This window comes from Frankia sp. Mgl5, assembly GCF_023242985.1.
Classification (GTDB): domain Bacteria; phylum Actinomycetota; class Actinomycetes; order Frankiales; family Frankiaceae; genus Parafrankia; species Parafrankia soli.
Genome location: NZ_JALKFY010000012.1, coordinates 1 through 44,152, shown reverse-complemented (window position 1 = coordinate 44,152; position 44,152 = coordinate 1). Strand labels below are relative to the sequence as shown.

The 44,152-nt window shown below is 73.2% G+C and carries 43 protein-coding genes; 3 read left to right on the top strand and 40 right to left on the bottom strand.

The window, feature by feature from the left end; all coding sequences use genetic code 11:
* Window positions 1–148: 148 nt before the first annotated feature.
* The 10 genes from rpsO to rimP form a co-directional block, all read right to left on the bottom strand.
* Window positions 149–418, bottom strand: coding sequence for a 30S ribosomal protein S15 (rpsO, locus tag MXD62_RS08130; protein ID WP_020458818.1), 270 nt, complete (start codon window positions 416–418; stop codon window positions 149–151).
* 352 nt (window positions 419–770) lie between these two features.
* Window positions 771–1,700: a bifunctional riboflavin kinase/FAD synthetase gene (locus MXD62_RS08125; RefSeq protein WP_071060550.1), complete on the bottom strand. Its 930-nt coding sequence runs from the start codon at window positions 1,698–1,700 to the stop codon at window positions 771–773.
* A 177-nt stretch (window positions 1,701–1,877) separates the two neighbouring features.
* Complete coding sequence (gene truB, locus MXD62_RS08120; RefSeq protein WP_248828789.1) at window positions 1,878–2,783, bottom strand: tRNA pseudouridine(55) synthase TruB; 906 nt, start codon at window positions 2,781–2,783, stop codon at window positions 1,878–1,880.
* A gap of 8 nt (window positions 2,784–2,791) precedes the next feature.
* Window positions 2,792–3,886 (bottom strand): bifunctional oligoribonuclease/PAP phosphatase NrnA, encoded by a 1,095-nt coding sequence (locus MXD62_RS08115; RefSeq protein WP_248828788.1) that lies wholly within the window; start codon window positions 3,884–3,886, stop codon window positions 2,792–2,794.
* Entirely contained in the window at window positions 3,883–4,467 is a 585-nt protein-coding gene (gene rbfA, locus MXD62_RS08110; protein ID WP_248828787.1) for a 30S ribosome-binding factor RbfA, read from the bottom strand. The genes MXD62_RS08115 and rbfA overlap by 4 nt, the downstream gene beginning before the upstream one ends.
* A gap of 267 nt (window positions 4,468–4,734) precedes the next feature.
* Complete coding sequence (locus MXD62_RS08105) at window positions 4,735–5,064, bottom strand: DUF503 domain-containing protein (protein ID WP_248828786.1); 330 nt, start codon at window positions 5,062–5,064, stop codon at window positions 4,735–4,737.
* Window positions 5,065–5,141: 77 nt separating this feature from the next.
* The gene (gene infB, locus MXD62_RS39145) at window positions 5,142–8,261 is read right to left on the bottom strand and encodes a translation initiation factor IF-2 (protein WP_248828785.1); all 3,120 of its coding nucleotides are present in this window, start codon (window positions 8,259–8,261) and stop codon (window positions 5,142–5,144) included.
* Window positions 8,262–8,491: 230 nt separating this feature from the next.
* On the bottom strand, window positions 8,492–8,899 hold the full coding sequence (locus MXD62_RS08095; protein WP_248828784.1) for a YlxR family protein: 408 nt from the start codon (window positions 8,897–8,899) through the stop codon (window positions 8,492–8,494).
* A 34-nt stretch (window positions 8,900–8,933) separates the two neighbouring features.
* The gene (gene nusA, locus MXD62_RS08090; RefSeq protein WP_248828783.1) at window positions 8,934–10,019 is read right to left on the bottom strand and encodes a transcription termination factor NusA; all 1,086 of its coding nucleotides are present in this window, start codon (window positions 10,017–10,019) and stop codon (window positions 8,934–8,936) included.
* Entirely contained in the window at window positions 10,016–10,933 is a 918-nt protein-coding gene (gene rimP / locus MXD62_RS08085; protein WP_248828782.1) for a ribosome maturation factor RimP, read from the bottom strand. The genes nusA and rimP overlap by 4 nt, the downstream gene beginning before the upstream one ends.
* Window positions 10,934–11,228: 295 nt before the next feature.
* Between rimP and MXD62_RS08080 the strand changes: the two genes are divergently transcribed.
* Window positions 11,229–11,861 carry a hypothetical protein gene (locus MXD62_RS08080; protein ID WP_248828781.1) on the top strand — a complete coding sequence of 211 codons (633 nt, stop codon included), beginning with the start codon at window positions 11,229–11,231 and terminating at the stop codon, window positions 11,859–11,861.
* Entirely contained in the window at window positions 11,858–12,316 is a 459-nt protein-coding gene (locus MXD62_RS08075) for a DUF4439 domain-containing protein (RefSeq protein WP_248828780.1), read from the top strand. The genes MXD62_RS08080 and MXD62_RS08075 overlap by 4 nt, the downstream gene beginning before the upstream one ends.
* Window positions 12,317–12,414: 98 nt before the next feature.
* Here the strand turns inward: MXD62_RS08075 and MXD62_RS08070 are convergent, their stop codons facing one another.
* From MXD62_RS08070 to rpsB, 16 genes are all read right to left on the bottom strand, one after another.
* Window positions 12,415–13,434, bottom strand: coding sequence for an HAD family hydrolase (locus MXD62_RS08070; protein ID WP_248828779.1), 1,020 nt, complete (start codon window positions 13,432–13,434; stop codon window positions 12,415–12,417).
* A gap of 11 nt (window positions 13,435–13,445) precedes the next feature.
* Window positions 13,446–13,901: an Rrf2 family transcriptional regulator gene (locus MXD62_RS08065; protein WP_248828791.1), complete on the bottom strand. Its 456-nt coding sequence runs from the start codon at window positions 13,899–13,901 to the stop codon at window positions 13,446–13,448.
* 103 nt (window positions 13,902–14,004) lie between these two features.
* On the bottom strand, window positions 14,005–15,087 hold the full coding sequence (locus MXD62_RS08060) for an ABC transporter permease (protein WP_248828778.1): 1,083 nt from the start codon (window positions 15,085–15,087) through the stop codon (window positions 14,005–14,007).
* Complete coding sequence (locus MXD62_RS08055) at window positions 15,077–15,838, bottom strand: ABC transporter ATP-binding protein (protein ID WP_071060575.1); 762 nt, start codon at window positions 15,836–15,838, stop codon at window positions 15,077–15,079. The genes MXD62_RS08060 and MXD62_RS08055 overlap by 11 nt, the downstream gene beginning before the upstream one ends.
* A 216-nt stretch (window positions 15,839–16,054) precedes the next feature.
* Entirely contained in the window at window positions 16,055–17,128 is a 1,074-nt protein-coding gene (locus tag MXD62_RS08050) for an ABC transporter substrate-binding protein (protein ID WP_248828777.1), read from the bottom strand.
* A gap of 260 nt (window positions 17,129–17,388) precedes the next feature.
* On the bottom strand, window positions 17,389–18,240 hold the full coding sequence (locus MXD62_RS08045) for a GNAT family N-acetyltransferase (protein WP_112105091.1): 852 nt from the start codon (window positions 18,238–18,240) through the stop codon (window positions 17,389–17,391).
* Window positions 18,241–18,256: 16 nt separating this feature from the next.
* Window positions 18,257–19,411, bottom strand: coding sequence for a flavodoxin-dependent (E)-4-hydroxy-3-methylbut-2-enyl-diphosphate synthase (gene ispG, locus MXD62_RS08040; protein ID WP_248828776.1), 1,155 nt, complete (start codon window positions 19,409–19,411; stop codon window positions 18,257–18,259).
* Window positions 19,412–19,610: 199 nt separating this feature from the next.
* On the bottom strand, window positions 19,611–20,792 hold the full coding sequence (locus MXD62_RS08035) for a site-2 protease family protein (protein WP_248828775.1): 1,182 nt from the start codon (window positions 20,790–20,792) through the stop codon (window positions 19,611–19,613).
* Window positions 20,792–22,087: a 1-deoxy-D-xylulose-5-phosphate reductoisomerase gene (gene dxr / locus MXD62_RS08030; RefSeq protein ID WP_248828774.1), complete on the bottom strand. Its 1,296-nt coding sequence runs from the start codon at window positions 22,085–22,087 to the stop codon at window positions 20,792–20,794. The genes MXD62_RS08035 and dxr overlap by 1 nt, the downstream gene beginning before the upstream one ends.
* A 198-nt stretch (window positions 22,088–22,285) precedes the next feature.
* Window positions 22,286–23,698 carry a PHB depolymerase family esterase gene (locus tag MXD62_RS08025; RefSeq protein WP_248828773.1) on the bottom strand — a complete coding sequence of 471 codons (1,413 nt, stop codon included), beginning with the start codon at window positions 23,696–23,698 and terminating at the stop codon, window positions 22,286–22,288.
* Window positions 23,699–23,700: 2 nt separating this feature from the next.
* Complete coding sequence (rlmN, locus tag MXD62_RS08020) at window positions 23,701–24,858, bottom strand: 23S rRNA (adenine(2503)-C(2))-methyltransferase RlmN (protein WP_248828772.1); 1,158 nt, start codon at window positions 24,856–24,858, stop codon at window positions 23,701–23,703.
* Between the two features lie 51 nt (window positions 24,859–24,909).
* The gene (locus MXD62_RS08015; RefSeq protein WP_248828771.1) at window positions 24,910–25,953 is read right to left on the bottom strand and encodes a phosphatidate cytidylyltransferase; all 1,044 of its coding nucleotides are present in this window, start codon (window positions 25,951–25,953) and stop codon (window positions 24,910–24,912) included.
* A gap of 177 nt (window positions 25,954–26,130) precedes the next feature.
* Window positions 26,131–26,688, bottom strand: a complete 558-nt coding sequence (frr, locus tag MXD62_RS08010; protein WP_020458794.1) for a ribosome recycling factor — start codon at window positions 26,686–26,688, stop codon at window positions 26,131–26,133.
* Window positions 26,685–27,482 carry a UMP kinase gene (pyrH, locus tag MXD62_RS08005; protein ID WP_020458793.1) on the bottom strand — a complete coding sequence of 266 codons (798 nt, stop codon included), beginning with the start codon at window positions 27,480–27,482 and terminating at the stop codon, window positions 26,685–26,687. Before pyrH ends, frr begins: the two co-directional genes overlap by 4 nt.
* Before the next feature lie 307 nt (window positions 27,483–27,789).
* Complete coding sequence (locus MXD62_RS08000) at window positions 27,790–28,404, bottom strand: translation elongation factor Ts (RefSeq protein ID WP_041253727.1); 615 nt, start codon at window positions 28,402–28,404, stop codon at window positions 27,790–27,792.
* Window positions 28,405–28,649: 245 nt separating this feature from the next.
* Window positions 28,650–29,579: a 30S ribosomal protein S2 gene (gene rpsB, locus MXD62_RS07995; protein WP_248828770.1), complete on the bottom strand. Its 930-nt coding sequence runs from the start codon at window positions 29,577–29,579 to the stop codon at window positions 28,650–28,652.
* 1,062 nt (window positions 29,580–30,641) lie between these two features.
* Between rpsB and MXD62_RS07990 the strand changes: the two genes are divergently transcribed.
* Window positions 30,642–31,439 carry a M23 family metallopeptidase gene (locus MXD62_RS07990; protein WP_248828769.1) on the top strand — a complete coding sequence of 266 codons (798 nt, stop codon included), beginning with the start codon at window positions 30,642–30,644 and terminating at the stop codon, window positions 31,437–31,439.
* 132 nt (window positions 31,440–31,571) lie between these two features.
* Here the strand turns inward: MXD62_RS07990 and MXD62_RS07985 are convergent, their stop codons facing one another.
* The 14 genes from MXD62_RS07985 to ffh all read right to left on the bottom strand — a co-directional run bounded on the left by MXD62_RS07985 (window position 31,572) and on the right by ffh (window position 43,713).
* A complete protein-coding gene (locus MXD62_RS07985; RefSeq protein ID WP_248828768.1) occupies window positions 31,572–32,612 on the bottom strand; it encodes a tyrosine recombinase XerC in 1,041 nt (346 codons plus the stop codon).
* A gap of 32 nt (window positions 32,613–32,644) precedes the next feature.
* Window positions 32,645–33,871 carry a DNA-processing protein DprA gene (dprA, locus tag MXD62_RS07980; protein ID WP_248828767.1) on the bottom strand — a complete coding sequence of 409 codons (1,227 nt, stop codon included), beginning with the start codon at window positions 33,869–33,871 and terminating at the stop codon, window positions 32,645–32,647.
* Complete coding sequence (locus MXD62_RS07975; RefSeq protein ID WP_248828766.1) at window positions 33,868–35,442, bottom strand: YifB family Mg chelatase-like AAA ATPase; 1,575 nt, start codon at window positions 35,440–35,442, stop codon at window positions 33,868–33,870. Before MXD62_RS07975 ends, dprA begins: the two co-directional genes overlap by 4 nt.
* Complete coding sequence (locus MXD62_RS07970; protein WP_248828765.1) at window positions 35,442–35,798, bottom strand: YraN family protein; 357 nt, start codon at window positions 35,796–35,798, stop codon at window positions 35,442–35,444. Before MXD62_RS07970 ends, MXD62_RS07975 begins: the two co-directional genes overlap by 1 nt.
* Window positions 35,799–35,995: 197 nt before the next feature.
* Window positions 35,996–36,292: a DUF2469 domain-containing protein gene (locus MXD62_RS07965; protein ID WP_011606858.1), complete on the bottom strand. Its 297-nt coding sequence runs from the start codon at window positions 36,290–36,292 to the stop codon at window positions 35,996–35,998.
* Complete coding sequence (locus tag MXD62_RS07960) at window positions 36,289–37,011, bottom strand: ribonuclease HII (RefSeq protein WP_248828790.1); 723 nt, start codon at window positions 37,009–37,011, stop codon at window positions 36,289–36,291. The genes MXD62_RS07965 and MXD62_RS07960 overlap by 4 nt, the downstream gene beginning before the upstream one ends.
* A 5-nt stretch (window positions 37,012–37,016) precedes the next feature.
* Entirely contained in the window at window positions 37,017–38,330 is a 1,314-nt protein-coding gene (gene lepB, locus MXD62_RS07955; RefSeq protein ID WP_248828764.1) for a signal peptidase I, read from the bottom strand.
* 192 nt (window positions 38,331–38,522) lie between these two features.
* A complete protein-coding gene (gene rplS / locus MXD62_RS07950; RefSeq protein WP_020458783.1) occupies window positions 38,523–38,879 on the bottom strand; it encodes a 50S ribosomal protein L19 in 357 nt (118 codons plus the stop codon).
* 155 nt (window positions 38,880–39,034) lie between these two features.
* Window positions 39,035–39,199 carry a hypothetical protein gene (locus tag MXD62_RS07945; protein ID WP_248828763.1) on the bottom strand — a complete coding sequence of 55 codons (165 nt, stop codon included), beginning with the start codon at window positions 39,197–39,199 and terminating at the stop codon, window positions 39,035–39,037.
* Window positions 39,200–39,454: 255 nt separating this feature from the next.
* Entirely contained in the window at window positions 39,455–40,306 is an 852-nt protein-coding gene (gene trmD / locus MXD62_RS07940; protein WP_248828762.1) for a tRNA (guanosine(37)-N1)-methyltransferase TrmD, read from the bottom strand.
* Window positions 40,307–40,440: 134 nt separating this feature from the next.
* A complete protein-coding gene (rimM, locus tag MXD62_RS07935) occupies window positions 40,441–41,160 on the bottom strand; it encodes a ribosome maturation factor RimM (protein WP_248828761.1) in 720 nt (239 codons plus the stop codon).
* Between the two features lie 57 nt (window positions 41,161–41,217).
* Window positions 41,218–41,451, bottom strand: coding sequence for an RNA-binding protein (locus MXD62_RS07930; protein WP_006544182.1), 234 nt, complete (start codon window positions 41,449–41,451; stop codon window positions 41,218–41,220).
* The gene (gene rpsP / locus MXD62_RS07925; protein WP_026240110.1) at window positions 41,452–41,892 is read right to left on the bottom strand and encodes a 30S ribosomal protein S16; all 441 of its coding nucleotides are present in this window, start codon (window positions 41,890–41,892) and stop codon (window positions 41,452–41,454) included. It lies immediately after the preceding gene.
* Between the two features lie 255 nt (window positions 41,893–42,147).
* Complete coding sequence (gene ffh / locus MXD62_RS07920) at window positions 42,148–43,713, bottom strand: signal recognition particle protein (protein WP_020458779.1); 1,566 nt, start codon at window positions 43,711–43,713, stop codon at window positions 42,148–42,150.
* Between the last annotated feature and the right edge of the window lie 439 nt (window positions 43,714–44,152).

Below are 44,152 nucleotides of genomic sequence, written 5' to 3'. Positions count from 1 at the left end.
CCCCCCCCCCCCGGGGCCCCCACGGGGGCCCGGCTGGCGGGGGGCCCCGCGGCCCCCCGCCGGCGCCCCGGGCCCCCCCACGGCCCGGCACACCGGTATCTACCCCCGATGTGCCGAGGGAGCGCCACCGGGGCGCTCCCTCTCCTGACTATCGACGCAGACCGAGTCGCTCGATCAGTGCGCGGTAACGGTTGATGTCCGTCTTCGCCAGGTAGTTCAGCAACCGCCGGCGGCGCCCGACGAGCAGGAGCAGCCCGCGCCGGCTGTGGTGGTCGTGCTTGTGGACCTTCAGGTGCTCCGTCAGGTCACTGATGCGACGGGTCAGCATCGCGACCTGTACCTCGGGCGAACCGGTGTCCCGGTCGACCGTGGCGTAGTCCGACATGATCTTCTGCTTGACGTCGCCAGAGAGCGGCACGCTCCACCTCGTTCCTCATCCGGGACGGCGCGCGCTCGGGGTCTGCATCACCCGAGCCTCCTGCCGGTGTACGCCGTCGGCCGTGGCTCCACCGCCGGCGACCGCCCGGGAACATCGACCTTCGCCGAATCTCCCGACCACCGCCGAGCCTCAGCGACCACTGAGCGTCAACACTCTGCGCGTCAACACCTGCGCACGAGCGTCAACACCTGCGAACATCAGCAACCGCCACGAGCCAACCACCGGCACGCCGTCACCGGACACACCGCTCCCGCTTGAAGAGGAAGCTTATCAACCCCGGGAGACCCGCCCCGGCACCGACCGTCGGCACCCCCGGCGCGGACGCGTTGTGTCAGACGGGGAGCGTGGCCGCGCGGGTGGCGTCGACGTCCCGCGCCATCTGCAGGACGAGCTCGTCGACCGAGTCGAAGCGCAGCGTCGGGCGCAGCCGGTGGGTGAACTCGTAGACCATGTACTCGCCGTAGAGGTCGCCGTCGAAGTCGAGCAGGAACGCCTCGACCCGGCGGTCGCGGCCCTCGAAGGTCGGGTTGGTGCCGATCGAGATCGCGGCCGCCCGCCGCTGGCCGGACCACCGTGCGAAGCCCGCGTACACCCCGTCGCCGGGAACCGCCGCCCACGGCGTGCACTGCAGGTTCGCCGTCGGGTAGCCGATCAGCCGGCCACGCGCGTCCCCGTGCACCACCACGCCCTCGACCCGGTGCGGCCGGCCGAGGGCCGCCGCGGCGCCCTCGACGTCGCCGTCGGCCACCCGCCGGCGGATCGCCGTCGAGGAGAGCACCTGCTCGTCCGCGTGGACGAGGCCGATCCCCTCCACGGTGAAGCCCTCGGAACGGCCGCCGCGGGCCAGCGTCTCCACGTTCCCCGCGGCGCGGTGGCCGTAGGTGAAGTTCTCCCCCACGACCACGCCGGTCGCGCGCAGCTGCCCGGCGACGATCTCGTGGACGAAGTCCTCGGCGGTCATCCGGCTGAAGTCGAGGGTGAACGGGGCGACGCACAGCGCGTCGACGCCGACGCCCTCGAGCAGCTCGGCCTTGTGCCGCAGGGTCGTCAGCAGCGCGGGATGGGTGCCGGGGCGCAGCACCTCCGCCGGGTGCGGGTCGAACGTCACCACGGCCGCCTGCTGCCCGCGCTCGCGCGCCAGCTCCACCGCCCGGCCGATGATCCGCCGGTGCCCGAGGTGGACGCCGTCGAAGAAGCCAATGGTGACGATTCCTCCCGGCCAGTCGTCCGGGGTGTTCTCCACTCCGCGCCAACGTCGCACCTGCCGAAGCCTAGGGCATCACGAGTCGATCTACGATCGCGATCCTGGCGGTCACGGCGGACGGCCGATCCGGGCGTCGGCGACGGACCCGCGCCTGATGCGCACGCCGGGTGGACGCACCGGGCCCGCACACCGACGGAACACCAGGTGAGCGCGGGTGACAGCGCAGGCGGGGCGCTACGCGGGCGCGAAGACGACGATCGGGCGGGCCGCGCCGTCCCGTTCCTCGAACAGCGCGAGGAGCGCTCCGTCCGGCCCGAACACGCCGTACGGCCCCGGGCTGCCGAGCATGGGCAGCCGCCGCCCGTAGGCGACGTCCCGGGCCTGCTCCCCGTCCACGTCGCGGCGCGGGAAGGTCGCCGCCACCGCTGCCCCCAGCGGCACGACGGCCGCGTTCGCGGCCTCGGCGAGCGCGTCGAGGGTCACCGCCTCGGCCAGCCCGAACGGCCCGACCTCGGTGCGCCGCAGCGCGGTGAGGTGGGCGCCGCAGCCCAGCGCGGCCCCCAGATCCCGGGCGAGCGCGCGGATGTACGTCCCGCTCGAGCAGGCGACGACGACGTCCAGGTCGGTCTCGCCGCGCCGGGCGAGCAGCTCGAACCGGCTGACGGTGATCCGCCGCGGCGCGAGCGTCACCTCCTCGCCGGCCCGGACCCGGTCGTAGGCCCGCACCCCGGCGACCTTCACCGCGCTGACACTGGACGGGACCTGGTCGATCTCCCCGGTCAGCTCCGCCATCGCCGCCGCGAGCGGGCCGGCGCCGACATCGACCGGGCGGTCCGCCACCGGGTCGCCCTCGGCGTCGTCCGTCGTGGTGGTGCGGCCGAGCCGGATCGTGGCCTCGTACACCTTGGCGGTCAGCGCCAGCCTGCCGAGCAGGCGGGTTCCGCGGCCGACGCCGAGCACGAGCACACCGGTCGCCATCGGGTCCAGGGTGCCGGCGTGGCCGATGCGGCGGGTGCCCAGCAGGCGCCGGGACCGCGCGACGACGTCGTGTGACGTCCAGCCGGCGGGCTTGTCCACGACGACGAGGCCGTCGACGGCCGCGGGACGCTCGGCCGCCGTGGGACGTTCAGAAGAAGGCACGGGAGGGATCACCCGGTGAGGCGGGGAGCGCGGGTGAGCTCCTCGCGGAAGACACGCATCACGGTCTCCAGCGGCGCCGACGACGAGATGCCGGCCGCGAAGCGGTGTCCGCCGCCACCGAGCGCGGTGCAGACCGCTCCGACGTCCACCGCCCCCTTGGAGCGGACCGACATCTTCCAGACGTCGCCGTCCTGCTTGCAGACGACGGCGACCTCGGCCTCGGACACCGTGCGGACGGTGTCGATGACCGCCTCGATCTCGTCGTAGCCGATGCCCGCCACCCGCAGGTCGACCTCGGTGCACCAGGTCCAGATGAGGTCGAACTCGGGTTCGAGGCGGGCGCGTTCCAGCGCCTGCCCGAGCAGCTTGAGGTAGCCGAAACGGTGCGTGTCCCACAGGGTCCGGCCGATCAGGTCGTGCCGGATGCCGGTCGCCAGCAGGCGGGCGGCCAGCTCGTGGACGGCCGGTGTCGTGGCGGCGAACCGGAACGAGCCGGTGTCGGTGACCAGCCCGGTGTAGACCGCGGCGGCGATGTCCTGGTCGAGCTCGACACCGAGCGCGTCGATGATGCGCACCACCATGACACTGGTGGACGCCGCTTCGATGTCGACGACGTTGATGTCGCCGAACAGGGTGTTCGAGGCGTGGTGGTCGACGACGATGCAGCGCGGCACCGCGAGTCGGCGGGCCAGGCAGCCCAGGCGCTCCTCGCTGCCCGCGTCCAGGGTCACCACCAGCTCCGGGCTGTCGCCGAGGTCACCGGGCGCGACGAGCAGGTCCTGGCCCGGCAGGAAGCGCAGCGTCCGGGGCACGACGAACGGGTCGGCATCGAACGAGACCCGCGGGGACGCGCCGAGGCGGCGCAGCGCCAGCCCGAGCGCGATCGCCGACCCGAGGCTGTCGCCGTCCGGGTTGACGTGCGCGAGCAGGAGGATCCCCCCGCCCGAGTCGACCGCGCCGCGCAGCGCCCGCACCGCCTCGGCCAGGCTCTCGGCGGCGTGCCGCGACGCGAGCTGGACGGCGGTGGGCGCCGAGGCGCCGCCCGACCCTCCGGCTGAAGCCGGGCGACCGGCGGACTCCGTACCCGTGGACATGACCGTCATGACGCCGACTCCTGCCGGGCGACTGTGGTGTCCCCACCGGCCTGCGGTCCGTCACCGCCGAACCCGTCACCGAATCCGTCAGTGAGACCGTCGCCGGGCCCGGCATCCGCCAGGGCGCCGAGCGGGTCGCCGTCCAGCGGGACGCCGTCGAGCTCGTCGGCGTCCCGGGGGCGCCGGTAGGGATCGGGCTCGCCGGCGGGCGTCGCGTCCTGGCGCACCCGGGCGAGCTCCTCGTCGCGCCGACGGGCGACGTCGAGCAGGTCCTCCAGGTGCCGCGCGTCGTCCGGCAGCCGGTCGTGCACGAACGTCAACGTCGGGGTGACCTTGATCCCGGTCGCCCGGCCCACCTGGCTGCGCAGCATGCCCTTGGCGGACTCCAGCGCGGCGGCGGACGCCTGCCGTGCCACGTCGTCGCCGTAGACCGTGTAGAAGACCGTCGCGTCCATCAGGTCCGGGGTGACCCGCGCGTCGGTGATCGTCACCATCCCCAGCCGGGGGTCCTTCACACCGCGTTCCAGCGTGGACGCGACGACCTCACGGATCCGCACCGCCAACCGGCGGGCACGAGCCGGATCAGCCACCGTCCACCTCCCTCGTCGCCCGGTCGACCCGGGTGGCGGACACCACGGTGCCCGGCCGAACCGGTCGACACCTCATGTTTCTGCCCTTGCTGTCGTCCCTGCTCGGTGCCCCTGCACCGTGCCCCCGGCCCGCGTGCCGGGCGCCCTTGTTCCGTGTACCCCGCGGGAGCGGCGATGCGCCCGCGACGCGAGCCGGCCGGGCTGAGCAGCTCGGGGCTGCGCGGCTCGGCGGTGCTGGGTCACGCACACCGGACACCGATCCGCCGATTACGGCGAAATCACCTCAGGACGGGCCATGTCGTCGACGTCGTCCTCGGAGAGGTACCGTACTCGCGCCGAGAGGATCTCCAACTCCGGCCGCCGCGCGACGAGCTCCTCGCACGCGCCGAGGACCTCCGCGCAATGCGCGCGGTCCGCGGCGACCACCGCGACCCCGATCTCCACGCGGCGGTGCAGGTCCAGGCCACCGGTCTCCGCGGCGCTGACCGCGAACCGCCGGCGCAGCTCGGCGACCACCGGCCGGACGACCGACCGCTTCTCCTTCAGGGAATGGATATCCCCGAGGAGGATGTCCAGCGTCAGGATCCCGATCCACATGATCGTCTCCCGCCAGGACGCCCGGCGCACCGGGGCCGGCCGGAATGGTCATCCGGCCGGCCCCAGGCGTTTCGGGGTCAGGTGCGGGGAACCTCCCGCTGCTCGAAGGTCTCGATCACGTCATCGACCTTGATGTCGTTGAACGAGCCGAGCCCGATACCGCACTCGTAGCCCTCGCGGACCTCGGTCGCGTCGTCCTTGAACCGCTTGAGCGACTCGACGGTGAGGTTGTCCGCGACCACGACGCCGTCCCGGATGAGGCGGGCCTTGGTGTTGCGGCGGATGATGCCGGACCGGACCAGCGAACCAGCGACGTTGCCCACCCGCGGTACGCGGAAGACCTCGCGCACCTCGGCGGTGCCGAGCTGCGCCTCCTCGTACACCGGCTTGAGCATGCCCTTGAGGGCGTTCTCGATGTCCTCGATGGCCTGGTAGATCACCGAGTAGTAGCGGACCTCGACGCCCTCGCGGTCGGCCAGCTCCGTCGCCTTGCCCTGCGGCCGGACGTTGAAGCCGATGATGACCGCGTCGGAGGCCGACGCCAGCATGACGTTGGTCTCGGTGATCGCGCCGACACCGCGGTCGATGATCCGAAGACCCACCTCGTCGCCCACGTCGATCTTGAGCAGGGCGTCCTCGAGAGCCTCCACCGAACCGGAGACGTCGCCCTTGAGGATGAGGTTGAGCTGGGTCTTCTCGCCCTCCTTCATCCGCTCGAGGATCGTCTCGAGCGTCGGGCGGCCACGGCTCAGCGCCAGCTCGGCGTTGCGCTCGCGGGCCTGCCGGCGCTCGGCGATCTGGCGGGCGACCCGGTCCTCCGGCACAACCAGGAAGTTGTCGCCGGCGTCGGGGACGCTGGTGAAACCGAGGACCTGCACCGGCCGCGCCGGCCCCGCCTCGGACACCTGGGCGCCGTTCTCGTCGAGCATCGCCCGGACGCGGCCGAAGGCCTCGCCGGCGACGACCGAGTCACCGATACGCAGCGTGCCACGCTGGACGAGCACCGTCGCCACCGGGCCGCGACCGCGGTCGAGACGACCTTCGATCGCGACGCCCTGAGCCTCGGTACCAGTCGGGGCACGCAGGTCGAGCGAGGCGTCGGCGGTCAGGATGACCGCCTCCGTCAGCTCGTCGATGCCCGTCCGGTTGCGGGCCGAGACGTCGACGAACATCGTGTCGCCGCCGTACTCCTCCGCGACCAGGCCGTACTCGGTGAGCTGGCCGCGGACCTTCGCCGGGTCCGCGCCCTCCTTGTCGACCTTGTTCACCGCCACCACGATCGGCACGTTGGCCGCCTGCGCGTGGTTCAGCGCCTCGATCGTCTGCGGCTTCACACCGTCGTCGGCGGCCACCACCAGGACCACGATGTCCGTCACCTGCGCACCACGGGCACGCATCGCGGTGAAGGTCTCGTGGCCCGGGGTGTCGATGAAGGTGATCGGGCGCTCGGTCCCGTCCACGACCGCACGGACCTGGTAGGCGCCGATGTGCTGGGTGATGCCACCGGCCTCGCCGCCGACGACGTCCGTGGACCGGATCGCGTCGAGCAGCTTCGTCTTGCCGTGGTCGACGTGACCCATGACGGTCACCACCGGCGGACGGGCCGACAGCTCGACGTCGTCGGCGTAGTCGCCGCCGAAGGACAGGTCGAAGCTCTCCAGCAGCTCCTTGTCCTCGTCCTCGGGGCTGACGATCTGGACCTCGTAGCCCAGGGTCACACCGAGCAGCTGCAGGGTCTCGTCCGTGCAGGACTGCGTCGCCGTGACCATCTCACCGAGCTGGGTGAAGACCACCTGGACGAGGGCACCGGGGTTCGCGTCGATCTTGTCCGCGAAGTCGGCGAGCGACGCGCCACGCGGCAGCCGGATCGCCTGCCCGTTACCGCGCGGGACCATCGCCCCCATGCGCGGCGCCTCGAGCCCGCTCTCCCATTCCTGCCGCTTCGCGCGCTTGGACTTGCGCTGCCGGCCGGGACGCCCACGGCCACCAGGACCGAAGGCACCCGCCGTCGTCCCACCGCGACCACGGCCACCGGCGGCCGGACGACCGCCGCCACCGGGACCGCCGCCACCGGGACGACCCGGAGCGCCACCGCCGCCACCGGGACGGCCGGGGGCTCCCCCACGGGGAGCGAACCCACCGCCACCGGGACGCGCGCCACCGCCACCGCCACCGGGACGGCCGGGGCCGCCACCGCCACCGGGACGGCCCGGGGCGCCACCCGCCGGACGGGGCTGGAACATGTTCGAGTTCGGCCGCGGGCCACCGGAGCCACCGGGCCGCGGGGGCATCTGGCCCGGGGTCGGCCGGGGACCGCCGGAGCCGCCCGGACGCGGGGGCATCTGCCCCGGCGACGGACGCTGGCCACCGGGCCCACCCGGACGCGGACCGCCCGGACGCGGACCGCCCGGACGCGGCGCGCCGGGACGCGGCGGTGCCGAGGGGGAACCACCCTGACCGGACGCGGCACGCGGGCCGGCCGCCGGGGAGGTGTAGGGGTTGTTACCGGGCGCGGCCGGCCGCGGGCCGGGCCGGGGCCCGGGACGCGGGCCGCCGCCGGGGCCACCAGGAGCACCGGGGCCGCCGGTACGCGGACGACCCGGCGCGGCGGGACCCGGGCGCGGGCCACCGGGAGCCGGCCGCTGCGGTGCGGCCGGCGGCGTGGCGGCCGTCGGGGCCGAGGTGACCGGAGCCGGGGCGGGAGCCGAGGGTGCCGGGGCCGGCGCCGCGGGCGGCGCGGCGGAGGCCGCGGCCGCGGCGGGGCGCGGAGCCTGCGACGCCACCGGCTGGGACTGGGGCGGCTGGGACTGAGCCGGCTGGGACTGGGGCGCGGCCGTCGGGGTGGACGGGCGCGATGCCCCGGGCAGCGGGGCCGGACCGGGGCGACCGGGAACCGGACGGCCACCAGGGCCGGGCCGGGGACCGGTGCCGGAACCTGGGCCGGGACGGCCGATGGCGGGCCCCGGACGGGGCGGCGGCATCGGTCGCGCGCCGTTGCCCGGACGACCGCCGGGACGCGAGGACGGAGCGGAGCCTTCCGCGGGGAAGGCCTCCTTCAGTTTCCGAACCACGGGTGCCTCGACTGTGGACGAGGCGGACTTCACGAACTCGCCGAGATCCTTGAGCTTGGCGAGCACGGTCTTGCTGTCGACGCCGAGCTCCTTCGCGAGCTCATGTACGCGGGCCTTTCCTGCCACGGTGCTCCTTCGTTCGGCCCGCGGTCCGTGCCCGCGTGACCTCGTTACCTGCCGGTCGTGATCATGGCTGCGTTCTCACTGCGCGGTCATCGCTGTCTCGACCTGCTTCCGTGTCGACGTCGATCTGGCGTCGCCTGCCGGCGCGGCCACCGAACCGATCTCTCGGCCCTGGCCGCCGCTCCGCTGTCCCACCGGCCCCCGCGTCAGGACGCGCGGGCCGTACCACTGTTCTACATGCACACGTTGCGCGTGCGCTGTTCCAGGTGCGCTCTGACCTGCTTCAGCCCGAGCGGCCCCGCAACCCTGAGCGCCCGCGGGAACGCCTTGCGGCGCTCCGCGAGATCGACGCAAGCCAGATCGGGGTGCACATGGGCGCCCCGGCCAGGCATCCGACGGCGAACATCCGGGAGGAGCTCCCCGCCGATTACGACGATACGCAACAGGCTCGACCGCGCCGCCCGGGTTCGACAACCGACACAGGTACGAATCGGTCCAGAGTCCTGGAGAGAACCCCGCTCGGCGTTCGAACGTGGTGCCCGGTCGGGGGTCACTCGAGGACTCGGGTCTGCAGGACGACTGAGCTCTGCAGGACGACTGGACTCTGCAAATCGACCCGGCAAAACGACTCGGCTCTGCATGGCAGTCGGCTCCGCACGGCGCGCCACATCAAGTCTATCCTGCTGCGCCCCGAGAGTGGCCGCCCGTCGCGGAGGACCTCCGGGGCCCGGTCCCCGTCCCCGGACGACGGGGGGCCTCCCCGGCCGGCCGCTCCGCACGCGGCTCGCTACCCTCGGTGTCGGAGTGGATGTCGATCCGCCATCCGGTGAGCCGGGCGGCCAGCCGGGCGTTCTGCCCCTCCCGGCCGATCGCGAGCGAGAGCTGGTAGTCGGGAACGACCACCCGCGCCGAACGGCTCGCCAGGTCGGTGACCTCCACCCGGGACACCCTGGCCGGCGAGAGCGCGCTGCCCACGAAGGACGCGGGATCCGCCGACCAGTCGACGATGTCGATCTTCTCGCCGTGCAGCTCCGCCATCACGGCGCGCACCCGGCTGCCCATCGGGCCGATGCAGGCGCCCTTCGGGTTCACCCCGGCCGCCTTCGAACGCACCGCGATCTTCGTGCGGTGACCGGCCTCGCGGGCGATCGCGGCGAGCTCGACCGTGCCGTCGGCGACCTCGGGCACCTCCAGCCGGAACAGGCCCTTCACCAGTTCGGGATGGGTCCGCGACAGGGTGACCGTCGGGCCGTGCATCCCGCGGGCCACGTGCACCACGTAGCACTTGATCCGGTCACCGTGCTCCAGGCGCTCGCCGGGAACCTGCTCGGCCGGGGGCAGCACGCCCTCGATCGTGCCGAGGTCGACCAGCACGACACGGGAACCAGCCCGCTGCTCATGATGTTGGACCACGCCCGAGACCACCTCGTGCTCCCGGTCGGCGTACTGGCCGTAGGTGACCTCCTGCTGGGCCTCGCGCAGGCGCTGCATGATGACCTGCTTGGCGGTCATCGTGGCGATCCGACCGAAGTCCGCCGGGGTGTCGTCCCACTCGCGGGACGTCCCGTCCGGGCCGCTCTCCCGCGCGAAGACCGCGACCTCGCCGCTGGTCCGGTCGATCACCACCCGAGCGTCGTCGGCGGATCCGGTGGTGTGCTTGTAGGCGGTCAACAACGCGGTCTCGATCGCCTCGACGAGCGTGTCGAAGGCGATCTCCTTCTCGCGCTCGATTCCCCGCAGCGCAGCGACGTCGAGCTTCACCGGTTCATCTCCTTGCCGGGCCGGCCGATCAGGCCCGCTTCCGTGTCCACGGCAGCATGATCTTCCACTACCTCGTCCGCCGCCGACGCGGCGGGGGCGCCACCGCCGGCGGCGCCGTACTCGTCCTCAGGACCGTCCTCGTCCTCATCGTCGTCGTCGTCCTCGAGACCGTCGTCGTCCTCAAGACCCTCGTCGAGATCGACATCGCTCCCGACGTCAAGGCCGAGGTCTGCGCCGGCAGGGAGCTCGGCACCGGCATCGGCGTCAACATCGGCGTCGGTCGCCGACCCGAACTCGACCTGAACCGACGCACGTGCCACGGTCGCGTAGACCACCCGCTCGATCCGCCGGCGCACAGGACGCCCACGTCGGGCCGGGGCCGTCGGCACCGCCAGATCGGCGCCCTCGTCGTCGGCGGAGAGCACCCGGCCCTCGACCTCGACGCCGTCCGCCCGGCGGACCACCACCAGCCGGCCGACCGCGCGACGCCAGTGCCGCGGCTCCACCAGCGGCCGGTCGACCCCGGGCGAGGTCACCTCGAGCACGTAGGCCCCGGAGATCGGGCTCGCGCCCGAGCCACCCGCGGCGCCACCGCTGCCACCGGTACCGCCAGCACCACCGGTGCCGACGTCCTCGCCGTCCAGGACCGCCGAGACGAGCCGGCTGGCGTCCGCGACAGCGTCGAGATCGATGCCGCCGTCCCGGTCCACGACGACGCGGACCACGCTGCGTGCCCCGGCCCGCGTGACGGAGATGTCCTCAAGGTCGAAGCCGGCTGTCGCCAGACTGGGCTCCAGGCGGCGGCGCAGCTCCGCACGCACCGCGTCCGCGGCGGCCCGCGCTCCGCCCGTGCCCCGGGACGGCGCCGTCGACCGACGGACCCCCGCCCGGCCGGACTCTCCCGCCCTAGCCACCTCGCCCGTTCCTTCCCGCGCCGACGCGGCGCCCGTGCCCGTGGACCGCTCGGCCCCACCCGGTGTCGCCCCGACCGGTGCCTTCGGTGACCGGCCGCGGCAGCGGCGGAGATCGACGGCACCGTCGTCCCGGATGCGCGTGCCCGTGGAAGCGGGCGTCGAGCGTCACACGGTCGAGATCCCTTAGCCTACGTCCGCCGGCGGAGCACTCCAATCGGGGCCCGGTCCGGCTCGCCTGCCGACCGGTGCCACCGGCGCGCCGACGGCGGCACGCCGATGTGCGAAGCTGCCAGCCGTGCCCACCGCCGCCGGTCCCGGTCCGTCCCGCCGGGCCTTTCTGGCCGCGCTGCCACTGGCCGGGACGGGCGGGCTGCTCCTCGCCGGGATGTCCGGCTGCACCACCTCTACCGGCGGCGCCCCCGCCAGCCGGGTCACCCCCGCCGACGTCACCGCCGCGGGAGCGGCACACACCCGGGAGACCGCGCTGATCGAGGCCTACGACGGCGCGATCGACCAGCACCCGGGCCTCGCGGAGACGCTGCGGGCGATCCGCGCCCAGCACGCCGAACACGCCCGCGAGCTGGTCGCCCAGGGCCTGCCCGAGGCCGCGACCGCGACCGCGGCGGGCACGACGGGCACGCCGGCCACGACGGGCGCCCCGGCCGGGGCGAGCACGCCGTCCGGGGCGGGCCTGCGTTCCTCCCCGGCCGCGGGCACTCCCCCGCCGGCCGGATCGGACACTCCGGAGACCCGGGCCACCACACTGAGCGCGCTGGCCGAGCTTGAGCGGACGACCGCAGCGGCGCACCGCACCGGCTGCCTCGCCGCCGGTGCCGGCCTGGCGCCGCTGCTGGCGAGCCTGTGTGCGGCCGAGTCCGCGCACGCCGAACTCGTCACGGCACTGGGCGCACCGGGGGCGGCCGGATGACCGCCGAAGACCCCGCGGTCGTCGCCCTGTCCTCGATGCTCGCGGCCGCGCACGCGGCGGTCTACGCGACGGCGACCGCGGGCGGGGTCCTCGCCCCGCTCGGGGCCGCCGCGGGACCGGCCCGCGAGCTCGCCCGGGTGGCACACGATGATCATCGGACGCTGCGCGACTCGCTGGTCGCCGCGCTGCGGGCCCGCGGGGCGGCGCCGCCGGCCGCGCTCGCCGCCTACCGGCTGCCGGTCGAGCCGGCTGGCGTCGCCGGGTCACTCGACCTGCTCGCCAGGATCGAGGACCGCTCGGCCGTGGCCGCCCACGACGCGGTCGGCGTCCTCACCGGCGCCGACCGCGAACTCGCCGTCGACGCCCTGGTGGCGATGACCCTCCGCGGCCAACGCGCCCGCCTCGCCGCGGGAACCCCACCGGGCTCCGCGGTCCCCGCGCTTCCCGGAAGCTGACCCGCGCCCGCCCCGAAGCGAGTCACACGGGCAGCACACAACCCGGCCCGGACAACACGCTCGGTGGCTCTCCCGCCGGGCGCGTTTGGAGAGGCCGTTCAGCGACGTGGGGCGGGTGACCCAGGCCCGGGGGCGCCGAGCAGGTCGAGGACCTCGAGCAGGTGGCCGAGGCGGCCGATCACCGCATCCGCGAACATCGACGCGGACGCCCCGGCCGCGGCCCCGTCCGCACCGGGCAGATCCCGCGCGGCGGGGTCGCGGCCCAGGTCGGCCCGCCCCGCGAGATCTCGGCCCGCCACCGCCAGCCCAAGGGGATCACGCGGATCGAGGACCACCCCGCCGGGACCACCGCCGAGGCCCGCCGCGGCGCCGTCCGCCAATCCGCCGTCCGCGGAGCCACCGTCCGCGACCAGCACAGCCCGCATGCCGGCCGCCCGCGCGCCGCGGATGTCCGTCCGCAGCCGGTCGCCGACGAAGAGCACCCGGGACGGGTCGGTGACGCCCAGCGCGGCCAGCACCGCCTGGAAGGCGATCGGGTGTGGCTTGTCGAAGGGGAGGTCGCTCGTGTAGATCCTGGCGTGGAAGAGGTCGAGCAGGCCGTCGCGTTCGAGTAGGCGCTCGTGCCAGGCCCGTGGCCAGCGGGTGTTGGTGAGCAGGCCGACGAGCAGGCCACGGGCACGCACGAGGTGCACGAGCAGCAGCGCCTCGGGATCGCACACCGTGTGCGGGGTCCAGGCGGCGAGGTCGCGCCGGCTGACCGCGCGCAGCACGGCCGCGGCCACGTCCACGCCGAGGGCCGCGGAGGCGGCCGCGAGCAGTTCGGTGACCGACCCGGTCATACCGCCCGCCGCGCCGTTGCCGGCCAGGCCGTCGCTGCCGTCCCGGGCCTGCCACCAGGTCGTCTCCAGGCCAGCCAGGATCGCGGTGATCTCGTCGGCGTGCGCGGACGAGATCTCCAGCGCGGTCATCCGCCACAGGTCGAGCAGGTCGACGTCGTGGAAGAGGGTGAGCGTCCCGCCCCAGTCGAACACCACGGCCGCGAGCGGCTTGCGGTCGTCCGGGAGGGGTGTCCCGTCGACGGCCGGCACCGCGTCCGGAGCGAACCAGGAGAAGCCCACCGGCGCCCGCGCTATCGGGTGACCCAGGCGTCGGGCTCGTCCCTCAGCTCACGGACGATGTTGGGCAGTTTCCCGCTGGCGACGTCCGCGAGGGTCACCGACTCGAGCACCCGGCGCAGGTTGACCCGGACGGCGATCCAGACGTCCTGCAGGTGCTTGGCCGCGCCCTCGTACTGGGCGTTCTCCGGAGGGCGGCCGCGCACGCTGGCGAGCGGGCCGTCGGTCGCCCGGATCACGGTCGCGATCGTGATCTCCTCGGCTGGGCGGCACAGCTGGTAGCCGCCGTCGGCGCCGCGGCGGCTCTGCACGAGGCCGCTGCGGCGCAGGTCGGTGAGGATGTTCTCGAGGAAGCGCAGGGGAAGATCCTGGGCCGAGGCGAGCGTCTCCCCCTTCACGAGGCTGCCGTCCGACGCGGCGAGCGTGAGCAGGGCCCGCAGTGCGTAGTCGGCCCGGGCGGAGATCTGCATGTCCCCCATCTTGCCGTCCGCACTGCGGGCGGGCTTCCCGTGGGCTCCTCGTGAGCGGCCGGACCGCCCGTCCGGCCGACATCGGGCGAGGGCCGGACGAAGGTCAGACCGCTGACGTGTCCGCGCCGGAGAGCGGTCCGACCGGCCCGGTAGGACCGGTCGGATCCTCCTTCGGACGACCGTTCCGGGGACCACGGGCCGCCCTCACCGCGTTCGAGCCCTCGGAGAGCAGGCCGCGGCGCTCACGCATCCGCCGGTCGAGGATGTTGAAGACCGCGTCGACGGCTACGCCGATCGCGAAGATCGTCAGCATCGACACCAGCACGCCGACGGTGTCCGACAGGTCCCGGGCGTTCTGCAGGTCGGCGCCGATCGAGGGGTGGCCCGGCACGATGACGATCAGCTCGCCGGCCATCAGGCTGCGCCAGGCGAACGCCCAGCCCTGCTTGAGCCCGGCGAGCACCGAGGGGAACGCCGCCGGCGCCACGACGTGGCGGTACAGCGAGAACCCGCGCGCCCCCATACTGCGCCCGACCCGCACGAGCAGCGGCGGGACGTAGTCGACGCCGTAGATGACGCCGTTCGCCACGGACGGGGCGGCGCCCAGGACCACGACGAACATGATCGCGGACTCGTTGAGCTTGAACAGCAGGATCGCGAGCGGGACCCAGACCACCGACGGCATGGTCTGCAACGCGGTGATGAACGACCCCACCGCCGCGCGCAGCAGGCCGAACCGGGCGACCACCAGGCCGACGACGCCACCGAGCACGACCGCCACCGCGTAGCCCTCGCCGGCGCGGGTCAGCGTGCGGCCGAACGCGTCCCAGAACTCGGCGGTGCCGAGCTGGTCGAAGAACTCCGGCAGCGTGTCGCCGGGGCCGGGCAGCACGTAGGTGGGCTTCCACCCCGACCAGACGACGATCTGCCAGACGAGCAGGAACAGCGCGAGCGCGGCGATCTTCGGCCAGGTCGCGGACCAGATCCGGCCCACGGTCGGCCGCCTGGACGAGACGGGGAGGTCGAGGGCGTCCAGGCCGGCGAGTGCCTCGTCGGACGTCCGCTGCGCCAGGGTGGCGGGGCCGCCGGTGGCGGAGCCGCCGGGTCCGGGGCCGGCGCCCCGGACGTCGGTCCCGCTGCCGGCTTCCAGGGAGCGGTCGGTGACCGTGTCGGTGTCAGTGGCCATGGCGGGCGACCTCCTGCCGCAGCCGCGCCGTCACGACGGAGGCGAGCTCGGATACCTGGTGTTCGTCGATGCGGCGGGGGCGATCCATGGCGACGTCGAAGATCTCCGCAACCCGCCCGGGCCGGGAGGAGAGCAGGACGATCCGGTCACCGAGGCGCACGGCCTCCCGGACGTCGTGGGTGACGAACAGGACGGTGACCCCGGTCTCGCGCCAGATCCGCTCCAGCTCGTCGTGGAGCAGGTCGCGGGTCATCGCGTCGAGGGCACCGAACGGCTCGTCCATGCAGAGGATGTCCGCCTCCTGGGCGAACGCCCGGGCGAGGCTGACCCGCTGGCGCATGCCGCCGGAGAGCTCGTGCGGACGGCGGTCGCCCTGGCCGGCCAGGCGGACCATGCCGAGCAGCTCGTCGACCCGGGCCCGGCGCGTCGCCTTCGGCACCCGGCGCAGCTTCAGCGGCACCTCGACGTTGCCGCCGGCCGTGAGCCAGGGCAGCAGGGCCGAGTCCTGGAACATCATCCCGACCCGGCGGCCACCGGTGTCGACGGTGCCCACGGTCGGCCGGTCGAGCCCGGCGACCAGGCTGAGCAGGGTCGATTTGCCGCAGCCCGACGCCCCCAGCAGACAGACGAACTCGCCGGGACGGACATCCAGGTGGATGCCGTCGAGGGCGTGGACCTGACCGGCGCCGGCACCGAAGACCCGGCTGACGCCGTCGATCCGCAGCGCCGTGTCCGTCGCGAGCGCGGTCACAGCTTGCTCCCCTCGGGGTATGTGTCGTGATCTGGACGCGGAACGAGCTGCGCGGCCGGTGTGGCACCGGCCGCGCAGCCTCGGTCGCGGCATCGCCGGGCTGGGACAGAACCCGGATCGCGGCCCGGCGGACGCGAGGCGCCCACCGAGCCGCGGTCGATCGGTCGTTCAGTTGTGCAGAGGTTCAGTTGTGCCGAGGCCTACCTGCGTAGGGACCTACTTGTCCGAGACCGCGGGGTCGCCGGCGTCCGCCAGCAGCTCGTTGAGGATCTTCAGGTCGAAGATGCCGTCGAGCTTGGGGTCCTCGATGAGCCCGAGCTCCTCCTGATGCGCCGCCGAGAGGAACAGCGACTTGGCGATCGGGTCCGGGCCGAAGGTCAGCGTCTTCCAGGCCGAGGCGACGACGCCGTCGGCAAGCGGCTTGCCGGTGAGCTTGTCCAGCGCCTCGTTCGCGGCGGCCTGCCCGGCGGCCGGGTCGGCGTTGAGCTGATCGATCGCCGTGATGTTGGCGGCGATGAGCCGGCGGACGATCTCGGGGTTCTTCTCCAGGTACTCCGTGCGGACGATCAGGAGGGTGGTGACGAACTTCCCGTCGGTGTCGGCCCACTCGTCGGCCTCGTTGACGAGCACCTTGCCGCCCTCGGCGACCAGCCGGGAGGCGATCGGCTCAGGAACCCAGGCGCCGTCGATGGCGCCGGACTTGAAGGCGTCGACCGTGACCGAGTTCTCCTGCGGACGGATGGAGACGTCGCCGCCGCCCTTGGTGTCCGTCACGAGCCCGTTCTTCTTCAGGTAGTACCGCAGCGCGACGTCCTGCGTGTTACCCAGGCTCGGGGTCGCCAGCGTCTTGCCGCGCAGCTGCTCGACCGAGGTGATCTCGGGCTTGACGACCAGGGCCGCCCCGCCGGAGGTGACACCGGAGACGATCCGGATGGCCTCACCCTTGGACTTGATGAACGTGTTCACCGCGGGGTTCGGGCCGATGAAGCCGGCGTCGAGCGCGCCGGAGAGGATCGCCTCCGCCTCCTGCGTGCCCGAGTTGAAGGTCGACGGCTGCAGCTTCACGCCGGAGCCGAGTCCCTTGGCGAAGATGCCCTGCTCCACGCCGACGAGCGCCGGGGCGTGCGTGAGGTTCGGGAAGTACCCCAGCCGCAGGGTTCCGGTCACCTCCCCGGACGACGACACGGACTCCGTTCCCCCGTCGTCGCCCGAGCAGGCGGTGACCGCCAGCGCCAACGCACCGGCAGCAACCAGTGGCACGAACCGCTGCCACAGCCTCTTGGGCCTCATCACGTTCCCTTTCCCACACGCACGGCGCCTTGCACAAAGTCGATCGAGCGCATCAAGTCGATTGGACACATCGGGAAAGCAAGGATGCCAGACCAAGGGTCTTCCCGTCACCGGAATTCACACGGATGACACGATTTCCCACCACGCGTGAACGCCCGGTCGCGTAGGGCGCTCGCAGCTGGCGGGCGCCGGACGAAACCGGGCGGAAAGATGCACGGAACGTGGCCGCTCAGTGCACGTCGGCCATCAGCGCGCTCTGGTCAGAACAGGATCGAGGCGAAGGTCCCCACCTGCTCGAACCCCACGCGCTCGTAGGCGCGCCGGGCGGGGTGGTTGAAGTCGTTCACGTACAGGCTGACCACCGGGGCGAACGTCGCCTGGGCGAGCGCCACGACGCTGGCCGTCCCGGCGGCGCCGAGGCCACGGCCACGCAGGGCCGGATCGACCCAGACGCCCTGGATCTGGCAGACGTCACCGGCGACCGCGCCGATCTCGGCCTTGAACAGCACCCGGCCGTCCTCGATGTGGGCGAACGAGCGGCGCTGGCCGACGAACTCGGCGACGCGCGAACGGTAGAGCGCGCCACCGTCCGCGCCGACCGGGGAGACGCCGATCTCCTCGGTGAACATGGCGATGCAGGCGGGGAGCAGCACGTCCAGCTCGTCCGGCCGGACCTGGCGGACCGCCGGGTCCGGCGCGATGCGCGGCGGGGCCTGGATCGCGAGTAACGGCTGGTCGGCGCGGATCTCCCGGGCCGGGCCCCACACCGGCTCCAGGTGCCGCCACATGGCGGTGACGGCCGAGCCGACGCCCACGATCGACGAGCAGCGGCGGCCCTGCCGGCGGGCCCGCTCGGCGAAAAGCTTCGCCGAGGCCGGGCCCGCCGCCACGGGCCACAGGTTGGCGCCTGAATAGCACAGGGCGGTCAGGGTCCCGTCGACCGTGTGGCCCCACACCTCGGCGCCCAGGCGCCAGGGGTCCAGACCGCACGCCGCCACCCGCGACGCGACGAAGACATCGGCTACCGGGTTGCGGCCCAGCAGCTGGGTGACCGCGGGCAGATCCCGATCGTCAAGCAACCGGGTCGGAGCGGAGCGAAGCGGCAGACCCATCCAGCCCTTCCAGGTACTAGGCCACGGACACCGACGGCGAGCCGGAGGCCGCGCCGCTGGCCTCCATCTCCTCGGCCAGCCGCATGGCCTCCTCGATGAGAGTTTCCACGATCTGCGCCTCAGGCACCGTCTTGATGACCTTTCCGCGCACGAAGATCTGCCCCTTGCCGTTGCCGGAGGCAACACCGAGGTCCGCCTCACGGGCCTCACCGGGGCCGTTGACGACACAGCCCATGACGGCCACCCGCAGCGGCACCTCCATGCCCTCCAGGCCGGCGCTGACCTCGTTGGCCAGGGTGTAGACGTCCACCTGGGCGCGGCCGCAGGACGGGCAGGAGACGATCTCCAGCTTGCGCTCGCGCAGCCCGAGCGACTCCAGGATCGCCGAGGCGACCTTGACCTCCTCGATCGGCGGCGCCGACAGCGAGACCCGGATCGTGTCGCCGATGCCCTCGGACAGCAGCGCGCCGAAGGCCACCGCGGACTTCACGGTGCCCTGGAACGCCGGGCCCGCCTCGGTGACACCGAGGTGCAGCGGGTAGTCACAGGCCTGGGCCAGCAGCCGGTAGGCCTGAATCATGATCACGGGGTCGTTGTGCTTCACCGAGATCTTGATGTCCCGGAAGTCGTGCTCCTCGAACAGCGAGGCCTCCCACAGCGCCGACTCGACCAGCGCCTCCGGAGTGGCCTTCCCGTACTTCTCCAGCAGGCGCTTGTCGAGCGACCCGGCGTTGACCCCGATCCGAATCGGGGTGCCGGCCGCCTTGGCGGCGCGGGCGATCTCGCCGACCTTGTCGTCGAACTGCTTGATGTTGCCCGGGTTCACCCGCACCGCGGCGCAGCCCGCGTCGATCGCGGCGAACACGTACTTCGGCTGGAAGTGGATGTCCGCGATCACCGGGATCGGCGACTTACGGGCGATCGCCGCGAGCGCGTCGGCGTCGTCCTGGCTGGGCACCGCCACCCGCACGATCTGACAGCCGGCGGCGGTGAGCTGGGCGATCTGCTGAAGGGTCGCGTTGACGTCCGAGGTCAGCGTGGTGCACATCGACTGGATGGAGACCGGGGCGTCACCTCCGACCGGGACGTTGCCCACGTGGATCTGCCGGCTGAGCCGCCGCGTTCCGACCGGACGAGGCGGAGCGGCGGGCATGCCCAGAGTTACGGTCACGATGTCCTCACTGGCGTGTCGGATGCTTGATCGTCAGATGGCGACCCGGCCAGGCCCGTCACGGACGGGATCGTCCGGGTCAGTCGGTGTCGTGCGGGGCGGCGCACTCACGACGGCCAGACGCGACGCCCGCACCGGAGCTACCGGCGACCGGGACGTCCGCAGACCACCACCGCGCGCCACCGCGGGTACACGGCAGCTACTGATTGATGCGGATGGGGTTGACGATGTCGGCGGACAGAATGATCAGACTGAACCCGACGAGAACGACGACCGTGGCGTACGTGGCTGGTAACAGCTTGGCGAAGTCCACCGGCTGCACCGGGCCTCGGTAGCCACGCAGCCGACGCAGGCCGTGTCGGGCCTGCTCGAAGCCGAGCACCGCGATGTGCCCGCCGTCGAGCGGGAGCAGCGGCAGCAGGTTGAAGATCCCGATGGCGAGGTTGATCGCGGCGACGAGGATCAGGAAACCGCGGATCCGGTCGGTCCAGCCGTCGTCCGCGGCGGCCACCTCACCGCCGAGGCGGGCCGCGCCGACCACACTGATGAAACCGCTCTCGTCGCGGTTGTCACCGAAGATGCGGCCAATGTCGTCGATCCGTTCGGTGAACGTCTCGTACATCCCGGTGAACCCGGAGCCGATGACCTTGAAGGTCTCGGGAACCGCCGAGAGCGGGCCGTAGTCGACGGTCTCCCGGCCTGGTTTCACTCCCAGGGCGCCGACCGGGTCCTTGCCCGCGAGGCCGGTCTCGCGGTCACGCAGCACCTCGACGAGGTCCGGCCGCAGCGTGACGTCCGCGCCGTCGCGGGACACCACGAGCACCGCCGGGCCCGGCCCGTGATCGCGCACGAGCCGGGTGAACTTCTCCCAGGTGGTGACGGCCACGCCGTCGAAGCTGACCACCCGGTCGCCGACCTGCAGCCCGGCTGCCGCCGCCGGCCCCGGGCCGGTGCAGGCGGACGTCGTCGCCACGCAGCTCGTGTGCCCGATCTTCGTCTGGCTCGTCTGGGTGGTGCCGATGGTGACCAGCACCCCGTAGATGAGCACGATCGCGATGACGAAGTGCACGAACGACCCCGCCGACATCACCACCAGCCGGGCGTGCGCCCGCGCCTTGTAGAAGGCACGGGGCTCGTCCGCCGGGTCGATCTCCTCGAGGGAGGTCATCCCCTCGATCTTGACGAACCCGCCGGCGGGGATGGCCTTGATGCCGTACTCGGTCTCCCCGCGCTGCTTCGACCACAGGGTGGGGCCGAAGCCGACGAAGAAACGGGACGCCTTCATCCCGAAGTAGCGGGCGGTGACGAAGTGCCCCGCCTCGTGCAGGACGACGGAGACGAACAGGGCGAGGACGAAGGCGACGATGCCCAGAGTTGCCATCAACCATGTCCTCCGGCCGCCACGGGATGCCCGCCGGCCCGCTCGATCAGGCGGTTCGCGGCGGCGCGGGCCTCACGCTCGACGGCGAACACCTCGTCCAGCGTCGGACGGGCGATCACCTCGTGTGCCTGCACCACCTCGGCCACCAGGTCGACGATACGGACGAAGGGCAGCTGCCCGGCGAGGAAGGCCGCGACGGCCTCCTCGTTCGCCGCGTTGAACACGGCCGGCGCGGTCCCGCCGAGGCGGCCCGCCGTCCGGGCGAGGTCCACCGCGGGGAACGCGACGGTGTCCAGGGGCTCGAAGGTCAGCGACTGGGCGCGCGTCCAGTCCATCGGCGGCTGGGCCAGCGGCACCCGGTCCGGCCAGCCCAGGGCCAGCGCGATCGGGAGCCGCATGTCCGGCGGCGACACCTGGGCGATGGTCGACCCGTCGTTGAACTCGACCATCGAGTGGACCAGCGACTGCGGGTGGACGACGACCTCGATGTCGTCATACGGCACACCGAAGAACAGGTGGGCCTCGATCAGCTCGAGGCCCTTGTTCATCAGCGTCGCCGAGTTGATCGTGACCAGCGGCCCCATCGCCCAGGTCGGATGGGCCAGCGCCTGCTCCCGGGTGACCCCGGCCAGGTCGTCCCTGCTCCGGCCACGGAAGGGCCCGCCGCTGGCGGTCAGCACCAGCTTGTGGACTTCCTCACGCCGACCCCCACGCAGGCACTGCGCGAGCGCCGAGTGCTCGGAATCCACCGGGACGAGCCGGTCCGGGTTGCCGCCGAGCGCGTCGAGCACCAGCGGGCCGCCCGCGACCAGCGACTCCTTGTTCGCCAGCGCGACCGTCGCGCCGGCCTTGAGGGCCGCCAGCGTCGGCGCGAGCCCGACCGAGCCGGACACCCCGTTGAGGACGATGTCCGCCGGCCAGGACGCGATCTCGCTGGCCGCATCGGGCCCGGCGAGGATCTTCGGGACGGCGAACTCGCCACGGCGGTAGCCGCGCTTGGACGCCTCCGCGAAGAACGCGAGCTGAAGGTCCTGCGCCGACGAGGCCGCGGCCACACCGACCGCCTCGACCCCCAGGTCGAGCGCCTGCGCCGCGAGCAGGTCGACCCGCGACCCGCCTCCCATCAGCGCCACCACCCGGAACCTGTCCGGATTGCGGCGTACGACATCTATCGCCTGAGTCCCGATCGAGCCGGTGGACCCGAGCAGAACAACCTCACGCTGGACCGAAGCCTCCGCCACGCTGCCTATTCTCGCAGGCCCTTCGACGCTTCGACCGAGGCCTGTTCGGTTCATGACAGGTGAGGCCCGAAGGTGCGCAATGGGTGTAGCCGCGCCTACGACTGGTCAACACCCGGAGCATCCGGGCGTGACCTGCCCGCCCCTGTCCGTACCCCCCGGCGGCGGATGTCTCACCGGGCGTGACCAGCGTCTTCGTTCTCCTGCCCGCCGCCCGCGGACACCTCACCGGGCGCGACGTGCCCGTCTGTGCCCCTACCCGGCGCCCGCGGGCGCCTCACCGGTCGGCGTCGCGCTCGCGGACGGGCCGGGCGGCGCCGACGGCGCCGGGGCGGGATCGTCGCTCGCCCCGGTCGGCGTGGGCTCGGGCTGGTCCCCGGGCGCCGCCGAGGCGGGCGGGGTGGTCGCGGGTGCCCCCGCCGGCGGCTGGGTCGGCGCGGTGGCGCCGCCCGTGGCCGCGCCGCCCGTCGCGGGCGCGCCGCCTCCCGAGCCGCCGCCGGTCACCGTCCGGCCGTCGGCCGGGTGGCCGCTGAAGAAGGCCAGCGCCACCACGGTCGCGCTCAGGTTCGTCACCGTGCCACCCAGCTCGGGCCGTGGTGCCGCGCCCGGCCAGGTGTGCCCGCCGCCCTGCATCGCCAGGGCGGCGACGTCCTTGCCGGCCGGGCAGGTCGTCCAGGTCGTCCGCGCGACGTGGGTGAAGTCCTGCGCCGTCGAGTGCTCGCCGCCGCAGCCGAGGGCGCGCGCGTACCTGTCGGTGCGGGCCTCCACCGGTTGGGCGACGAGCCCGTCGTAGGGGGCGGTGCGGGCCTGGCCCCCGCCGTTGAACGGCGCGATCCGATCGTCGGTGCCGTGCAGCTCGAGCAGGCTGGCCCGTGGCGCGGCGCAGGCGTCCGGCAAGCGGCTCGACGCGACCGTGACCGCCGCCGCGAAACGCTCGGGCAGCGCGCAGGCCAGCGCGAGGACCATGTCGGCGCCGTCGGAGAAGCCGCTGGCGAACACCCGCTTCGGGTCCAGGCACATCCGGCCGGTCAGGTCGTTGAGCAGCGCGCCGACGAAGAGAACGTCATCCGGGCCCACCTTGGCCGAGCGGGTGAAGTTCCACCGGTTCGACGCCCCGACCGGGGTGACGACGGCGTAGCCGGCCCGGGTGCCGCTGTCCGCCATCTGGGTGTACTGCTCGAGCTCCTGTGCGGGCTGCCCGTAACCGTGCAGGTTCAGCACCAGCGGCAGTGCGGTACCCGCCCCGCCGCCCTGCGGGACGGCCAGCAGGAACTGCCGGTCGACGTCGCCGACGTGGATGGTCTCGGTGGTGACGCCCGCCGGCAGGCTGCTGCCGGTCTCGCAGCCGCTGCGCGGTGGCGGCGGGACGGTCGGTGCCGCCACGGCGGCGGGCCCGCTGGAGGCACCGCCCGCTCCGCCCAGCGCGGAGGCGACCGGGGACGAGGAACCGGTCGCCTCCCCGGGATCCTGCGACATCGCGTACCAGACCAGGAGCAGGAGCACCCCCGCCGCCGCGGTGAGCGGCAGCCACAGCGTGTTCGCCGGACGCGACCCGTGCCGCAGCGCGCTCGACCGGGCCAGCCCCTGCCGGGCGACCCCCGACCGCGCGGAGCCGGCCCCGGCCCGGCCGTGGCTACGCCGACGACCGGCGGAGTTCCCGGTGGCCACGACTACCGACCCGCCCTCGAGCGCGCGGGGGGCTCCGCGGCGAGTTGCCCGCAGGCCGCGGCGATCTCCCGGCCCCGGGTGTCCCGGACGGTGGCCGCCACCCCGCGGGCCCGCAGGCGCTCCACGAAGACACGCTGGCCGCGCGGGGCGCTCGCCTGCCAGGACGAGCCGCCCGTCGGGTTGAGCGGGATGAGGTTCACGTGCGCGAGCTGGCCGACCAGCAGGGCGGCCAGCGCGTCCGCGCGCTCGGGCGAGTCGTTGACGCCGTCGATCAGGGCGTACTCGATGCTCACGCGCCGCCCCGTCACCCGGGCGTACTCCCACGCGGCGGCGAGCACCTCGGCCACCGGCCATCGGGTGTTGATCGGGACGAGCTTGTCGCGCAGCTCGTCATCCGGGGCGTGCAGGGACACGGCGAGGGTCACCGGCAGCCCCTCACCGGCGAGGCGACGGATCGCCGGGACCAGGCCCACCGTGCTGACCGTGAGCCCGCGGGCGGAGAGGCCCAGCCCGTCGGGCGCCGGGTCGATGAGGCGGTGCAGGGCGGCGAGGAGGGCAGCGTAGTTCGCCAGCGGCTCCCCCATGCCCATGAACACCACGTTCGACAGCCTGCCGGGACCACCGGGCAGGCCACCCTCGGCCGTCGTCCGGGCCGCCATCGTTCGAGCCGCGTCCACCACCTGTTCGACGATCTCGGCGGTCGAGAGGTTGCGGGTCAGCCCGCCCTGGCCCGTCGCGCAGAACGGGCATCCCATGCCGCAGCCCGCCTGGCTCGAGACACAGACCGTCGCCCGCTGCGGGTAGCGCATCAGCACCGACTCGATCTTGGCGCCGTCGACGGTACGCCAGACGGTCTTGCGGGTCTGGCCACCGTCGCAGTCGAGGGCGGTGGCCGGCGTGAGCAGCCTCGGCAGCATCGCCTCGACGAGCGCGGGGCGGATCGAGGCGGGCAGGTCCGTCATCAGGTCTGCGTCGTCGGCACGCAGGTGGTGGGTGAAGTAGTGGCGGGCCAGCTGGTCGGCGCGGAACGCCGGCAGGCCCAGTGACGTGGCCACGGCCCGCCGCTCGTCCCGGGAGAGGTCCGCGAGGTGGCGCGGCGGCCTGGACCGCCCTGACACCAGTGGCAGGAGGTTTCCGGATTCGGCGGTCGTGGCTGTCATGGCCAGTCCAGTCTGCCAGGAGCCCCGGGCACGCGACGAATCGGTGATCGGTCAGCCGAGAAACGCGGTGATGAGCAGCCAGGCAACAGGCGCGGTACACAGCAGCGAGTCCAGCCGGTCCATGAGGCCGCCGTGGCCGGGCAGCAGGTTGCCCATGTCCTTGATGCCGATGTCCCGCTTGAGCAGCGACTCACCGAGGTCGCCCACGGTCGCCGTGCAGGCGACGGCGGCGCCGAGCAGCGCGCCCTGCCAGATCTCGGCGCCCAGCGGCCACGCCATCAGCACGCTGGCGACGACGACGCAGCCCACCACCGATCCCGCGAACCCCTCCCAGGACTTCCCGGGCGACACGCTGGGCGCGAGCTTGTGCCGCCCGCCCGACAGCACACCCGCGGTGTAGCCGCCGATGTCGCTGGCCACGACGGTTCCGAGGAACGCGATGGTGCGCCAGTGGCCGTCCGGGGCGGAGGTGAGCAGCGTGGCGAACCCAGCCGGAAAGCCGACGTACGCGGAGGTGAACGCGCAGGCCGCGGCGTCCCGCAGCCGCGACTGACGCCCGCCGCCGGCCGGGTCGCGCACCGCGCGGACGGCGACGGCGACCAGGGTCGTGCCCGCGAGCGCGAGCACGAGCCCGTTGGTACCGGACGTGTAGGCGGCCACGGGCATCGCGATCGCCCCGGCGGCCAGCGGGACGAGCGGCACGCTCATCCCCGCGACATGCAGGGCACGGACCACCTCGTAGGTGCCGACCGCCACGGCGGCGCTGACCACCGCGACCCAGATCGGGTACAGCGTGAACAGCGGGACGAGGATGACCGCGCCCAGCACGACCCCGACGGCGATCGCCGCGGGCAGGTCGCGCCCGGCCCGGATCACCCGCCGGCCGTTCCGCGGGGCCCGGCCGCCGCGCGGCGGCTCCGGGACTGTCTCCGGGGCCGCGGCCTCGTCCGGCGTCGCCGCTGTGCCCGAGGCGGAGTTGGCCGGTGCCGGACCGGCCGGAACGGGGTCGGCCGGGGCCAGGTCGACCGGGCGGGGGTGCACCGGCACGTCGCCGGCGCTCCCCCGCCCGTCGGGGGTGTCCGCGCGGTCAGTCACGGAGGCGTCCTCGGGAGGAACCCCCAGGGCCGAGACGCTCACGGCGCCGCGAGGTCCGCCGTCCACCGGCCGCCCGCCAGCTTGCCGACGGGACGGAGACGGGGACGGGAACCCGGACGCAGGGGCCGGGACAGCGGATGGGCACGGCGTCGCACGCGGACGGGCGCTGGTCGAGGGTCAGACCGACAACAGGTCCGACTCCTTGATACGAAGCAGTTCGTCGACCTGGCTGACGTAACGGTGGGTGGCCTCATCGAGGTCCTTCTCCCCACGGCGTCCCTCGTCCTCGCCGGCCTCGCCGTCGCGGACGATCCGGTCGATCGCGTCCTTCGCGTGCCGGCGGATGTTGCGGATGCTGACCCGGGCCTCCTCGGCCTTGGTGCGGGCCACCTTCACCAGGTCACGACGGCGCTGCTCGGACAGCTCCGGGAAGACGCACCGAATGATCGTCCCGTCGTTGCTCGGGTTGACCCCGAGGTCGGAGTCACGGACGGCCTTCTCCACCGCGCCGAGCGACGACTTGTCGTACGGGGTGATGATGACCATGCGCGGCTCGGGGATGTGGAACGAGGCGAGCTGCTGCACCGGCGTGGGAGCGCCGTAGTAGTCCACCAGGACCTTCCCGAAAACCGCTGGCGTGATCCGCCCCGTGCGGATGTTGGCGAAGTCGTCCTTGGCGACCGAGACGGCCTTGTCCATCTTCTCCTCGGCCTCGAGGAGCGTGTCGTCGATCACCGCGTACCTTCCGTTCCGTACGTCTCGACTCCGACCAGCGTGCCGATCTTCTCACCCCGGACGGCGCGGGAGATGTTCCCCTCGGTCAGGAGGTCGAAAACGACAATGGGCAGGTCGTTGTCCATGCACAGGCTGATCGCGGTCGCGTCCATGACCTTCAGGCCGCGCGCGAGGACCTCGCTGTAGGTGAGGCTGTCGAACCGGACGGCGCCGGCGTTCGTCGCCGGATCGGAGTCGTAGACCCCGTCGACCTTCGTCGCCTTGAGTACCGCCTGCGCCTTGATCTCCAGTGCCCGCTGGGCGGCGGTGGTGTCCGTCGAGAAGAACGGTGCCCCGAGGCCGGCGCCGAAGATGACCACGCGGCCCTTCTCCAGGTGCCGGATCGCGCGCAGGGGGAGGTAGGGCTCGGCGACCTGGCCCATGGCGATCGCCGTCTGCACGCGGGTGACGATCCCCTCGCGCTCCAGGACGTCCTGCAGGGCCAGGCAGTTGATGACCGTGCCCAGCATGCCCATGTAGTCGGCGCGGGCGCGGTCCATGCCCCGCTCGGCGAGCGCCTGGCCGCGGAACATGTTGCCGGCCCCCACGACTATGGCGACCTCGATGCCCGAGCGGCTCACCTGGGCGATCTGGCGCGCGATCGTCGCCAGCGTCACCGGGTCGATCCCGAGCGGCTCACCACCGGCGAAGGCCTCGCCGGAGAGTTTCAACAGGAGGCGGGTCCACCGCGGCCCGGGCTCGGTGCGGGCGGCGGGATCCACCCCTCCAACGGCACTGTCGGCGTCATCGGTCACGGGCGGCTCCTTCGCCGGCGGCCGGGATCAGCGGCCAAGGATGTTCATGCTGACAGCAGTCTGCCGCACGACTCCGGCACGGCTGCCCGTGGCCCCGCGTGGCGCGTCGACCAGCGCGAACCGTGGCGGGCTCAACCGCCGCGGTCACCCGCCGGCGAGCACGGACGTCGCTCGCGCCCACAGCCCGGACGTCGCTCGCGCCCACGCGCCGCACCCGGGCCGCACGGACTCCGGCCGGACGCCCGCGGAGGTCCTCCCCCACCGGGTGCCCGGCCGTGTCACGTCGCCCGACGCGGTGCGCTCGCGCTCAGGCCTGCTTGATGTTGAACCGGGCGAACCGGCCCACTTCGATCTTCTCACCCAGCGCGGACCCGGCCTGCTCCAGCAGCGCGCGGATCGTGAGCTTGCCGTCCTTGACCCAGGGCTGGTCCAGCAGGACGACGCTCTTGACGTAGCCGTTGACCCGACCCTCGACGATCTTCGGGATGGCCTTGTCGTTCTTGCCCTCTTCGCGGGCGGCCGCCTCGTAGATCTTCCGCTCCTGCTCGAGTACCTCGTTCGGGATCTGCTCGGCGGTCACGTACAGCGGGTCCGCCGCGGCGATGTGCTGGGCGAGGTCCCGCGCGAGCTGCTTGAAGTCGTCGGTCTTGGCGACGAAGTCAGTCTCGCAACGCAGCTCGATGAGCACGCCGAGCGTCGGCGGGAGCTGCGGGTCGGTGCGGTGCAGGTACGACTCGACCAGCCCGTTCGCCGTGCTGCGGCCCGCGCGCTTGGCGACCTGCGCGAGGCCCTTCTCGCGCAGCCAGGACTTGGCCTTCTCGAAGTCACCGTCGTGGTCGACGAGCGCCTTCTTGACGTCGCTCATCCCCGCGCCGGTCAGTTCCCGGAGCTTGCGGATGTCGGCGGCTGTGATGTCTGCCATGGTGCTCTTCTCGTCAGTTCCGATTGCTGGCGATGGTGGGCGTTCTGTCTCGGCGCCGAAACACACGCGACGCCGCCGCGCAGAGGCGCCCCCGGGGCCGCTCGTCGCCCGCCCGCGGCGGTCGACGTCCGTCCTCCCAGGGGTCGCCCGCCCCGACAGTCGCACGGACGGCCCTACCGGGGCTGGAACGGGTTCTCCGGGGGCGTGATCACGCCCCCGGAGAACCCGCATGAGACCAGGATGTGTCAGACGGCGGTGCCGACCGCGTCCGGCTGGGGCTGCTCCTCGGTGGCCGTCTCGACAGCCGCGACCGCCTCGGTCGGCTCGGTCGGCTCGGCGGCCTCGGCCGCCACCGGGGCGGCGGGGGCGGCGGGGGCGGCAGGCGCCTCGGCCGCGGCGTCCCCACGCAGCAGGGCCTGCTCCCACTCTGCGAGCGGCTCCTCGCCGGTGGACTGCTCCGGCTTGGCCTCGGCGTTGCTCGACGCGCCGGCCCGCGACATCAGACCCTCGGCCACCGCGTCGGCGACGACACGGGTCAGCAGCGCCGCGCTGCGGATGGCGTCGTCGTTGCCCGGGATCGGGTAGTCGACCTCGTCGGGGTCGCAGTTGGTGTCGAGGATCGCCACGACCGGGATGCCCAGCTTGCGGGCCTCACCGACGGCGATGTGCTCCTTCTTCGTGTCCACGACCCACACCGCGCTCGGCACGCGGGCCATGTCACGGATACCGCCGAGGGTGCGCTCGAGCTTCGCCTTCTCCCGGGTCAGGACGAGCTGCTCCTTCTTGGTCCGCACCTCCGTGCCGCCGGTCAGCTCGATCTCCTCGAGCTCCTTGAGCCGCTGGAGCCGCTTGTAGACCGTGGAGAAGTTGGTCAGCATCCCGCCGAGCCAACGCTCCTTGACGAAGGGCATGCCGACCCGCTGGGCCTGCTCCTCGATCGCCTCCTGTGCCTGCTTCTTCGTCCCGATGAAGAGGACGGTGCCGCCGTGGGCGACCGTCTCCTTGACGAAGTCGTAGGCGCGGTCGATGTACGACAGCGTCTGCTGGAGGTCGATGATGTAGATGCCATTGCGCTCGGTGAAGATGTAGCGCTTCATCTTCGGGTTCCAGCGCTTGGTCTGGTGCCCGAAGTGCACGCCGCTCTCGAGGAGCTGCTTCATGGTGACGACGGCCATGATCCGTCGCTCCCTTCCCGCCCGGCCCGCCGGCCGGGACGCCTCGGTTGTGACGGCCCCGGCGGAAAACCGGAGCCCCTGACGCCCGGATGGCCGTGGCCGCCGCGAGGCGACGGACCGAGGAGGCCCTCCCGGTCAGTGCCAGGAGTGGGCGTGCGAACTGAGCCCGCGAGCGGTGGGAGATCGACCGAACGACCGCCACCCGACCGCCACCGGAGACGTACCTGGCGCCGACGACGCTGTAGAAAACCGTGAAACACCACAGCGCCGAGAACACCTCAGCATCAGGGACACCACGGCGGGACCGCGACACGGCGCAACCGCGCCGCAGGACCACCGCGACGTCCAGGAAGCCGGGAACGCACCGACCAACGGACTCCGTGTCGATGATACCCGGCCGCCGTGGCCACTCCCCACTCCCCGAACCAGCGACGCCGACCCCCGCCCGGCCCAGCTCAGCGTGGGGCACGGCCCGGATATGCCACGCGGCACTGAGCCGGCCCAGGCCCGGGCCGAGGCGGGTGGGGTGGGTGGGGTGGGCATGGGCCGGAGCGGTCCGGGGCGGAGCGGTCCGGGGCGGCGGGACAAGGTGTGGGCGGGACGCCCGTGGCTGTGCGGCCCATCGATCACAGGCCGGCCGCAGCTCGCCCGCGGAAGACCGGACCGGCCACTCGGCCCGCATGGTGGAGCCCACTCTCGGCGGCCGGCGATACCCGACCATAAGCACCAAGAGACACCCGAAGACACCGTCTTCCCTCTTTCATTTTCGGTTATCCACATTTGCCGTTGGGTAGCTGCATTTGCCGCCGCATGCACGCATCCTGGTGTTGCTGGCAAACCGAGCCCCCGCGAGCCAGCAAGGCGGCGGCCGGGCCCACCCCCGACCGGGCCCGGCCGCCGCCCCCACACCGTCCACGGAGCCTCGCTCCCCCACCCCGCCCGCGGCGACGACGCCGGCCGACGCCGATCGCAGCCCGGCCGATCACTGTCGGCCGTCAGCGGTCGCTCATGGCCGCGGTGTCAGCCGCCGCGGTCGACTGCCGAATCCGGAGGCGAACCGCCGTGCCCCACCCGCCGCGTTTCGACCCGCACTGGCTCGTGATCCCCGCTCTCGCGCTGATGATCGCCCTGGGCTGCCCCGGGCGGGTACCGATCCGCGGGTCGTTCGGCGCGGGCGCACCGGACGTGCTGACCGCTCCGGCAACCCCGGCACCGCCCGTGACGGCCGCGATCCCTGCCGCACCGACGAGCCCGGACGCCACGACCTCAAGGTCACCGGCGGACACACCCGCGACGACGGTGGCGATCCCCCGAACAGCCGCCTCCGAGCCCACCGCAGCTCCGGCGGTCACCGACTCCCCAGGCGAGCTCACGGCCGCGGCGCCGGCTGAACCGACGCCCGGCGCCCCAACCTCGTCCCCGGCGCCGGCCCCCGTGCCGGACGGCGACCAGAGGTGGCGTTGGCCGCTGCCGGAGCCGGTCACGGTGGCCGGGATCTTCCGCGCTCCCGCGCATCCCTACGGCCCGGGCCACCGTGGGGTGGATCTTCGTTCCGATCCCGGTGTCGGTGTCCGGGCAGCGCGGCCGGGTGTCGTCGGGTTCGCCGGATGGGTCGGCGACAGGTGGGTCGTGACGGTGGTCCACGGCGCGCTGCGTACCACCTACGAGCCGGTACGCCCCCTCGTCCACGAAGGCCAGCCGGTTGGCAGTGGCGATCAGCTCGGGCTTCTCGAGGCCGGCCACCCGGGCTGCCCGGGTGCCGCCTGCCTGCACTGGGGCGTGCTGCGCGGCTCCGAGTACCTCGATCCCCTCTCCTTCTTCCACCGGGTCCCGCCACGGCTGCTACCGCTGGATGGCTGATGCCCCTGAACCGCTGATGCCCCTGGACCACTGACAGCAGGCCGGCCGGCCCGGCGCTCGGGGACGCCACCGAACGGGAGCACTCCGTCATGCGGCTCGGTCCGCTACGGGGATCGGTCGGTGGCGCGGACGTCAGGCCCGCGGATGGGCCTGGTCGAAGGCGGCGCGCAGCCGCTCCGGGGTGACATGGGTGTAGATCTGCGTGGTCGACAGGCTGGCGTGGCCCAGCAGTTCCTGCACGGAGCGCAGGTCCGCGCCGCCTTCGACCATGTGGGTGGCCGCGCCGTGGCGCAGGCCGTGCGGCGTCAGACCGGTGGGAACCCCCGCGGCGGCGCCGCGCGCCTGGACGAGCCGGCGCACGGAACGCGGGTCGAGCCGGCCGCCACGGGCACCGAGCAGCAGCGCCGTCTCGACGCGCGTCGCGAGGTAGGGCCGGCCCCTGGTGAGCCAGACGTCGAGCGCGCCCGCCGCGGGCACGCTGAACGGCACACTGCGCTGGCGGCCGCCCTTGCCGTGCACGCGCAGGAGGCGCCGCTCGTGGTCGACGTCACCGATGTCGAGCCGGCACAGCTCGGAGACCCGCACCGCGCTGCCGTAGAGGATCTCCAGGACCAGATCGTCACGCAGGTTCAGCGCGACGTCGCGCGGCTCCTGCGCACGATCGCCCCGAGGCCGTGTCTCCAGCAGCCGGTCCGCCTGTGCCGCGGTGAGTACTTGAGGGATCCGCCGCGGCGCCCGGGTGGTCGCCAGCCGCGCCCCGACGTCATCGGGGAGGAATCCCCGCCGCGCGGCGAAGGCGGAGAACACCCTGGCGAGGGACGCACGGCGGGCGATGGTGGCCGGTGCCGCTCCGGCGGAACGCATGGCGGCCAGCCACCCGCGGAGCACGGCGAGATCCAGGTCCAGGAGATCCGTACAGCCGGCCGCGGCGGCGTGCGCACGTAGGCCCGCGAGATCGGCGCGATAGGCCCGGACGGTTTCCGGCGAACGATCCCGTTCGGCGACCAGATGGCGCACGAAAGCCTCGACGGCACCCGCCCAGCCGTCGCCGCCACTGCCTCTATCACCATCACCGTCACCAGGACCTGCGCCAGCGCGGCCGCCGTTGCCGCCACCAGCGCTGTCACCACGGCCACCGCGGGCCGTGGCCGCGGGATCGCCACCCGTCCCCATTGCGCGACCTTGGCCGCCGGAATGGCGAGGCGTCAAGGCGGCGTGGAGCCGGACGCCGCCGGCGGCGCGCCCTCGGGCGAGGTCGGCTGGCCTCGGGGCGGGGACGAGGAGGAGCGGCCGAGCGCGGTCAGCCGGTACCCGGAGTGGGTCGCCTCCACCAGCCCCTCGACCGCGAGCGGTCCCAGCAGGGCGAGGATCGCCCCAGGCTGCCTGCCGACGCGGCGGGCCAGCTCGGCGACGCCGATCGTGGAGCGGGCCGGCATCACGTCGAGCAGTTCCAGTACGAGATCCGCGAGACCGTCGCGCGCCCGCGCCGGGCCGGTCGAGCGGGGCTCCAGCTCGCCGATCGGGCCGATCTCCTCGCAGATGTCACCGGCGCTGGTGACCAGCACCGCCTCCTCGCGATGGTCCCGCAGGAGGCGATGACAGCCGGCGCTCATCGCGCTCGTCACCGGCCCGGGCACCACCATCACCGTGCGGCCGAGCCGCCGGGCATGACGGACGGTGTTCAGTGCGCCGCTGCGGAGCCCGGCCTCAACGAGCACCGTCCCCGCGCACAGCGCGGCGATGACCCGGTTTCGGGTGAGGAACCGCCGCCGGTAGGGCGGGCTGCCCGGTGGGGTCTCGCTGAGAACCAGGCCGGAGGCGGCGATCTCGTCGAGCAGGTCGGCGTGCGCGGCAGGGTAGGGCACGTCCACACCCCCGGCGAGGACCGCGATTGTCGGCCCCGCGGCAGCGAGGGCGCCGCGGTGTGCGGCGGCGTCGATTCCGAACGCCGCGCCGGAGACCACCGTCCAGCCGCGCCCGGCGAGCCCGTACCCGAGCTCCTCCGCCTGGTGGACGCCGTACGCCGTGGCCGCGCGGCAGCCGACGACGGCCACGGCCCGCTGGCTGAGGTGATCGAGCCGGCCCGCCCCCCGAGCCCACAGCACGAGAGGGGCGCCGACCTCCCGGCCGCCGCCACGGGCCTCGTCGAGGGCGTCGACGCAGGAGGGCCATTCCGGGTCACCTGGGCAGATGGGACGCGCGCCGACCTGCGCGGCGGTCTCGACGTCCTGGCGCGGGTCGACACCGGGGTGCTGCGGCCTCAGGCGCTCCCACAGCGCGATATCTCCGAGCCCGTGCAGCTGTTCGGGAAGCGAGGAGAGATCCGGGCCGGCGATGCGACTCAGCCCGATCCGCGCAAGGCGCCGTGGCTCGTCGCCGCCGGGCGCAGGAGCACCAATCGGGGACGGCACCTCGCCCGCCCCGGCGCTCACGCTGATCCCCCGGGAAGGCGTAGGTCCAGGGCGAGCCCGATCTCGTCGGGGCCCGGCCGGTCCTCGCCCTTGAGGTCCGCCACCGTCCAGGCGACGCGCAGCACCCGATCCAGCCCACGCGCGGTGAGCAGGCCCCGCTCGAAGGCACGGTCGGCGAGCCGGGTCGCAGCCGGCCGCAGCGGCCACTGGCGGCGCAGTGACGGGCCGGGCACCTCGGCGTTACGCCGCCACGGCGTGCCGGCGAGCCGGCGCCGCATCGCGGCCCGGGCCGAAGCGACGCGCTCGGCGACGACGCTCGAGGAGGTGCCAAGCCCCCGATCGGCCCGCAGCTCGGCACGGCTCGGCGCGGTCAACGCCACCTGGATGTCGATCCGGTCGAGTAGCGGCCCCGACAGCCTCGCCAGGTAGCGCCGGCGCACCGTGCTCGGGCAGTCGCAGGTGTTGTCCCGGGGGCCGCGGGCCCGCGAGCAGGGGCACGGGTTCGCGGCCAGCACGAGCAGGAAGCGGGCGGGGAACCGGGTGGTGGCCCGGGCCCGCGCCACCTCGATGACACCGCTCTCGAGCGGCTGGCGCAGCACGTCCAGGCTGGTTCGGCCGAACTCCGGTGCCTCGTCGAGGAACAGGACGCCGTGGTGCGCCTGGCTGGCCAGCCCCGGGCGGATCACCGCGGAGCCGGAGCCGACAAGCGCCGCCGGCGTGGCGGAGTGATGCGGGCTACGGAAGGGAGGCCGCGTGACCAGCGGGCGGCCGACGGGAAGAACGCCCGCCACCGAGTGCACGGCGGTGACCTCCAGCGCGGCGACGGTGTCCAGCGGCGGGAGCAGCCCGGGCAGCCGCTCGGCCAGCATGGTCTTGCCCGAGCCGGGCGGGCCCTGCATGAACAGGTGGTGTCCGCCCGCGGCGGCCACCTCCACGGCCAGGCGCCCCCGGCTCTGGCCGGCGACGTCCGCGAGATCAGGCCCGCTCGGCTCCCGCTCCGGCGGCGGCGGCGCCGATGCGGGCTCCGACACCCGTGCCGGTGCCAATGCCGCGGGGAACCGTGCCAGGCCGAGCCGTGGGCGGCCGCGCAGCAGGCCGAGCACGCTGGCGAGGTCGGGCATGGGTTCGACGACCGCGCCCGGGACCAACGACGCCTCGCCCGCGTTGGGTTCGGGCACGACGATGTTCGCCAGGCCGGCCTCGACCGCAGCGAGAACGGCTGGCAGCACCCCGCGCACCGGCCGAAGCCGGCCGTCGAGCGCGAGCTCACCGATCAGGACCCTGCTACCGAGGGCGGCTGCGGGGACCACACCGGCGGCGCCCAGGATCGCGGCGGCCATGGCCAGATCGAAGCCGCTGCCGGACTTGGGCAGGGTCGCCGGGAACAGGCCGACCGTGATCCGGTGGTCCGGCCAGCGCTCACGCGAGTTGACGACAGCGGCCCGCACCCGGTCCCGGGCCTCGTGGAGTGCCGCGTCCGGAAGGCCGATGAGCGTCAGCCCGGGCAGGCCGCGGGCCAGGTCGGCCTCCACCTCGACGAGATGGCCCTCGATACCGACGACCGCGACGGCCAGCGACCGCGCAAGCGCCATCAGAAGGCACCCCGCCGGTGCTCCACCCGGACGGACCCCTGCCGCTCCCGGTAGACCGACAGCACGTCGAAACGGATGATCGCCGGTGGATGCGGGTGCTCGGCCAGCCACCGCACGGCCAGCCGCCGGATTCTCGCCGCCTTGCGGCCGACCACGGCGTCCGGGCCGCTACCGTAGTCCACGCCGCTGCGCGTCTTCACCTCGCAGAAGACGAGCGTGTCGCCGTGGCGGGCGACGATGTCGATCTCGCCGTCCCGGCAGCGCCAGTTCCGGGCAAGGATCTCCGCACCGTCGGCGCTCAGGTGGCGCGCGGCGACGTCCTCACCGAACTTGCCGAGCCGCTGACTGACCCGCATCCGAGGCTCCGTCCCACCGGGGGTCGGTCGCCCGCCGGTGAGATCAGGTTCCGCGTGCGCGAGCCGCCGGTGGCCGCTGAAGGGAGACCTGTGGACGAGGTTTTCTCGTCCACAGGGTCACCCGGAGCGGTCCGCGCGACGGGCACCACGGGGCACCACCGTCCGCGACGGCACGCGAACCGGTGGCGCGCCGTCGCTCAGAGCTCGGCCTTGGTGAGCTCCTCGACGTTGATGTCCTTGAAGGTGACGACTCGCACGTTCTTCACGAATCGGGCGGGACGGAACATGTCCCACACCCAGGCGTCCCGCAGGGTCAGCTCGAAGAAGACCTCGCCGTCCGTACTGTTCCGGACCTCGATCTGATAATCGTTCGCGAGATAGAAACGACGCTCCGTCTCGATCACGTACGAGAACAACCCGACCACGTCGCGGTACTCGCGGTAGAGCTGGAGCTCCATCTCGGTCTCGTACTTTTCGAGATCCTCCGCGCTCATGCGGTCTCCGTGACGCCACGCAGGCTGGTCATAGCAACCCTGTCCTCCAGCCGCAACGATCGTGTTTCCCCTGCCGGCGCCGCCAGCGCGGCGACGTTGACATATGACAGTCGGTGCTGCTCGCACGGCCCGTACCGCGTCATCGCGGCGGTGTGCGCCGCTGTGACGTAGCCCTTGTGCTGCGCGAAATCGTACTCGGGATACCGCTTGTGCAAACTACGCATGATCCGGTCCCTGGTCACCTTGGCCACGACCGACGCCGCGGCGATGCACCCGACCATCAGGTCGCCTTTGATCACCGCCAGCGACTCGGCCCCAAGACCCGCGACCGCGAACCCGTCGGTGAGCACATACCTCGGCCGGACGTCGAGCGCCGCCACCGCCCGCCGCATCCCCATGATGTTGGCGACGTGCACGCCGTTCCGATCGATCTCGGCGGCGGGGATGACGATGCTCGACACCGCCGCCGCCGCTGCCAGGACGTCCGCGTGGACCTCCTCGCGGACCCGCTCGGTGAGGAGCTTCGAGTCGGCCAGCCGCCTGAGCAGCCCCAGACGACGCTGGTCCAGGACGACGGCGGCCACCACCATCGGCCCGGCGCAGGCTCCCCGGCCGGCCTCGTCCACACCCGCGACCGGCCCGAGCCCGCGACGGACGAGCGCCCGTTCGTAGCCGAAGAGGCCGGCGTCGGAGCGGATCGCCGTGCCACGCACGTCCATCGCGATCAGGGTGAACCGCCCATGCCGCGCCGTCTCGCCCACCGCCCGCGCGGGCCGCAGCGCCGCTCCCCGCTCGCCCGCGTCGACCAGCCGATGGACCGCCCGCCGGTCGACCGCCGCCCGCCCGAGCGCCGCCGCCGGCTCGCCGGAACAGCGAGGGCGAGCGCGCCGACCGGGGCGATCAGCAGATCCGCGGATCCGGTGCTTCCGGGCACGCCGACCGCACCCGGCGGCGAACTCGGTGCCGTCTCGTCGGATGTCGGAGCGGGCGTCCGAGCAGGCGCGGCGGAGGCCGATGGGATGCCGGAGAACGTGCCGGGCACCGTGAGCAGGCCGAACCGGCCGAGCGGCCACACCCGCACGAACGCCCGGCCGATCACCTTGTCCTGCGGGACCGGGCCGTTCTGGCGGGAATCCGACGAGCGAGAGCGGTGATCGCCCATCAGCCACAGGTCCCCGTCGGGGACCGTGAACGGCCCGAACGCCTGGAAGTCGTTCTCGTAGACGTACGGCTCGTCCAGCGCCTTGCCGTTCACCGTCACCCGCCCGGCGGCGTCGCAGCACGCGACGACGTCACCGCCTACGCCGATCACCCGCTTGATGAAGTCCTTCTCGCTCGGCGCGCCGAGGCCCAGCAGCTCCTGTGCGCCGCGGATGAACCTGCTCAGGCCGTTGGCCGGCGGGGCCACGATCGATTCCCGCTCGAAACCGGTGCCCTCGCCGTTGAACACGACGATCTCGCCCCGGTGCACGTCCCGGAAATGGTAGATGACCTTGTTCACCAGGACCCGGTCGTCGATGAGCAGCGTCCGCTCCATCGACTCGGACGGAATCCAGAACGCCTGGACGAACACGGTCTTGATCAGCAACGCCAGCAGGAACGCGACCAGCACCAGGATCGGCAGCTCGCGCAGGAAGGAGCCGCGCCCGCGGTCCCGCCCCGCCGGCGGGCGCGAGATCCGCCGGCCCGTCGCCGCGGGCTCACCGCCCCCGGCCACGCCCTCGTGCCCGGCCGTTCCGGTAGGCCCGTCCGGCCCGTCCGGCGGGTGCACGGCGTCGCCCGGCAGGCCGCCAGGCCCCGTCAGGTCACCGCGCTCGTCCCGGCCGCGGGTGTCCGAGTCCAGCCCGGAATCGGCCAGGCCGGAATCCGCAGCGCGCCGGGAGTCCGAGACGTCGGTGCCGGTGTCCCAGGGGAGAGCCGCGTCACCGCGCTGCCCGTGACCACCCGCCGCAGCGCCTGAGGCCGGGCCGCCGGACGGCGGACCGCCCTGCGCCTGACCACCGAACGGCTCGGGCGTGCCCCGGTCCGATCCACTCACTGCGCCACCTCGCGAGGTCGGCCGTCATTCGTCACGGGACGGGTCGACACCCGCCCATGGCCGTGGCCTGACCGGTTCGACCCACGACCTGACCATCCTGCTGCACCGCTCACGCGGCGAAGTGGTTTGGTGAGCGGCCAGTCGCCGGAAGTCCTGCGACGAGGTCACCGGGCTGCCGGCCCGCGCGCGGGATCAGCGGCCGACCGGCTCGCGCTTCTCCTTGATCTTCGCGGCCTTGCCGCGGAGCTGGCGGAGGTAGTAGAGCTTCGCCCGGCGGACGTCACCGCGCGTCACGACCTCGACCCGCGAGACGATCGGGCTGTGGAGGGGGAAGGTCCGCTCCACACCGACACCGAAGCTCACCTTGCGGACGGTGAACGTCTCGCGCACACCGCCCCCCTGGCGGCGGATCACGACGCCTTGGAAGACCTGGATGCGCTGGCGGTTACCTTCGACCACACGCACGTGGACCTTGAGCGTGTCTCCCGGCCAGAACTCCGGCACGTCGGTCCTGCGCGACTCGGCGTCGAGGCTGTCCAGGGTGTGCATGGCAGTCGCTTCCTCAGAGGTTGTCACAGTCAAATGCATGAACGCCGGAACGTGCCCAGCGGGCCGCGTCGACCGGCACGCCACTCGACGCGGGGCACCGCACCGACCCAGGGCCGGGCGAGCACACGCCGGGACGGCGGAAACCGGAACAGCGGCTACGCCGGGTCGGCGAACCGACCGGGGCGCCGGATCGGCGGACCGACAGCGCCGATCACGATATCGCGTGTCGCTACGACGCCGCTCACGACAACTCCGATCGCGGCAAGGCCGGTCACAGCTATGTCGATCATCAAAGCATCGGTCACGACCGCATCAGTCACGACAACGTCGGCCAGAGAACCAGCGGACACCGCATCCTACTGTGCCACACGATCGCGACGTCCGGTCGCCAGGCCCCTCCCCGGTACCACGCGCGGCGCGGCCGACCTGGCCACCACGGGCCGGCTCACGCCCCGCCCGTCCACACCTCGCGGCCAGGCTGGTCGGCGGCTCGACCGGGCCGCTCGACGTCGGCCGCCCGGCTCGGCGATGGCGGAGGACGGCGAAGAGGTCAGGCGACGGAGCACTCAGGAAGCTCAGGAACAGTGGCTCGACGCACAACCCGACGGAGCCGGCCCGTCACCGATCGTGCCTCTCTCGGCAACCGTCACCGCGTCCTCGACACCCGTTACAGGGGGCTCGTCCCCGCCGCCGTGGGCGGCCACGATGGTGCTCGCCACCACCGCGCGGTCGGCGTCCGACAGCTCGATCCGGTCGAGCAGCTCCGGGCGCCTTCGGCGGGTCCGGCGCAGCGCCTCCTCCCGTCGCCACCGGGCTATCGCCGCGTGGTCGCCGGAGCGGAGGATCTCGGGCACCGCGCGGCCCTCCCACACCGGGGGCCTGGTGTAGACCGGCCCCTCGAGCAGCCCGTGGGCGAAGGAGTCATCGATGATCGACTCCGCGTTGCCGACGACGCCGGGAAGCAGCCGCGTCACCGCCTCGACCATGACGAGTGTGGCGACCTCGCCGCCGGCGAGCACGTAGTCGCCGATCGAGATCTCGTCGTCGGCCCAGGCGTCCACCACCCGGCCGTCGATGCCCTCGTAGCGGCCGCAGCAGAAGATCAGCCAGTCCTGTTCCGCCAGCTCGGCGGCGTAGCTCTGGGTGAACGGAACACCGGCCGGGGTGGGCACCACGACTCGGGGACGACGCGACGGATCACGGGCCACGATGTCGCGCAGCGCCGCGTCCCACGGCTCCGGGCGCATGACCATGCCCGGCCCCCCGCCATACGGGGAATCATCGACGGTGCGGTGGACGTCGTGCGTCCACGCGCGCAGGTCGTGGGTCTGGATGTCGACGAGGTCCCGGGACGCGGCACGGCCCACCAGGGCCAGCTCCAACGGGCGCAGATAGTCCGGGAAGATCGTCACGACGTCGATGCGCATCCGCTGCCTTCGTCAGAGGGAGGTGTGCCGCACCCGGTGGGCGGCGCCTCGAAACGGGGCGGTGGCGGAGCGGGGGCGGTGGCGAGATGAGGCGGTGACGGAGCCGGGCGCGCCGGCCGGGCGGGAGCGCCGAATCAGTCGAGGTCGAGCAGGCCGGGAGGCGGGTCCACCACGATGTGCCCCGCCGCCGGGTCGACGGTGGGCACGATCTCCCGGACGAACGGCACCAGGTACTCCCCGCCCTCGGGACGGCCGATCGCGAGGATCTCCCCGCCCGGGGAATGGATGACGTCGACGACCTCACCGAGGACGTCCCCGGCGGGCGTGCGCGCGCGCAGGCCGACCAGGTCGCGATCCCACCACAGCTCGCCGTCGTCGTCCTCGTCATCGGGGTCGACCGCCGGGCCGCACTCGTCGGAGTCGATGGTGAGGAAGCTGCCCCGCAGCGCTTCGGCGGTGTCACGGTCCGTGACCCCGTCGAAGCGGACCAGCAGACGGCCGGAATGCCACCGGGACGCCACAACGGACAGCACTGTCGCGCCCGGCGGCCCGGCGGCCCGGGCGGCGCCGGAACCGCCCGCCGAGCCAGGACCAGCCGCCGTGCCGACGACATCAGCCGCACCTGCAGCGTCCGCCGCACCCGCTGCGCTCACGGCATCAGCTGTACCTGCGGCATCAGCCGGACCGGCGGCGACCGCGGCCGACCGCGAGGCCGGCCCATCGGCCACCTGGCGAACCAGGCGGGCCCCCGGCGCGAAACGGCGCTCCGGCAGGTCGGTGCGGACGTCGACGGTCACGTCGCCACGGATGCCGTGCGGACGGCCGACCCGCCCGACGACGACAGGCTCACCCATGGGACGCGGCCGCGTGCCCATGGAGACGATGGGCACGGAGACGATGAGCGCACACGGCTACCGGTCCACGTCGACGACGTCGATCCGCAGACCGCGACCGCCCACACCGCCCATCACGGTGCGCAACGCCCGAGCCGTCCGGCCGCGCCGGCCGATGACCTTGCCGAGGTCGTCGGGATGCACCCGGACCTCCAGCGTCCGGCCGCGCCGGTTGCTCGACAGATCCACCCGGACATCGTCGGGATAGTCGACGATGCCTCGGACGAGGTGCTCGAGGGCCGCTTCGAGCACTTACTGCCCCGCGGCGGACTCGGCGGGCGCCGACTCGGCACCGTCGGCCGCGGCCGACTTCTTCGCCTTCTTCGGAGTGGTGGCGGGCTTGTCGTCCGCCGCGGCCGCGGCGCGGGCCGCCTCCGCGAAGATCTCCCGCTTGTCGGGCTTGGGAGCCGCGACCTTCATCGGCGGGGGAGCGGGCAGGCCCTTGAACTTCTGCCAGTCGCCGGTCACCTTGAGGATCGCGAGCACGGGCTCGGTCGGCTGGGCGCCGACGGAGAGCCAGTGACCGACGCGGTCCGGGTCGACCTTGATGATGCTCGGGTCGGACTTCGGGTGGTACTGCCCGATGGCCTCGATGACCCGGCCGTCCCGCTTGGTGCGGGCGTCGGCGACGACGATGCGGTAGTGCGGCTCGCGCATCTTGCCGAGGCGCTGAAGTTTGATCTTTGTTGCCACGGTGGTCGTACGGCTCCAGACATATCGATGACCACCGGAACACACGGACTAGCCGTGACGCCCCGATGGCGGGAGAACACCGCCGACGACCAGCCACCACGGAGGTCCCTGAGGGAACTCACCTGAGAGCGGCCACGCCGACGCCGGCAGGCAGGGCCTGTATGACCTTACAGTCTGCCAGATCACCTGCCGACGCAACGCCCGGGGCGCCCGGGTCTTCGCCAGGGCCCCGCCGGGCGGGTGGGTTCGCGCGGGTCAGCGGCCTGGGCGGGGACGCCGCGGCGGGGTGTCGCCGCCCCCGAAGCCACCCTGCTGGATGAGCGAGGACAGGTCAGGCATGCCCTGCAGGCCGTCGCCCCCAAGGCCGAGCGCCGGCGGGCCGTCCTGGGGCGCGTTGCGGCGGTCCTGCGCCTGCGCGGCGCGCGCCGCCGGGTTTCCGCTGCGCCGCGCGCCCTTGCCCTTCTTGGCGGCCTTGCGGGCCTGGGCCGCCTTCGCGCGTGCCATTCCCGCCGGCAGGCCGGCGCCGCCGGCCATCTGCCGCATCATCTTGCGCGCCTCACCGAAGCGGTCCAGCAGTTGGTTGACCTCGGTGACGGTCACGCCGGACCCGCGCGCCACCCGGGCCTTGCGGGAGGCCTGGAGGATCTTCGGGTCCCGCCGCTCGGCCGGCGTCATGGACCGGATGATGGCGACGACCCGGTCGAGGTCGCGGTCGTCAACCTGGGCGAGCTGGTCCTTGATCTGCCCCATTCCGGGCAGCATCCCGAGCAGGTTGCCGATCGGGCCCATCTTGCGAACGGTGAGCATCTGCTCGAGAAAGTCCTCGAGCGTGAACTCCGAGTTGGCCATCTTGACGGCCATCGCCTCGGCCTGCTCGACCTCGAACGCCTTCTCGGCCTGCTCGATGAGCGTCAGGACATCGCCCATGCCGAGGATGCGCGAGGCCATCCGCTCGGGGTGGAAGACGTCGAAGTCGTCGAGCGTCTCGCCGGTGGAGGCGAACATGATCGGCGCCCCGGTCACCCGGGCCACCGACAGCGCGGCACCACCGCGCGCGTCACCGTCAAGCTTGGTCAGCACGACGCCGGTGAAGCCGACCCCGTCGGCGAAGGCCTGGGCCGTGGAGACGGCGTCCTGGCCGATCATCGCGTCGAGGACGAAGAGGATCTCGTCCGGCGAGACGGCGTCACGGATGTCGGCGGCCTGGCGCATCAGCTCCTCGTCGACACCGAGGCGGCCGGCCGTGTCGACGACCACCACGTCGAAGACGTGGCGACGGGCGTGGGCGAGCGCGTCGCGGGCGACCCGCACCGGGTCACCGACCCCGTTGCCGGGCTCCGGGGCGAAGACCTCGACCCCGGCCCGCTGGCCGACGACCTGGAGCTGGTTCACCGCGTTCGGGCGCTGCAGGTCGGCGGCGACGAGCAGCGGCGTGTGCCCCTGGGCTCGCAGCCAGCGGCCGAGCTTGCCGGCGAGGGTCGTCTTGCCGGTTCCCTGCAGGCCGGCGAGCAGGATCACGGTCGGCGGCGTCTTGGCGAAGCGCAACGTGGTCGTGCCGCCGCCGAGAATGGCGACAAGCTCCTCGTTGACGATCTTGATGACCTGCTGCGCCGGGTTGAGCGAGGTGCTCACCTCGGCCCCGCGGGCCCGCTCGCGGATGGCGGCGACGAAACCGCGGACGACCGGCAGCGCGACGTCGGCCTCCAGCAGCGCCACCCTGATCTCACGGGCGGTGGCGTCGATGTCGGCGTCGGTCAACCGCCCCCTGCCACGCAGCGACGTGAAGACCTTGTCGAGGCGGCTGGAAAGGGTGTCGAACACGCGCACACACTCCGAGATCGCAGACGGACCGCAGGCACCAGCGTACGCACCCCGCGCCGATCCGGAACCGGGACCCGTGACGACGTGAGGCCCGCCGTGGACGGGACGCCCGGCCCGGCGAGGCGTGCCCGCACGGATCCCGGCACGACGCCGGCCGGCTCCGCCCTCTGCGCTGAGGAGGGCGAGACACCTCGCCGGAGGCTCACATGCCCGACCGATCAAGACCCGGTCGCGGCCTGGGGCGCGGCTGTCCGCGGATCCCGACGAATCCGCACAGGCGGAAAGACTAGATCAACCCAGGTCCGAGCGGAAGTGGCTCGAGCGGCCGGAGCTGTGGTCCTCCGGTGCCCCCTCACGGCGAGCAGGCGAGCCGCGGGGGGGGGGCGCGGCGGGGGGGGCCCGCGCCCCGGCCCCCGCGCCGGGGCGCGCGCGCGGCGCC

Coding starts and splice junctions, on each gene's coding strand:
- rimM (WP_248828761.1), bottom strand. CDS start 41,160: ATGGGTGAGCCTGTCGTCGTCGGGCGGGTCGGCCGTCCGCACGGCATC.
- MXD62_RS07985 (WP_248828768.1), bottom strand. CDS start 32,612: ATGGGGACGGGTGGCGATCCCGCGGCCACGGCCCGCGGTGGCCGTGGT.
- rlmN (WP_248828772.1), bottom strand. CDS start 24,858: ATGACAGCCACGACCGCCGAATCCGGAAACCTCCTGCCACTGGTGTCA.
- MXD62_RS08050 (WP_248828777.1), bottom strand. CDS start 17,128: ATGAGGCCCAAGAGGCTGTGGCAGCGGTTCGTGCCACTGGTTGCTGCC.
- MXD62_RS07960 (WP_248828790.1), bottom strand. CDS start 37,011: ATGGACGTGCGTGGCACGGCGATCCGCTCCGACGCCGGCCTCTTCGGC.
- MXD62_RS08095 (WP_248828784.1), bottom strand. CDS start 8,899: ATGCAGAGCCGAGTCGTTTTGCCGGGTCGATTTGCAGAGTCCAGTCGT.
- MXD62_RS07975 (WP_248828766.1), bottom strand. CDS start 35,442: ATGGCGCTTGCGCGGTCGCTGGCCGTCGCGGTCGTCGGTATCGAGGGC.
- rpsB (WP_248828770.1), bottom strand. CDS start 29,579: ATGGCCGTCGTCACCATGAAGCAGCTCCTCGAGAGCGGCGTGCACTTC.
- MXD62_RS08115 (WP_248828788.1), bottom strand. CDS start 3,886: ATGACGGTCATGTCCACGGGTACGGAGTCCGCCGGTCGCCCGGCTTCA.
- MXD62_RS08000 (WP_041253727.1), bottom strand. CDS start 28,404: ATGGCAGACATCACAGCCGCCGACATCCGCAAGCTCCGGGAACTGACC.
- MXD62_RS08035 (WP_248828775.1), bottom strand. CDS start 20,792: ATGGCAACTCTGGGCATCGTCGCCTTCGTCCTCGCCCTGTTCGTCTCC.
- rplS (WP_020458783.1), bottom strand. CDS start 38,879: ATGCACACCCTGGACAGCCTCGACGCCGAGTCGCGCAGGACCGACGTG.
- MXD62_RS07970 (WP_248828765.1), bottom strand. CDS start 35,798: ATGCGGGTCAGTCAGCGGCTCGGCAAGTTCGGTGAGGACGTCGCCGCG.
- MXD62_RS07965 (WP_011606858.1), bottom strand. CDS start 36,292: ATGAGCGCGGAGGATCTCGAAAAGTACGAGACCGAGATGGAGCTCCAG.
- trmD (WP_248828762.1), bottom strand. CDS start 40,306: ATGCGCATCGACGTCGTGACGATCTTCCCGGACTATCTGCGCCCGTTG.
- dxr (WP_248828774.1), bottom strand. CDS start 22,087: ATGAACCGAACAGGCCTCGGTCGAAGCGTCGAAGGGCCTGCGAGAATA.
- MXD62_RS08065 (WP_248828791.1), bottom strand. CDS start 13,901: ATGCAGATCTCCGCCCGGGCCGACTACGCACTGCGGGCCCTGCTCACG.
- MXD62_RS08045 (WP_112105091.1), bottom strand. CDS start 18,240: ATGGGTCTGCCGCTTCGCTCCGCTCCGACCCGGTTGCTTGACGATCGG.
- MXD62_RS08075 (WP_248828780.1), top strand. CDS start 11,858: ATGACCGCCGAAGACCCCGCGGTCGTCGCCCTGTCCTCGATGCTCGCG.
- MXD62_RS08105 (WP_248828786.1), bottom strand. CDS start 5,064: ATGTGGATCGGGATCCTGACGCTGGACATCCTCCTCGGGGATATCCAT.
- MXD62_RS08060 (WP_248828778.1), bottom strand. CDS start 15,087: ATGGCCACTGACACCGACACGGTCACCGACCGCTCCCTGGAAGCCGGC.